A 56,487-nucleotide genomic window follows, 5' to 3' on the forward strand; every position below is an offset into this window, starting at 1 on the left:
CCGGGCAGCCGGCCGCCGCACCGTGGGCCGCCGCGCCGCCGCTCCCCACCGCCCCGCCCGTGGTGCCGGCGCCGGCGCTGCCGACCTGGCCGCCGTCGACCGACCCCACCGGCTACCGGGCCGGCCACGACCCCGCGCCGGGCCACCCGGTGAACCGCCCGCCGGACGGTCCCGACCTGGCCGGCAGCGCGTACGGCGGCGCGACCGACGGGCCGGGCTTCGCCACGGTCTCCTTCCCGCAGGGCAACCCGCTGGAGAACTCCGGCTCGCTGACCGGACACATCCTGGCTCAGGGCTGGGCCGAGGACGCCCCGGCGACCCGGTCCAGCAACACCAAGGTGGTGATCGTGCTGGCCGCCGCCCTGGCGCTGCTGGTCGCGATCAGCCTGCTGGTGGTCTTCCTGGCCAACGACGCGCTGAGCGGGATCACCGGCGCCGCGCTGACCGGGTGACGGGGTGAGTCCGCCCACTACGGCCTCGCGGTGCGGTGGCAGGTCCGCCGAACCGCCGTACACTTGTGGAGATCACTGACCCGGCGCGCCCGTTGCGCGCCCATGGGCGATCTTGCGGGCGAATCGGCGGCGTGACGAAGCCGCGGCGGGCCATCGCGAAGATGCGCCCCGCTCGAAAGGCATTTCTTGACCACCTTTGCTGCCTCCGGCACGTCCCCGTCCGCCGACCCGACCATCGACACCCCTGACTTCGCCGCGCTCGGCCTGCCCCGCCAGCTCGTCGAGGCGCTCGCCCGGCAGGGCATCACCACCCCGTTCGAGATCCAGCGGGCCACCCTGCCGGACGCCCTCGCCGGTCGCGACGTGCTCGGCCGGGGCCAGACCGGCTCGGGCAAGACCCTCGCCTTCGGCCTGCCGGTGATCGCCCGCCTCGCCGAGCGCAACCGGGCCCGGCCGCTGCACCCGCGCGCCCTGGTCCTGGTGCCCACCCGCGAGCTGGCCATGCAGGTCAACGACGCGCTCGTGCCGCTCGGCAAGGCGGTCGGCATCTTCCTGAAGACCGCCGTCGGCGGCGTGCCGTACGACCGGCAGATCGACGCGCTGCGCCGCGGCGTGGAGATCGTCGTGGCCACCCCGGGGCGGCTCGGCGACCTGATCGAGCGGGGCGTCTGCAACCTCGACGACGTCGAGATCACCGTGCTCGACGAGGCCGACCAGATGGCCGACATGGGCTTCCTGCCCGAGGTCACCGAGCTGCTGGCGAAGACGCCGACGGACGCGCAGCGGCTGCTCTTCTCGGCCACCCTGGACAACGACGTCGACTCGCTGGTCAAGCGGTTCATGACCGACCCGGTCACCCACTCGACCGCGCCGGCGACCGCCGCCGTGTCCACCATGGACCACCACCTGCTGCTGATCCCGCCGCACGAAAAGTTCGCCGTGGCGGCGTCCATCGCGGCCCGCGAGGGTCGCACCATGCTCTTCGCGCGTACCCAGCTCGGCGTCGACCGGCTGGTCGAGCAGCTCGCCGCCGTGGGCGTGCGGGCCGGCGGCCTGCACGGCGGCAAGACCCAGCGGATGCGCACCCGGACCCTGGCCGAGTTCCGCGAGGGCCGGATGAACGTGCTGGTCGCCACCGACGTGGCGGCCCGGGGCATCCACGTCGACGGCGTGACGCTGGTGCTGCACGTGGACCCGCCGAAGGACCCGAAGGACTACCTGCACCGGGCGGGTCGCACCGCGCGGGCCGGGGAGTCCGGCGCGGTGGCGACGCTGGTGCTGCCGAAGCAGCGCCGGACCACGCTGGCCATGCTGGAGAAGGCGGGCGTCGAGCCGGCCGAGACCCGGGTCCGCGCCGGCGACGCGGCGCTGGTGGAGCTGACCGGCGCCCGCGAGCCCAGCGGCGTGCCGGTCCGCGACGAGCCGGAGCCGCGCCGGGGCGGCCCGCGCCGCTTCGGCGACCGGGACGGGCGCGGTGAGCGCCGCTTCGGCGACCGGCCGGCCGGCCGGAGCTTCGACCGGGGCGACCGCCGCGACGACGACCGCCCGACCGGCGGCCGCGGCTACGACCGGCCCTTCGGGGAGCGGCGCTTCGACCGCGACGACCGGGGCTTCGGCGAGCGGCGCCACGCCGGCCGGGGCGGGTTCGACCGCGACGGCCGCAACGCCGACCGGGGCGGGTTCGACCGCGACAGCCGCTACGCCGACCGGGACGGGCGCGGCGACCGGCGTTTCGGCGAGCGGGGTGACCGGCGCTTCGGCGACCGCGACGAGCGCGGCTCCGGCCGGCCCTCGGGCGACCGCCACTTCGCCGACCGGTCCGGGCGCGACCAGCACCGGCCGACCGGCGGCCGGGGCTACGACCGCGACGCCCGCGGCGACCGGCGCCACGACGACCGGCCCACGGGCGGCCGTGGTTACGGCGACCGGGACGGCGCGCGGACCTACGGCGACCGGGACGGCGTGCGCGGCCACGGTGACCACGGCCGCCGCTACGAGGACCGCCCGCAGGGTGAGCGGCGCTTCGGCGACCGCGACGGCCGGGGTGAGCGGCGCTTCGGCGAGCGGGGCGAGTTCCGCCCGGCCGAGCGCCGGGGCGGCTTCCGGTCGGAGGGGCGCGGCCGCGAGGACCGGCCGCGCGACGACCGGCGCGGCTTCGGCGGTCGCCCGCCGGCCCGCACCCACTGAGCCAGCGACACCAGCACACCGACGCCGCCGTCGAGCCACCGCTCGGCGGCGGCGTTCGCGCATCCGCTGCCGGTGTCCGGCCGGTGGCGTAACGTCCGCTTCATGCCGACCATGCCGAAGTCGCTCTTCTGGACCCGGACCGACACCGCCGGCTCGGAGCACGTGCTGCTCGACGACCGGCAGGGGCTCACCGCGCAGGGGGTGGCGCTGGCCGTCGACCCGATCCCCTACACCTGCCGCTACCAGCTGACCGTCGGCGCGGACTGGTCGACCAGCCGGCTGGAGGTCACCGCGGAGGGCGCGGGCTGGTCGCGGAACGTCCGCCTGGAACGGGGCGGGGACGGGTGGCGGGTGCGCACCGGCGAGGAGGGCGACCTGGACGCGGCGTTGCGCGCGGCCGGGCATCCGCCGGCCGGGCTGCCGGGCACCGACGACCCGGACCGGCTGGCCGATGCGCTCGATGTCGACCTGGGCGGCTCACCACTGACCAACACCCTGCCGGTGCGCCGGCTCAACCTGGGCCGGGCCCCGGCCGACCAGCCGCGGACCATCACGGCCGCCTGGGTGCTGCTGCCCGGCCTGGCGGTGCTCCCCGCCGAGCAGGTCTACACCTCGCTCGGCCCCGGCCGGGTCCGCTACGCCAGCGACTCCTTCACCGCCGACCTGGACGTCGACCCGGAGGGCTTCGTGGTGCGCTACCCGGGGCTGGCCGAGCGGATCGACCCGCGCTGACTCCTCAGGCCGGCCAGGCGCCGGTGGCCAGGAAACGGTCGATGGTGGCCAGGTGCGGGGCGAGGTCGAGGCCCTGCCCGGTCACCCACTCGTCGTCGTAGTAGGTGTGCGCGTAGCGGTCGCCCGGGTCGCAGATCAGGGTGACCACCGAGCCGGTCCGGCCGGCGGCGAGCAGTTCCGCGATCAGCCCGAACGCGCCCCAGAGGTTGGTGCCGGTGGAGCCGCCCACCCGGCGGCCGAGCACCGCCGAGCCGGCCCGCATGGCGGCCAGCGAGGCGGCGTCCGGCACCTGCATCATCCGGTCGACCACGCTGGGCAGGAAGGACGCCTCGACGCAGGGCCGGCCGATCCCCTCGATCCGGGAGCCCTTGTCGGTGCGGACCGACCAGTCGCCGGCCTGCCAGGCCGGATAGAACGCGGAGTTCTCCGGGTCGACCACGCAGAGCTTGGTGGGCAGCCGGCGGTAGCGGGCGTACCGGCCGATGGTGGCGCTGGTGCCGCCGGTGCCGGCGCCCACCACGATCCACGCCGGCACCGGGTGCCGCTCCAGGGCGAGCTGCGCGTAGATCGACTCGGCGATGTTGTTGTTGCCCCGCCAGTCGGTGGCCCGCTCGGCGTAGGTGAACTGGTCCATGTAGTGCCCGCCGGTGTCCTCGGCGAGCCAGCGCGCCTCGATGACCACCTTGGCCGGGTCCTGCACCAGGTGGCAGCGGCCGCCCTGGAACTCGATCTGGGCGATCTTCTCGGGCGAGGTGGAGGCGGGCATGACCGCGATGAACGGCAGCCCGAGCATCCGCGCGAAATACGCCTCGGAGACCGCAGTCGAGCCGGACGACGCCTCGACGATGGTGGTGTCCGGGCCGATCCAGCCGTTGCAGAGCCCGTACAGGAAGAGCGAGCGGGCCAGGCGGTGCTTGAGCGAGCCGGTGGGGTGCACCGACTCGTCCTTGAGGTAGAGGTCGATGCCCCACTCCCGGGGCAGCGGGAAGGGCAGGAGGTGGGTGTCGGCGGAGCGGTTGGCGTCCGCCTCGACCGTGGCGATCGCCTCGGTCACCCAGCTCCGGCTGGCCTCGTCACACCGGTCGAGATGAGTCACGCCGGCAACGTTACAAGCGAGGTGGGCTCGCGCCGGGGCGGGCCCGGCGCGCCTGCCGGCGCTGACCGGCCCGGCCGGCGGCCCGCACCACCGGGGTGAGGGCCAGCGCGAGCCGGGGGAAGGCGTCCAGGAGCCGCACCTGGGCGCCGCGCCAGCGGGGCAGGCTGACCACCGGCCGGGGCCGCCGGGCCAGCCGTACGGCCCGCGCGGCGACCCGCTCCGGGGTCAGCAGCGACCCGGTGAAGGACGCCAGGGCTCCGGGGTCGTCGAGCTTGTCGTGCAGCATCGGCGTCCAGATCCCGTCCGGGCAGAGGCACGACACGTGTACGCCCCGGACGCCGGCCATCCGCAGGTCGGACAGGGTGCCGAGGCTGAAGGCCAGCAGGGCGTGCTTGCTGGCCGCGTAGACGGTCTCGCCGGGGGCGGCGATCAGCCCGGCCAGCGAGATGATGTTGAGCACGTGCCCGTGGGCCTGTGCCCGCATCACCGTCAGGGCGGCGTGCGTGCCGTTCATGGCGCCGAGCGCGTTCACCTCGACCAGCCGGCGGCGGGTCGCCGCGTCGTGCGTCCAGGCCGGCCCGGTGGCCAGGATGCCGGCGTTGTTGACCCAGAGCCCGAGCCCGCCCGGCGCCCCGGCCGCCTCGCCGGCCACCTCGGCGCAGGCCGCCTCGTCGCGCACGTCGAGGGCGCGGGACCAGCCGCCGAGCGGCGCCGCCGCGGCGGAAACGGCGTCGGCGTCCACATCGGTGAGCAGCACCCGCCAGCCGTCGGCGTGCAGCGCGGCGGCGATCGCCCGGCCCAGCCCGCCGGCCGCCCCGGTCACCACGGCCGCGCCCCGCTCTGGAGTCGTCATCGGCGCACCGTAACGCCCCGCGCCGGCGGGGACCAGAGCGTGGCGCTCAGGAGGCGGCGGCCTCGAGCGGCTGGGGGCGGTTCTCCCACTTCGTCGACAGGGCGATGCCGGTGCGGGTGGAGGCCACCCCGGGGGTCCGGTTCAGCCGGACGATCAGCTGTTCCAGCTCGGCGATGGTGCCCACCCGCGCCTTCAGCAGGAAGGACTCGACGCCCGCCATGAAGTAGCAGGACTCGATTTCGGGCATCTGCCGGAACCTCTCCAGCACGTCGTCGGTGTCCGCGGTCGAGTCCTCCACGATGCCGATCAGCGCGGTGACCCCGAGCCCGATCGCCTCCGGCTCCACCTCGGCCCGGTACGCCCGGATGACGCCGCCCGACTCCAGCTTGCCGACCCGCTCGTGCACTGCCGGGGCGGAGAGGCCGACCTGGCGGGCCAGTTCGGCGTACGACAGGCGGGCGTTGCCTCGCAGCAGCTCCACGAGGCTCAGGTCGATCGCGTCCACGGAGAGTGACCCTATCCTTTCGCGCGTAACGCCCGACGCTCGGCATCAGTTGAACATGACGTCGCGTCGCCATTCACAAACATGCCGTCACGGGGGTTCTGCGCCGGTAGCATTTACTAACTTCTCATTAACTTCTCACTGTGTGCGTTTTTCGCGTTTGGCGGACACGTCAGGTCGCTGGTGCTGTAATTGCCATACGTCCCTCATGACGGCTCTGGGCTCGCACCGGCCGGGGGCAGTGTGTTCAGCCGGGGGCTTCGTCGACGCGAGGAGGGGGCTGTGGACACTGGAGATCGCCTGCTGACACCGGGTGAGGTCGCCGCGCTGTTTCGGGTTGACCCGAAGACCGTGACCAGGTGGGCAGCGGCCGGCCGGATCGGCAGCATCCGGACTCCAGGCGGGCATCGCCGGTTTCGGGAATCCGAGGTGCGGGCCCTGCTTGAGGGGGAGGGCATGCTGGACGAGGCGGAGGACATGGGCAAGCCGCGCAACATGGGCCCGACCGCCTCGACCGGCCCGGGGCCGGCGAACGCCGGAATGTACTGAGGCGGCAGAGATCGGGGTGCGGACCGGGCGTCAGGTCCGGTCCGCGTCCCGGTGGGCTGCGGCCAGCTCACCCGACCAGCGCCGGAACAGCGTGTGCGGCACGCCGAGCGCGTCCAGCACCTTCCCGGCCACGAAGTCGACCAACTGCTCGGCGGAGGCCGCCGCCCCGGCCCCGTAGAAGCCAGGGCTGGCCGGCAGCACCACGGCGCCGGCGTCGTGCAGCGCGATGAGGTGCTCCAGGTGACTGCGGGTCACTGGAGTCTCCCGGGGCACCACCACCACCGGCCGCCGCTCCTTGAGGTTCACCTCGGCGGCGCGCTGCAACAGATCCTTGGAGAGCCCGATCGCGATGCCGGCGCAGGCCGCCGTGCTGGCCGGAACGACGGCCATGCCGCGGACCCGGTAGGAGCCGCTGCTCGGGCCGGCGGCCAGGTCACCGGCCGGCCAGTGCCGCAGGTCCGCGCCGGCGAGGTCGCGGCCCAGCCAGGCGGCCAGGTCCTCGGCCCAGTGCCCGTCCCGGAACGCCCGCCCGGTCTCGTCGAGGATGGTCAGCCGGGCGGCCCGGGAGACGATCAGGTCCACCGCTTGGCCGGCGTCGAGCAGGCCCCGGACGACCGCGGCCGCGTACGGCGTGCCGGAGGCACCGGAGACGCCGACCACCCATGGTTCGCGCATACCGTCCAGCCTGCCTGGTCGACCCGGGCGCCGGGCGGCCACCCCCCGGCACGGTGTCCCGCTTGTCCCCCGGGGCGCCATCCGTGTCGGGAACGTGCGATTCTTCCGTCGGTGATCCACGTCCATGGAAGGGACCGGTGATGACGGCGGCGGTGCTGCGGGCGTTGCGGTCCGAGTGCCCGATCCCGTCCCGGCTCTCCCCGCACGCCGACGCGGTGCAGGAGTGGCTGGTCGGCCAGCTTGACCGGCTCGGCCTGCCGCTCGACCCGGTCACGCGGGAGCGGCTGGCCCGGGCCGGTTTCGCCCGCTACGCCGGCCGCCTCTACCCGGATGCCACCGAGCCCGACCTGCGGGCGCTGGCCGCCCTGTTCACCTGGTTCTTCCTGGTGGACGACGCCTGCGAGGGGCCGGACCGGCTCGCCCCGGCACAGATCCGGGCGCTGCGCGACGGGGCGCTGGCCCTGCTCCGCGAGGGCCCCCGAGCCCGCCATCCCGGCTTCTCCGGTCCGCTGCGCCGGCTGCTGGTCCAGGCCTGGCAGGAGCCCCGGCGCCGGATGCCGGCGCGCTGGCGGCTGCGCTTCGCCGACGCCGTCGCCGACCATCTCGACGGCGCCTGGCGGGAGGCGGTCGCCACCGGCGCCGGGCGGCCACCGGGCATCGCCGAGTACGTGCAACTGCGCCGGGCCACCTCGGCGGCGTACGTGTCGTATCCCCTGATCGAGTTCGCGGCCGGGCGGCCGCTGCCCGACGCGGTCTACCACCATCCCGCGCTGCGCCGGCTCGCCGACCTCGCCAACGACCTGCTGTCCTGGTACAACGACCTGGCCTCGCTGGAACGCGACCGGGCCGGCGCCGGGGGCCACAACCTGGTGCTGGCGGTGGCCGCCGAGCGGGCCGTGTCGGTGCCGGCCGCGGTCGACCTGGTCGCCGCGCGCTGGCGCGCGGAGATGGCCCACTTCATGGCGCTGCACGCCGCGGTGCCGTCGTTCGGTCCGGCGCTGGACGAGTCGGTCACCGCCCACCTCGACGGGCTGGCCAACGCGGTCCGCGGCACGGTCGACTGGACGCTGGAGAGCGCCCGCTATCCGGTGGCCGGCTGACGCCCGCTCAGGCGCGCAGGCCCAGCCGGACCACCAGATCCAGCAGGGCGAAGACGAACAGCGCGATGCCCACGAAGCCGTTGGCCGTGAAGAACGCGCGGTTGACCTTGCTCAGGTCGGTCGGGCTGACCACCAGGTGCTGGTAGCCGAAGGCGACCGCGGTGAGCACCAGGCCGATCCACCAGAGCCAGCCGAAGCCGACCAGCGCGCCGAACCAGATGAACAGCGCGAAGGTCACCACGTGCGCGACGGTGGAGGCGTGCAGCGCGAAGCGCCGGCCGTAGCGGGCCGGGACGCTGTGCACACCGATCTCCCGGTCGACCTCGGAGTCCTGGCAGGCGTAGATCAGGTCGAAGCCGCCGATCCAGAGGCCGACGGCCGCGCCGAGCAGCCAGGCCGGCCCGGAGCCGGCGAGGGTGCCGGTGACCGCCAGCCAGGCGCCGACCGGGCCGACCGCCTGGGCGACCGCCAGGATGGCGTGCGGCCAGTTGGTGAACCGCTTGCCGTAGGGGTAGACGACCAGCGGCACCACGGCGAGCGGGGCGAGCGCCAGGCAGAGCGGGTTGAGCAGGGCGGCGGCGGCCAGGAACACCACCAGCGCGACGGCCGCGCCGGTCCAGGCCGTGCGGACGCTCACCGCCCCGGTCACCAGTTCCCGGTTGGCGGTACGCGGGTTCCGCGCGTCGATCGACCGGTCGAGGATCCGATTGGCGGCCATGGCGAACGTCCGCGCCCCGACCATCGCCACGGTGATCAGCAGCAGGTCGAGCCAGCGCACCCGCCCGCCCTCGACCTGCATGGCGGTCAGCGCCGACAGGTACGCGAACGGCAGCGCGAAGACCGAGTGCTCGATCGTGACCAGCTTGAGGAACGACTTGACCCGGCCCGGGCGTTCCACGGGGACCTCGGCGACGGTGGCCATCAGATGCCGTACTCCTTCCAGCGCTTGTCGACCAGCGAGACCACCTCGGGCGACATGGTCATCTCCTCGGGCCAGCCCCGGGTGTAGCCCTCCGTGGGCAGCTTGCGGGTCGCGTCGAGGCCCGCCTTGCCGCCCCAGAACTGCTGGTACGAGGCGTGGTCCAGGTGGTCGACCGGGCCCTCGGTGACCAGCAGGTCGCGGGCGTAGTCGACGTTGCCGAAAGCGCGGAACGCCACCTCGTTGTAGTCGTGGACGTCGCAGTCCTCGTCGACGATCACGATCAGCTTGGTCAGCGACATGAGGTGGGCGCCCCAGATCGCGTTCATCACCTTCTGCGCGTGCTTCGGGTAGCGCTTGCGGATGGAGACGATCGCGCAGTTGTGGAAGACGCCGGCGGCCGGCAGGTCGTAGTCGACGATGTCCGGGATCATCAGCTTGAGCAGCGGCAGGAAGATCCGCTCGGTGGCCTTGCCGAGGCCGTGGTCCTCCTGCGGCGGCTTCGAGGTGATGATCGAGTGGTAGACCGGGTCGCGCTGCATGGTCATCGTCTCGACGTGCAGCACCGGGAACGGCTCGACCGGGGTGTAGAAGCCGGTGTGGTCGCCGAACGGGCCCTCGGGCAGCCGCTCGCCGGGCTCGAGGTAGCCCTCCAGCACCACCTGGGCGTGCGCCGGCACCTGCAACGGCACGGTGAGGCAGTCGACCATCTCCACCCGCTCGCCGCGCAGGAAGCCGGCGAACAGGTATTCGTCGATGTCACCGGGGAGCGGCGCGGTCGCCGCGTAGGAGACGACGGGGTCGCAGCCGATCGCGATGGCGACCGGGAGCCGCTGGCCGAGCCGCTCGGCTACGGCGTGGTGGGCGGTGGAGTCCTTGTGGATCTGCCAGTGCATGCCGAGGGTGTTCCGGCTGTGCTGCTGGAGCCGGTAGAGGCCGAGGTTGCGCTTGCCGGTCTCCGGGTGCTTGGTGTGGGTCAGCCCGAAGTTGTGGAAGATCCCGCCGTCGCCGGGCCAGACCTGGAGGCCGGGCAGCCGGTTCAGGTCGACGTCGTCACCGCGGTAGACCACCTGCTGGCAGGGGGCCGTCTTGACCTTGCGCGGCGGCACCGACTTGAGCTGCATGACCTTGCCCAGGCCCTCGCGGATGCCGGACCAGCCGACCGGCAGCTCCGGCTTGATCAGCCCGCCGATCCGCTCGCCGATCTCGTCCAGCGTCTCGACGCCGAGCGCCATGGCCATCCGCTTCTCGGTGCCGAACAGGTTGATCGCCACCGGCATCTCGCCCCGGGTGGGCCGCTCGAAGAGCAGCGCCGGGCCGCCGTCACGGACGGTCCGGGTGACCACCTCGCTGATCTCCAGCGTGGGGTCGACCGGGACGCTCACCCGCCGCAGCTCGCCCGCGGACTCCAGCGCCGCGAGAAAGTCCTTGAGATCGGTGTACGGGAAGCCACGAGCCGCCATGCCCGCCAGTCTCCCGCACCGGTGTTCTCAGCGTCCAAGCCGGGTGGTGTGAGCTGAGCCGTAGTGTCGGGCGAGCGCACCCGGCGCGGTCGGCGGGCCGGCATGGCTCCCCACTCACCGGGTAGTCGAGCCGCCGGACGAGAGGGGGCGTCGATGGGCGACGGACGGATCCCGGCAGGGTTCACCGAGCAGCGGACCCGGGTCGGTGACGTCACGATCAACCACGTCCGCGGGGGCAGCGGGCCCACCCTGGTGCTGCTCCACGGCTACCCGCAGTGCTGGCGGATGTGGCGGCACCTGCTGCCGGTGCTCGCCGAGTCGTTCGAGGTGGTCGCGCCCGACCTGCGCGGCTTCGGCGACAGCGACGCCCCGACCGACGGCTACGACAAGAAGACCGTCGCCGCCGACCTGCACGGGCTGCTGACCGGGCTCGGCCTGGTCGAGGACATCCGCCTGGTCGGTCACGACCTCGGCACGATGGTCGCCTACGCCTACGCCGCCGCCCATCCCGACCGGGTGTCCCGGCTGGCGCTCACCGAGGCGCCGATCCCCGACGAGAGCATCTACGCGATTCCGGCCCTCACCGCCGCCGGCCCGGCCGTGTGGAACTTCGGCTTCTTCAACCTGACCAACGGCCTGCCGGAGCAACTCGTCACCGGCCGGGAACCGCTCTGGGTGGACCGGTTCACCGACTCGATCATGGTCAACAAGGGCAGCATCGGTCCGGAGGAGACGGCGGAGTACGCCCGGCACCTGCGGGACCCGGCCCACCTCTGGGCGAGCTTCGCCTACTTCCGGGCGTTCGGACAGGACGTGGCGGACAACGCCGCGTACCGGGCGACGAAGCTGCCGATGCCGGTCCTCGCCGTCGGCGCCCGGGCCAGCCTCGGTGAGCAGGTGGCCGAGCAGGTCCGCCGGTACGCCGACACGGTCACCGGCGAGGTGGTGGAGGAGTGTGGCCACTGGCTCTTCGAGGAGCGGCCGGCCGAGCTGGCGGACCTGCTGCTGCCGTTCCTGCGGAACTGAGGCCGCCGGTCAGGAGGCCGGGGACCAGGCGTACGCGGCCAGCGGCGGGTCGAGCGGGGCGTCGGTGAGGCGGTTGGCGAAGGTCGAGATCGTGTACGTGCCGACGCCGAGCACCACGTCCAGCGCGTGCCGCGGCTGCCAGCCGGCGGCGAGGAAGGCTTGCAGCCCGTCGTCCGGGACGGCGCCCCGGTGGTCGAGCACGGCCACGGTGAACCGGCGCAGCGCCTCCAGGCGCGTGTCGGGCAGGGCGGCACCGTCCCGCAGCGCCTCGATCAGCTCGGGCGCGGCGCCGTGCCGGGTAAGCGTCGCGGTGTGCATGGCCACGCAGAGGTGGCACTCGTTGCGGGTGGCCACGGTCAGCACCACGACCTCCCGGGCGACCGGGTCGAGGTCGGTGGATTCGAAGACGGCGTTGGCGGTGAGGAAGCCCTTGAGCAGCTCGGGCGACTCGGCCATGAGGGCCACCGCGCCGGGCAGGTGGCCGAGCTTGCGCTGGACGGTGGTCATGGTGGTGCGGGCGGCGGCGGGTGCGGTGTCGGGGGTGTGGGCGGTGAAGACCGGCTGGGACATGACGGGTACCCCTCACGTAAGATAGTCAACGTGGTTGACGAGATAGTAAAGGGGGTTGTCGAACATGGCAACGCCTGACCGCCCGGGCTTCGCGCTCCCGCTGCTCCTGCTCGCCGGCTTCCGCACGCTCATCGACGACCTGCACGCCGAACTGGCCCGGCAGGGGCACCCCGAGCTGCGGCCCGCCCACGGCTTCGTGCTCCAGGCCGTGGGCCCCGCCGGCACCACCGCCTCCGACCTGGGCCAACGCCTCGGCGTCAGCAAGCAGGCGGCCGGCAAGACCGTCGACCGGCTGGTCGCGCTCGGCTACCTGGAACGGGCCGACGACCCCGCCGACGCCCGGCGCAAGCTGGTCCGGATGACGGCGAAGGGCCACGACGGGCTGCGCCGCTCGGCGGTCGTCTTCGACGACCTGCGGGACCGCTGGGCGGCGGTCCTCGGCGCCGAGCGGGTCGCGGCGATCGAGGACGACCTGCGCCGGATGGTCCCGGCCGACGTCTTCCGCCTCGACGTCCCCGGCTGGTTCGGCGGCTGACCCCGGCCACCGCCCATCCTGGCGAGCGAGGAATCTCACCGGCTCTGGCGTGGCTACGGCGGCGCGCGCAGGGTGGACGCATGGACGCCTACGTAGTCGGCGACCCGGACGGGTTGTCCCCACTGCTGGCCGCGCTACGGGACGCCGTCGCCCGTGAGCTGCACGCCCAACTCGCGCTCCGCGCCGAGCGGATCGAACTCGCCGACATCCCGGAGATCGCCTACCAGGTCACCCTCCGGGTGGACGAGACACTACGCCAGCACGGAGGAGGCAAGTCCCAGCGCATGAGCAGGTTGTGAGCCCGGTGTGAGCGGAACGTGAGCGACCGGCGCGATTCTTGGGCCCTGGTTGGCAACTGACGAATCTCCAACTGGGAGGTCCGGGGCCATGATGCGGTGGATCGTCGGGTCAAGCGTCAGATATCAACGGCTCGTTCTCGCCGTCGCCGTCGCCCTGATGGCGGTCGGCTTCGTTCAGCTTCGCAACACCTCGGTCGAGGCACTGCCGGAGTTCGGGCCGGTGCGGGTGGACGTGCAGGTCGAGGCGCTCGGGCTCTCCGCCGAAGAGGTGGAGAATCTGATCACCAACCCGATGGAGAACGAGTTCTTCAACGGGATCCCGTGGCTGGCCAAGCTCGAGTCCCGCACACTGCCGGGACTGTCGTCCATGGAGATGACGTTCGAGCCGGGCACCGACCCGATCCGGGCCCGGCAGGTCGTGCAGGAGCGGCTGACCATGGTCGCCATGCTCCCGGCCGCCTCGTCGCGGCCGCCGCTTGTGGTGCAGCCCCTCTCGTCGACCGGTCGGCTCATGATGGTCGGGCTGTCGTCCCAGGACCGCTCACTGATCGACATGTCGCTGCTGTCGCGCTGGACGATCGTGCCCCGCCTGCTGAGCGTGCCCGGCGTGGCCAATGTTTCCATCTGGGGGTTCCGGGACCGGCAACTGCAGGTGCAGGTCGATCCCGCCAAGCTGATGCAGCACGGCGTCACGCTGGACCAGGTCCTGCGCACCTCGGCGAACGCGCTGTGGGTCTCGCCGCTGACCTTCGTGGAGGCGTCGACTCCCGGACTCGGCGGTTTCATCGACACCGCCAACCAGCGGATCGAGATCCAGCACAACCAGCCGATCAAGACCGCCGCGGATCTCGGCAAGGTCACCGTCCAGGGCGCCGAGGACCGCGGAGTGCTGCTCGGCGACGTCACCCAGATCGTCGAGGACCACCAACTCCTCATCGGCGACGCGGTGGTCGAGGACGCTCCGAGCCTCATGCTCGTGGTGGAGAGGTTCCCGGGCGCCAAGGTCGCGGACGTGACCCGGGACGTGGAGGCCGCACTCGACGAGCTGCGACCGGCCATGCCGAACGTCCAGATCGACACGACCGTGTACCGGCCGGCGACCTTCATCGAGAAGATGGTCGACCACCTCACCACCACGCTGATCCTCGGCGCCGTCCTCCTGCTGCTGGTGCTCGGCGCCTTCCTGTTCAGCTGGCGAACCGCGCTGGTCAGCCTGCTGACCATCGCGTCCGCCGTGGCGGTGACGGTGCTCGTGCTGTCCTGGTTCGGCGTATCCCTCAACATGATGTCCCTGGCCGGGCTGGTGATGGCCCTCGCCATCGTCGTGGACGACGCGGTGGTGGCCGTCGACAACGTCCGGCATCGGCTGCGGCAGCGCCGGGAGGACGGCTCCGCAGAGCCCGTCTCCGGCACCATCCGGGACGCCGTCCTCGACGTACGCGGCCCGCTCTTCGTCGCTGCCGTCATCGCCGCGGTCTCGGTCGTGCCCCTCTTCATCCTCGACGGGGTGCGCGGGGCGTTCCTCACCCCGGTCGCGCAGGGCTTCCTGGTCGGCACGGTGGTCTCCCTGGTGGTCGCGCTGACGATCGCCCCCGTGCTGGCCACGCTCCTGCTCTCCCGGTCGTCGCTGCGGCACAGCCCGTCCCCGCTGGCCCGAGTGTCGGCGCGGGCGTACGGCCGGCTGCTGCCCCGGCTGCTCCGGCGGCCCGTCTGGTCCTACGGCCTGGTCGGCCTACTCGTCGTGGCGGGCCTGGTCGCCCTGCCGTTCCTCGGTTCGCGACCGCTGTCGCCGACGCTCCAGGAGCGGGACCTGCTGATCACCTGGGAGGCGCCGGCCGGCACGTCCCGACCGGAGATGAACCGGATCACCAGCGCCCTCAGCGCCGAACTGCGGGCCGTCCAGGGAGTACGCAACGTCGGCGCCCACACCGGGCGGGCCCTGGCGTCCGACCAGGTCGTCAACATGAACTCGGGCGAGGTGTGGCTCAGCGTCGACCCGGGGGCCGACTACGGCCGAACCCTGGCCGCCGTGCAGGAGGTCGTGGACGGCTATCCCGGGGTGCGGAGCGACCTGATCACCTACTCGGACAAGCGGATCCGGGAGGTGGTGACCCGCGGTGCGACGGAGGACCTCATCGTGCGCATCTACGGCAACGACTACACGGTCCTCAACGAGAAGGCCCAGGAGGTCCTCGGCATCGTCTCCGCCATCGACGGCGTCACCGAACCGCGGGTACGGACCGCAGAGGTCGCGCCCACCGTGGAGATCGAGGTCTCCGTCGCCAAGGCCGCGAAGTACGGCCTGAAGCCGGGCGACGTACGCCGGGCCGCCGCCACCCTCGTCTCGTCCACGGTTGCCGGCAACCTCTTCGACGACCAGAAGGTGTTCGAGGTTGTCGTGTGGGGCATCCCCGCGGTGCGCCAGAACACGTCCACCGTCCAGAACCTGCTGATCGACGCGCCGGTGGGTGGCCCCGGCGGCGCCCCGACGCAGGTGCGCCTGGCCGACGTCGCCGACGTACGGGTCGTGGCGAAGCCGGAGGTCATCACACACGACCAGGTCTCCCGCAGCATGGACGTCGTCGCGAACGTGCGCGGGCGTGGTCTGGGTGCCGTCACGAGCGAGGCCAAGGATCGGCTCGCGCAGGTGACCTTCCCCCGTGAGCACCACCTGGAGGTGCTCGGAGAGGCCCAGGCAAAGGCAACGTCCGACTTCCGCGTCTGGACCTTCGTGATCGGCGCCGTGATCCTGATCTTCTTCCTGCTGCAGGCCGGTTTCGGTAGCTGGCGGGTGGCGTCGCTGTACTTCCTGCTCCTACCGACCGCACTCGCGGGCGGCCTGCTGCTGGCGGCCCTCGACCGGTCGGCCGTCTCGGTGGTCGCGCTGCTGGGGCTGCTCACCGTGCTGGCGATGGCCGTTCGGGGCGGCATTCTGCAGATCAGGCGGTACCAGCGGCTGGCCGATGAGGGTCACCCGCACGGTGCCGAGCTGGTCGAGCTCGGGTCGCGGCAGCAGGTCATCCCGGCCGTGACGGGCCTGCTGGCGGCGGGGCTGGCGGTGGTCCCCATGGCGCTCTACGGCAGCGTCGCCGGCCTCGAGATCGTGAGCCCGCTCGCCCTGATCATCCTCGGTGGCCTGGTCACGACCGCGCTGTTGAACCTGTTCGTGCTGCCCGTGCTGTACCTGCGGTTCGCCGTCCGGCCTCAATCGGTGGAGCCGTCCGGACCGCCACCCGCGCCCAGGCCGCGCCGCGCACGGCGCGCCGGGAAGCTGGTACACGCCCGGCAGCGGCCCGAGCGGATTCAGGAAGGTCCCATGCACAGACAGGGAGGCGGCCACATGCGACACAGTGGTCGGTGGATGGCAGCGATCCTGCTCACGTTGGCCTCGGCGGCGGCTTGCACCACGCCCGCCTCGACCACGTCGAGTGGCCACAAGGAGAGCCCCGCCACGGTCGAGGCGATCCCGGGCAGCGACGCCAAGAAGGTGACCTTGACCGAGCAGGCGGCCCGCCGGGTGGGCATCGCGACGGTCACCGTCGGCGCTGCCCGGACCGCACCGCCGGGCGGGCCGGCGACCGTGGTGCCCTACTCGGCGGTGCTCTACGACCCGAACGGCGTGACCTGGGTCTACACGGCTCCCCAGCCCTTGACCTACGTCCGCGAGAAGGTCGTGGTCGCATCCGTGGGCGGGGCGCGCGGGACGGATGCGTTCCTGTCGCAGGCACCGCCGGCGGGAACGTCGATCGTGACGACCGGCGTGATCGAACTCTGGGGCGCCGAGCTCGGGGTCGGCAAGTAGCCCATCAAGTCGCTACGAGGGTAGGGACGCCACACCATGATGCGTTGGATCATTGGAACGAGCCTGAAGCTCCGGTTCCTCGTGGTTGTCGGGGCCTCGATGTTGATGTTCTTCGGCGTCCTGCAGATTCGCGACATGCCCGTCGACGCGTTCCCCGAGTTTGCGCCGCCGCGGGTGGAGATTCAGACGATCTGCATCGGACTGTCCGCGCAGGATGTCGAAGAGCTGGTCTCCGTGCCGCTCGAGCAGGGCCTCACCGGGATCGAGGGCCTGGACGTGATGCGCTCCAAGTCGGTCTCCCAGCTCTCCTCGATCGTCCTGATCTTCAAGCCCGGGACCGACCTGATGGCGTCCCGCCTGCTGATCCAGGAGCGCCTCACCGCCATCACTCCCAGACTGCCGCGCTGGGCCAACTCCCCCTTCATGATCCAACCGCTGTCGTCGACCAGCCGGGTCATGAAGATCGGGATATCCCAGGCGGACAAGTCCGACGCTGCCCACGTCGACATGGCGCTGCAGGCGTACTGGACGGTCCGGCCCCGCCTGATGCGCGTACCCGGCGTGGCGAATGTGGCCATCTGGGGCGATCGGTGGCACGTCAAGCAGGCCCTCGTCGATCCCGAGCTCATGCGCAAGCACAACGTCACGTTGGCCCAGGTCATGGAGGCCGCCGGAGACGCGGTGGACGTGGGTCAGCTGAAGTTCAACGGCGGGTTCGAGATCGGCACCGGCGGTTGGGTCGACACGCCCAACCACCGCCTCCAGGTACAGCACCAGTTGCCCGCCCTGACCGGACAGCAACTGGCCGAGATCCCCATCGAGGTGCCGAAGGGCGCCAAGCCGGTCTACCTGAAGGACGTCGCCTACATCACGGACGACATCATGCCGCCGTCCCTGCTCACCGGCGACGCGGTCATCAACGACGGCCCCGGCCTCATGCTCATCGTCGAGAAGCTGCCGTGGGGCAACACCCTCGAGGTGACCCGCGGGGTCGAGGCCGCGCTGACGGAGATGGCGCCCGGGATGCAGGGTCTCGACGTCGACACCGAGATCTTCCGGCCGGCGACCTTCATCGAGACCTCGGTCGAGAACCTCGGTCGGGCGATGGTCATCGGATTCGTCCTGGTGGTCCTGATCCTGGTGCTCTTCCTCTTCGAGTGGCGGGTCGCGCTGATCAGCGCCGTCTCGATCCCGCTCTCCCTCGTCGCGGCGGGACTCGTCCTGCACTGGACCGGGGCAACGATAAATACCATGATCCTGGCCGGGCTCGTGATCGCCCTCGGCGTGCTCGTCGACGACGCCATCATCGACGTCGAGAACATCGTGCGCCGCGTCCGCCAGCACCGACGAGCAGGCAGCACGAGGTCCACCGCCGCCATCATCCTCGACGCGTCGGTGGAGGTGCGGGGGCCCATCGTCCAGGCCACGATGATCATCTTGGTCAGCACGGTCCCGATCTTCCTGCTCACCGGGCTCACCGGCTCGTTCTTCCGGCCCATGGCGTTCGCCTACGGGCTGGCCGTCCTGGCCTCGCTGCTGGTGGCCCTGACGGTGATTCCGGCGCTCGCCCTGATGCTGCTGGCCCGGTCACCGATCGAGCGGCGGGAGTCGCCGCTGGTGCGCTGGCTCCAGCGCGGCTACACCGCGTTGCTGGCACGCATCATCCCGCGTCCCGCCGTCGCCTACGCGACCGTCGTACTCGTCCTGGCGGGCGGCGTCATGGTGGTGCCGATGCTGGGACAGAACCTGTTCCCCGCCTTCAAGGAGCGGGACTTCCTGATGCACTGGGTGACCCAGCCCGGCACCTCGCGCGAGGAGAGTGTCCGCATCACCGAACAGGTCAGCAGGGAACTGCGGGCGATCCCCGGGGTCCGGAACTTCGGCGCCCACATCGGGCAGGGCACGTTGGCCGACGAGGTCGTCGGCATGAACTTCACCGAGAACTGGATCAGCATCGACCCGAAGGTCGACTACGACAAGACTCACGACGCGGTGCAGAAGGTGGTCGACGGCTATCCCGGCCTGCAGCGCGATGTGCAGACCTATCTGAAGGAGCGCACGAAGGAGGTCCTCACCGGCTCAAGCGACGCCATCATCGTCCGCATCGTCGGCGACGACCTCGACGTGCTGCGCAACAAGGCCACCGAGGTCAAGGACCTCATCGCCGGGATCGACGGCATCATCGACGAACACGTGACGCTGCAGACGGCGGTTCCTCAGGTTGACGTCCAGGTCGACCTGGCCAAGGCGGCACGGTACGGGATCAAGCCCGGCGACGTACGCCGAACGGCGGCCACGTTCATCGCCAGCGAGGAGGCGGGCGACATCTGGCGGAACGGCAAGAACACCGAGGTGCACGTGTGGAGCGTGCCGAGTGCCCGGTACAGCATCGAGGGCGTCCGCAACCTCCTGATGGACGCGGCGGACGGGAGCAAGGTCGCCGTGGGTGAGCTGGCCGAGGTCAAGATGGTGCCCACGCCCAACCAGATCCTGCGGGAGAACGGGTCGCGGTACATCAACGTGGGCGCCAACGTGGCCGCGGGGAAGGCGTTGGGCGACGTCGCGGCCGAGGTGGAACGCCGCCTGGCGACGGTGGACTTCCCGCCCGGCTACCACCCGCAACTGCTCGGTGAGTACCAGGAGGCGACGAGCGCCCAGGACCAGCTGCGGCTTTTCGCCGGCGTCGCCGTGATCGGGATCCTCTTCCTGCTGACCACCGCCTTCAACAGCTGGCGGCTGTCGTTCCTCGTCCTCCTCACGCTGCCCATGGCGCTGGTTGGCGGGATCCTCGCGGCATACGTCGGTGGCGGCATCCTCTCGCTCGGCTCGCTCGTGGGATTCTTCACCGTGCTGGGCATCGCCGCCCGCAACGGCATCCTCATGGTCAACCATTTCCAGTATCTCGAGCGGGCGGAAGGGGAGAGCTTCGGTCGAGGCCTCGTCCTGCGTGGCGCGAAAGAGCGTCTCTCGCCGATCCTCATGACCTCGCTGGCGACCGGGCTCGCCCTGGTTCCCCTGGCCATCGAGGGCAGCCTGCCCGGTCACGAGATAGAACACCCGATGGCGGTGGTGATTCTGGGCGGCCTGGTCACCTCGACGCTGCTGAACCTGTTCGTTCTGCCCTCCCTCTACCTGCGCTTCGGTAGGTCGCACGCCTGATGGCCGGGATCTCCTCCCGGCCAGGGACAGGTCGCCTTTCCGCCGGACGCGACCTCACGTCGGTGGCCACTCGGGCGGAAGGTCGAGCGCCGGATCGCCGCGAAGTATCGCGCGTTCCAGCCGCTGCAACTCCGGTCCTGGCTCGAGTCCGAATTCGTCGACGAGCCGGCTCCGCGCCAGCCGGTAGGCCGCCAGCGCCTCGGGGGCGCGGCCGGCACGGTACAGGGCGAGCATGAGGTGTGCGAGCAGTCGCTGCCGGTGCGGATGCTGCACGACGAGATCGGCGAGTTCGTCGATGAACTCCTCGTGCCGTCCGAGCCGCAGTTCCGCGCTCAGCCACTCCTCCAGGGCCGTCAACCGGGCTTCCTTCAGCCACCGGCACAGCTCTTCGACCCGCGGCGTCGTCACGTCGGCCAACGGGGGTCCGTGCCACAGGTCGAGCGCACGCCGCAACAGTGAAGCCTGGAGTTCCGGGTCGTGCGCCTCGGCACGGGCGGCGGTGAGCAGAGCGCGGAAGCGATGGGCGTCCACGGACATCGGGTCGGCCCGCAGGACGTACGCGGTCCCGCGGGTGGCGATCTTCATGCCTTCCTGATGCGCCCCGGCCATCGCCAATATGTTGCGCAGTTGCGAGACGCGGACATGGATCGCATGGCGCGCCGTGTGCGGCGGCGACTCGGGCCACGTCAGGTCGACCAGGAGGTCCACCGAAACGAGCCGGTTCACCTGCAACGCGAGCACCGCGAGCACAAGTCGCTGTTGGCGTGGTCCGAGATCGAGCGGCCGATCCCCCGTCCATGCCTCGACTTCGCCCAAGAGCCGGAACTCCACAGCTCCCCCTAGCTGCGCCAGGCTGTCTGCACCTCCTCCGCCACGCCGCGCAGGTCTCAGATCACCCCGTCTATTCTCTGCACCGAATCGATTAAGGACGATTATTCATGTTCTCCGTATTCCCACTTAAACCACCTTAACGATGGTTAACAGAGTCCAAGCTCAGCTGTCAATGCCGGGCCGAGCTGTGAACGCTGGAAGGCTGATTGGCTGGTCAATCAGTGCCATTCACCAGGGATCGGACATTTCCTTGTCATTCAGCGCGCGGGCAGGCCGATGACGAGCCGCGCCCCACGGGGCGCATCCTCGACGACTATCGACCCCTGGTGCGCCTCGATGATCTCCCTCGCGATGGCCAGACCAAGACCCGTGCCGCCGCTCTGCCGACTGCGGTCGTCGTCGAGTCGCGTGAATCGCGCGAAGATGCGCTCGCGGTCCTCGCTCGGTATCCCCGGCCCGTCGTCATGGACCACCAGGGTGACGCGGCGGTCGTCGCTGGTGAGCTCAACGCTGACCTGGGACGAGGCGTAGCGCTCGGCGTTGTCGAACACGTTACGTACCGCCCGCGTCAGGTCGTCGCGACGCCCGTCGACGGCGGCCGCCGAGACCGCACCGGTGTCGACGTGCAGCCTGCCGCCACCACGGATCCGGGCCGCTTCGGACAGCACTATGTCGTCGAGGTCGACCGGACGGGCTGCGGGGCGAGGGGCGCCGGCGTCCGCCCTGGCGAGGAACAGCAGGTCCCGGACCAGGCGTTCCATGCGACGGTTCGCCGCGAGCAGGTCGGCCGCGATGTCGTTCCAGTTGGTGCTGTCGGGGTGCGCGAGCGCGACCTCCAGGTCGGTGCGGGCCGCCGCGAGCGGGGTCTGCAGCTCGTGCGAGGCGTCCGCGACGAAGCGACGTTGCCGCTCGGCGGCCGCGTCCAACCGGTCGAGCATCATGTTCATGGTGTCCGCGAGGCGACTGATCTCGTCGTCCGTCGCGGGCACGGAGACACGCCTGGCGACTGACCGCTCGGAGATGTCGGCGACCTCGGCCCGAATGGCGTCCACCGGCCGCAGGGTGCGACCCACGACCGTCCACGTGGTGAGCGCCACGAGTGCCAGCAGCAGTGGAGCGCCGGTGGCCAGAGCGCCCTGGATGACCTCCACGGCGTCGTCGACGGGGGCGAGGCTCGCCGCCACGAAGACGGTCACCTGCCCTTCCGGCGTGGCGGTCCGCACCGCGACCAGTCGATAGCCGCCGCCCTCGCCGAAGGGAAGGCCGTCGACCGTGCGGGCCTCCGACCCCGCCCCGGACGGATGGAACCGGGCGAGAGACTGGTCGCGGCGCAGCCCGGCGGTGACGGACAGGACCCGGCCGGCGCCGTCCACGACCTGGGTGATGCTGCCGTCGTCATTGCCCTCGACGGCCAACTCGTCGGGGAGCATGCCCTGACGGGCCAGCGTCGCGACGTCGTCGGCACGCGTCTTCGCCAGGTCGTCGACCCGTTCGACGAGGGAATGGCGCAGGAACACCACCAGGCTGACGGCGGTGATCACGAGAGCGACACCGACGACGAGGGTGGCGGCCACGGTGGTGCGGGCGCGCACCGAGGTGAGGCGTACCCGGGACCGGTTGCGATCAGCCGCCATCGGGGTCCAGTCGGTAGCCGACGAGACGGATGGTCTGGATCGCGGACCGGCCGAACGGCTCGTCGATCTTTCTGCGCAGATGCCGGACGTAGACCTCGACGATGTTGGGGTCGCCGTCGAACGCGAAGTCCCAGACGTGGTCGAGGATGGTGCTCTTGGACAGCACCTCGCCCGCGCGCCGGATGAAGAACTCGAGGAGGGCGAACTGGCGAGGAGTGAGGGACAGCTCGGTGTCCCCCCGCCAGGCGCGGTGGGCGGCCGGGTCGAGCCGCAGGTCGCCCGCGTTCAGCGTGGCCGGGCGCTCCCGCGAGCCGCGACGCAGCAGCGCCCGCAGCCGGGCGACCAGGACCATGTAGGAGAACGGCTTGGACAGGTAGTCGTCGGCGCCCGTGTCGAGAGCTTCCGCCTCGTCGAGTTCGCCGTCCTTCGCCGTGAGCATGATTATCGGCGTCCAGTTCCCGGCCTCACGCAGTTCGGCGCAGACCTGGTAGCCGCTCTTGCCCGGAAGCATGATGTCGAGGACGACGACGTCGTAGTCGCCCTCGGTGGCCCGCCAGAGACCGTCGATGCCGTCGAGCGCGACGTCAACCGCGAACCCCTCGGCCTCCAACCCCCGCTTGATCGAGCGGGCGAGATGCTTGTCGTCCTCGACCACGAGGATGCGCATTTTCCGAGTGTGCCACCTGCCGGCTGACCGCCCGCTGAAGGCCGGCCGGCGCGGACACCGGCGTGGATTCACATTCAGCCGGCCTTCAGCCGGCCAGCCGTACATTCGCCGTGACGTCCTGAGGGGACGGACCGCGCGGTGGCACGGCGCCACCGCGCGCCGCAGGAACAGGGGGACGCCGATGGCCGGTGTGCAACTCGAGGCTGCGCGGCTCACCAAGCGGTTCGGGGACCGTACCGCCGTCGAGGAGCTGAGCTTCTCGGCACGACAGGGCGAGGTGGTGGGACTGCTCGGCCCGAACGGGGCGGGCAAGACGACCACGATCCGACTGCTCACCACGGTGCTCGCCCCGACGAGCGGGAGCTTCTCGGTGGCCGGCGTGCCCTGCACCCGGCCGAGCGAGATCCGGCGACGCGTGGGGGTGCTGCCCGAGAGCAGCGGTTACCCGGGGCACCAGACCGGGACGGCGTACCTGCGCTATCACGCGCGGCTGTACGGCCTGTCCCGCTCGGACGCCGAGCGGGTCGCCGGGCGGCTGCTGGCGGAGGTGGGCCTGGCCGAGCGGGCCTCGTCGCGTATCTCGACTTACAGCCGGGGCATGCGGCAGCGGCTGGGTATCGCCCGGGCACTGGTCAACGATCCCGCTGTCGTGTTTCTCGACGAACCGACGCTCGGGCTCGACCCCGCCGGGCAGCGCCAGGTGCTGGCGATCGTCCGCGACATCGCGGCGTGCAGGGGAGCCACCGTCATCCTCAGCACCCATGCCCTGCACGAGGTCGAGGAGGTCTGCACGAGCGTGCTGATCCTCCACCGGGGCACGGTCCGCACCTCGGGCACCGTCGGCGACGTCACGCGGGCCGTCGCCGCACAGCGGTACGCGCAGTTGCGGGTGCCACTCGAGCTGGTCGGCCGAGCCCGGGAAGCGCTCGCGGGCGTCGCCGGTCTGACCTTGGAGCCGGCCGACGAACGTCCCGACATCCTCAGGATTTCCCTGAACGAAGGACCGGCCACTCGGCAGGGTGGCCCAAACACGGGGATGAACGGCCCCCTCCGGGCGGTGCTGAGCGCCGACGTGCCGGTCCTGTCATTCGAGGTCGAGGGCGCGCGACTCAGCGACGCGTTCCTCGCCATGACGCGGGAGGGTGCGCAATGACGGGGACAGGTCTCATCGGGCGCGTCCGGGATGCCGGAGCCGGCGTAGGCCCCGTCGGCCGCCAGAGCCCCGGGTGGCAGGTCGTCGCCGAACAGGAGTGCCGCGACCTGTGGTGGAGCGGGCGGGGTCCCGGACTGGTCTTCGCATTCAGCGTCGTCCTGAGCGTCATGACCTACCTCGCCGGAACCGGTCAGGTGCTGAACTTCCTCGAGCAGCGGGAGGCCGTGAACCTCACGCTGCAGGTTGCGGTGGCGGTCGGTGTCCTCGTCACGCTCGTGGTCAGCGCCGACGCGATCAGCGGAGAGCGGGAGCGGGGAACGCTGGAGAGCCTGCTGCTCACCCCCGTCTCCCGCCGTGCCATCGTCGTCGGGAAGCTGGCGGCCGCGCTGTCGCTCTGGCTCGCGACCTTCGTCGTGAGCGTGCCCTATCTGTGGGTGCTCGGTCGCGGAGTGTCCCTCGTGGGGGCGGCGCTGCTGCTGGGCCTACTCGTCGGCACCCTGCTGGCGGTCGCGCTCGCCCTGCTGGGTCTGCTGATCAGCGCCGTGGGGAGTTCCAACAAGGTCAGCCTCGCGGTGAGCCTGTTCGTGCTGCTGGCGCTCTTCGCGCCGACCCAGCTGCCCGGTGGGACCCCGAAGGGCTGGTTCGGGGACCTTCTCGTGCGGCTCAACCCGGTCGACGCCTCGCTGCACTACCTGGCGGCGGTGCTCGTGACCGGGCACACCTGGACGCGGGATCTCTCCCTCCTGCTGTCCCCGCTTGTCACAGCTGTCCTGGCCGGAGGCGTTCTGGTTGCCGCCGGCCACCGGATCGTCCGCCTGCACGGAGGGGTGAGCGGAGAATGAAGACCGCTTTCGCGTTTGCCGGGCTGCTACTGGCGTTGACGGCTTCCCTCGGCCTGGCCGTTCCGGCGGCGGCTGCTCCGCCGCCACTGCCGGGCGCCGTCGAGGTCGTGTTGGACCAGGACCGGCTCAGCACCGTCGTGGGCGAGCGGTTGACGGTCGAGTCCCGCGTGGTCAACTCGGGCGACGCACCGACCGACCGGCTGGTGGCACACCTCAACGTCGCGAGCCTGGACGGCGTCTACGTCGACCTCGAGGACTGGTCGGCCGACGTGACCCGGGAGATGGCAGCGGTGCCGGCGGGCGGCAGCAGATCGCTGTCCTGGGAGTTCCAGGCCGTCAACACCGGCAGTTTCGACCTCTACGTCGTGCTCATGCCCAACGGCGCCTCGACAGCCGGCTCCGGCCCGCTGGTGGTGAGCCGGCCCGTGCACGTGACGGTGGCCGGAAAGCGGACTCTCACCGCAGCGGGCTCCCTGCCGGTCGCCATCGTCGTTCCGGTCCTGCTCGGCCTGGTGGCCGCGGCCGCCCGGTACCGCCTTCGGCGCACGGGCTGACGGCAGCGCCCCGGGCAACCTTCGTCGGCTCGTCTCCGTAGGATCGGCGCGCCGTCCGGCCGACCAGCCCGGACGGCCCACCGTCCTTCGAGGAGTTCGATGAGACCACTGCGCGTTTCTCGCGCGATCCAGGCCGGCGTCGCCACGATGGCCGCCCTGGGCGCGGTCACCGCCCTGCCCACCCCTGCCTCGGCCGACACCGGCTCAGGCTGGGTGAGCGGCTGGCTCGGCGACACCGCCGTCGGCGCGGCCGGCGCACCCGCCCGCACCGCCGCCCTCTCCGTCAGCAGCAGCACCGACGCCCTGCACCCGCGGACCACGTTCGACCTGGCCGGGCTGGCCGGCGTCGCCACCGCCACCTTCCCGGACTGGTGCGTCACCGACGCCAACTCGGTCACCTGCCCGATGCCCCCGGACGCCACCACGGACGAGTGGGGCACGGTCAACGGAACGATGCCGATCGTGCTCCGTGCCGCCCCGGGGGCCACCGACGGTGCCAGCGGCGCCATCAGCTACACCACCCTGGCCGACGGCCTCGACGGCTGGGCGCAGCAGGCGACCGTGACGGTGCACGCCGGACCGGACGCGATCGACCTGGTCGACCGGTACGTCGACAACGCCGGCACCGGCGACCGGCTGGCCATGCCGGTGGCGTTGGTGAGCTCCGGCGATCAGGCCGTGGACGGCCTGCGGATCACCCTGCGCTTCCCGGTGGGGCTGGAACCCGCCGCCTACCGCAACTGTCGGTACGGCACCGGCGACCAGCTGAGCACCATCGTTGTCTGCACCATCGACGACCAGCTCACCCCCGGCCGCCGCTACGAGGTGCCGGGCGGGTTCGCCACCACCGTCGGGGCGGCCGCGATCGGCGACAAGCGGATCATGCAGAGCGTGGCCCCCACCGCCACCGCGGGGCCGCTGCCCACCGGCGTGACGTTCGGCAAGCGGGACGCCGACCAGCCGCTGCGGCTGCGCCAGGTCGGCGACGCCGTGGACGTGATCGGCCCCGAGCACCAGTCCCCGTCCGGCCAGTACTTCCTGCGGGCGATCCATGGGGCGTACGACGTCGTCGCCCTGGGCACGGCGGCCACCGGTGTGCCCGGCGACACCGTCCAGGTCCAGGTCGGGCTGCGCAACGCCGGCCCCGGCGTGCCGGACGGCACCGTCTCTGGTGACAGCGCGGCGCGGCTCGTCTTCACGCCGCCGGCCGGCACGGCGGTGACCAGGTCCCCGTCGGGCTGCTGGCCGATCGGGGGCGACGAGGAGGCCACCGAGGAGACGGTGCCGAGCGGCTGGTACTGCACCAGGCCCGGTGGGGTCTTCCCGGCGGGCGAGACCTGGCTCCTCGACTTCGACCTGCGGGTCGACGGCCCGCTCGGGGCACCCGGCGAGGTCCGCCGCGCGGACGGCTACCCCCGGGTCGATGATGACCCGGCGAACGACGCCGCCCCGGTGACCATGAGCTGACCCGGAAAACACGCGACCGCCGGGAGCCATGCGGCTCCCGGCGGTCAGCGCGGACGGCTCAGTTGACGCCGGCGTAGGAGTGCAGGCCGGTGAAGAAGAAGTTGACCCCGAACAGGTTCATGAGCATGGTCAGGAAGCCCACGACGGCGATCCAGGTGGCCACGTTGCGCTTGACGCTCGGGGTCGCCCGGGCGTGCAGGTAGCCCGCGTAGACCACCCAGGAGATGAACGCCCAGGTCTCCTTCGGGTCCCAGCCCCAGGCGCGACCCCAGGCCGCCTCGGCCCAGATCGCCCCGGCGATCACCGCGAAGGTGAAGATCGGGAAGGCGAAGGCGTGCAGGGTGAAGGTCAGCCGCTCCAGCCCGGCCGCCGCCGGCAGCCGCCGGGCCAGGGTGTACGGGAAGCTCCGCTTCCCCCGCTCCCAGCCGGCCCGCATCAGGTACGCCACGGCGGGCACCACGCCCAGCAGGAAGATGCCGGAGGCGAAGATGATCGTCGACACGTGGATGATGAACCAGTAGGACTGGAGCGCCGGCATCAGCGGCACGACCTGCACGTAGAGCTTCAGCTCGGCGAACGCCAGCAGCAGCACCATGACCAGGGTGAGGAACAGCCCGAGCCGGCGCAGCGACGGCTGCTTCCAGAGCACCACGAGCCAGGCCGCCGCCCCGATCCAGGTGACCGTCAGGACGAACTCGTACATGTTGCCCCAGGGCATCCGCTCGGCGGCGATGCCCCGGGTGACCACCGCGCCCAGGTGCAGCGCGGCGGCGAGGGCGGTGATCCAGGCGGCGATCCGCCCGGCCAGCGCGGCCCGGGCGGCCGAACGTTCGGCCCGGGTCGCGGCCGCGGTGGCCGGGGTGGCCGGCTCCTCGACCGTCCCGCCGGGGCCGCCGACGCCGGCGCCGACCAGTTCCCGGGCCGGAGCGGCCACCGCCACCTTCCGAGCGTTGCCCAGGGCGTACTCGACGGCGTGGCTGATCATCGCGACCAGGTACGCCAGGATCGCGAACGTGACCAGCTGGTCGGAGAGTGCGGACATCACTCGTCTCCTTCTCGCGCCCGTTGGTCGTCCCGCCCGTCGTCGCCGACTGCGGCGACGAGCTGTGCGAACTCGTCGGCGAACCCTGGATGCTCGGTGCGCGGCAGCCCACCGGCCTCCACCAAACTACTACCGCTCGTCGGAGATCCACTGGCCGGGGGCGTCACCCGGAACCAGACCCGGCGCCGCCGGGCGAAGAGCGAGCCCATCAGGCCGAGAAGCAGGGTCGCGCAGGCGACCAGCATCATGGTCTGCCCGGGGGCGTGCCGCACCGAGATGGTGATGTACGGCTGGGTGCCCACGAACTCCAGCGTGCTGCCGTCGTCCAGGGTCCACTTCTCGCCGAGTCCCAGCTTCTTGTCGCCGATCTGCTTCAGCTTGCCGCTGCTGATCTGCCGCTGGTCGAGCTGATAGACCGACCCGGGGATGCCGGCGTCCAGCCCCAGGTTGCCCCGGTACGCGGCCAGCACCACCGCCGGGTTCCGCTCCGCGGGGAACTGGGACGCGACGAACGGCGCGCTGTCCGGGGCGGTGGGCAGGTAGAGCCCGTCGAAGGCGACCTGCTGGTCGGCGGCGCGCTGCCCGGTCTTCGGGTCGACGTTCGCGTCCGGGAACGCGGCGACCCCCTCTTCGGTGGCGTTCGCGTCGCCGGTCCGCAGGAACGGCGCCGTGCTGGTCTGGGTGCGGCCGTACTTGTCGGTGTACTTCAGGATCGGCGCGTACCCGTTGCCGAGCAGGTAGACGTTGGCCGAGCCGAGCCGCAGCGGCGAGTTGACCGAGAAGCCGGCGGTCCGCGTCGACCCGTCCGGCTGGTCCACCCTGACCGTGGCCCAGTAGCGGGACGCCTGGCCGGACGCCAGGTAATCCGCCTCGAACTTGTCCAGCGTGAGGCAGAACGGCGGCAGGTCGGCGCTGTCCACCCGCGGGCCGAGCGACGCCTCGGCGTACTGCTGCCGGGTGTTGCAGAAGGCGTTGTCGGCGCCGGACACCAGGATCCGGTTGCCGTGCCAGCCGTACCACGAGCCGAGCGCGACCCCGAGCAGGACGGCGACCAGCGAGACGTGGAAGAGCAGGTTGCCGGTCTCCTTGAGGTAGCCCTTCTCGGCCGAGACCTCGTTGCCGCGGACGGTGACCCGCCAGCGGCGCCGGCGCAGCACCGCTGCGATCGCCTCGGGGTCGGCGGCGGCCGGGGCCTCCAGCACCGCGTGCTGGGGCAGCCGCTCCAGGCGCTTCGGGGCCGCGGGCGGCCGCATCCGCAGCGCGCGGACGTGGTCGCGGGCCCGGGGCAGGATGCAGCCGACCAGCGAGGTGAAGAGCAGCAGGTAGATCGCGGAGAACCAGACCGAGCCGAAGACCTCGAACATGCCGATCTGGTCGAGCCGGGGCGCCAGGTCGGGGTGGTCGACGAAGTACTCGTTGACCTTCTCCGGGTTGACCCCGCGCTGCGGCAGCACCGAGCCGGGGATGGCGGCGATCGCCAGCAGGAAGAGCAGGATCAGCGCGGTGCGCATGCTGGTGAGCTGCCGCCACGAGTTGCGCAGCAGGGCGAGCGCCGGGTTGACCCGTCGCCGGGGCGCCCCGGCGGGCGGCGCGGCCGGCCGGTCGTCCACGGTCGTCATCAGATGCTCACCTCGCCCACGCCCACGTGCGTCTGCAACCAGATCACGAAGTCCTGCCAACCGCCGGTGACCAGCGCAACGCCGATCAGGATCAGCAGCGCGCCGCCGATCCGGGTGACCCAGCGGCTGTTGCGCCGGACGGCGCGGAACACCCCGAGCAGGCGGTGGAAGCCCAGCCCGAAGACGACGAACGGTACCCCCAGCCCGAGGCAGTACGCCACGGCGAGCAGCACCGCGCGGTCGGTGCGCCCGTCGACGGTGGCCATGCCGAGCACCGCGCCGAGCGTCGGCCCGGTGCACGGCAGCCAGCTCAGCGCGAAGACCGCACCGAGGACGGGAGCGCCGAGCAGCCCGGCGGCGGGGAGCCGCCGGATGCGGAACTCGCGCTGCATGCCGGGAATCACGCCGAGGTAGCCGAGCCCGAGCACCACCACCAGCGCGCCGATGACGATCTCCAGCGTGCGCTCGTACTGGAAGAGGAGCCTGCCCACGCCGGAGAAGAGGATCGCCGTGGCGGTGAAGACCGCGGTGAAGCCGGCGATGAAGAGCATGGTGCCGGCCAGCACCCGCCCCTTCACCGCGGCCGCGGGCCGGGCCGCCGGGGGCGCCGCGACCGCCACGCCGCCGCCGCTCGGCTCGTCCGGGACGGGTGCGGGGGTCGCCGTCCGGGCCCGACCCTCCAGGTCCGCCCCGGCCAGCCCGGTGACGTACGACAGGTAGCCGGGCATCAGCGGCAGGACGCACGGGGAGAGGAAGCTGACCAGCCCGGCGAGCGCCGCGGCCCCCACGGCCAGCAGGAGCGGGCCGGACTCGGCGAGCTGGCGGAACGTCTCGCCCATCAGCGTGATCCGGAGGCGGGCTGCTCGCCCGCGATCCGCTCGACGACGGGTTGCAGCTCGTCCCGGGTGACCGCCCGGCGGATCACCACGGCGACCCGGCCGTCCCGGTCCAGGACGACGGTCGCCGGCGTGGTGTTGGGCGGGATGTCGAAGTTGAGCGCCTGCCGGCTGGCCGGGTCGAAGAGGCTCGGGTAGGTGACCCGGCCCTCCTCGAAGGCGATCGCCTTGTCCTTGCTGTCCTGCACGTTGATGCCGAGGAAGCTCACCCCGGACGCCTTGGTGGCCTGGTAGGTGGCCTCCAGGTCGTCGACCTCGGCCCGGCACGGCGCGCACCAGGAACCCCAGAAGTTGACCACGACCACCTGGCCGCGGGCCTGGGAGATGTCGTAGCTGCCGCCGGTGAGCAGTTCACCGCTCACCTTCGGAGTCTTCGACCGCTGGTCGGGCGCGCAGGTGATGGTGACGCCGTCGCTCGCGCAGCGGCTCTCTTCGCTGCCGGAGGAGCAGCCGACCAGCGCCGTACCGGCGGTGACGGCGGCGAGCAGGGCGGCGGCGACCCTCCGGGTGAGCATCAGGCGCCCTTGGCCGTCCGGGCGGTCGGCGAGATCGCGATCAGGTGGGCCGCGGGCTCGGAGTAGCCGATGCCGACGATCTTGGCGCCGTCGAAGTGGAACGAGGTGAGGCTGGCCAGGCCGCACTGCCGCCTGCGCGGGTCGTGCCAGAGCCGCTTGCGCTCGACGTGCCGGCGCAGGGTCCAGATGGGGAGCTGGTGGGAGACGAGCACGGCCTCCCGCCCCTCGGCGGCGATCCGGGCGGCGTGCAGCGCGGCGAACATCCGCTCGGCGATCACCCGGTAGGCCTCGCCCCAGGACGGGGTGACCGGGTCGCGCAGCACCCACCAGTTGCGCGGGTCGCGGAACGAGCCGTCGCCCGGCGAGACCTTCTTGCCCTCGAACCAGTTCGCGCTCTCGATCAGCCGCTCGTCCACGCCGACCGGCAGGCCGAACTGCGCGGCGATCGGCTCGGCGGTCTGGTGGGCGCGCTCGAGCGGGCTGGCCACCACGTGCACGATCGTCCGCTCGGCGAGCGCCTGGGCGGCCGCCTTGGCCATCTGGACGCCCAGCTCGGAGAGGCGGAAGCCGGGCAGCCGGCCGTAGAGGATGCCGTCCGGGTTGTACACCTCGCCGTGCCGCAGCACGTGCACCACCGTCTCGCTCACGATTAGTCCCCCCCGTGTCCTGCCGCTGCCGCCGCGTTCGCCGCTCCCGGCAGGGCCGCGGCGATCTGCTCCAGGGCGGCGTCGTCGATCGCCACCGACACGAACCACGACTCGAACGCGCTCGGCGGCAGGTAGACGCCGGCGGCGAGCATGGCGTGGAAGAACGCCTTGAACGCGGGCACCTGCTGCGTGCGGGCGCTGTCGTAGTCGGCCACGTCGGCGTCGGTGAAGAAGATCGAGAACATGTTGCCCGCGTACGACAGGCGGTGCGGGACCCCGGCGGCGGCCAGCGCCTCGGTGGCGAGCTTGCCCACGGCGGCGGCCGTCTCGTCGAGCCGGCGGTAGAGCGCGTCGTCGGCGAGCCGCAGCGTGGCCAGGCCGGCGGCGCAGGCGAGGGGGTTACCGGAGAGCGTGCCGGCTTGGTAGACCGGGCCGGCCGGGGCCAGCCTCGCCATGATCTCCGCGCGCCCGCCGAACGCCGCGGCGGGCAGGCCGCCGCCCATGACCTTCCCGTACGTCCACAGGTCAGCGTCCGACGGGTCGAGGCCGTGCCAGCCGGCGCGGGAGACCCGGAACCCGGTCATCACCTCGTCGACGATCAGCAGCGCGCCGTGCGCGTGGGCGATCCGGGCGAGCTGCTGGTTGAACTCGTCGCGGGGGGCGATCACGCCCATGTTGCCGGCGGCCGCCTCGGTGATGACCGCCGCGATGTGCGGGCCCTCGGCGGCGAAGACCTCCTCGACGGCGCGCAGGTCGTTGTAGGGCAGCACGATGGTGTCGCCGGCGGCCGCACCGGTCACGCCGGGCGAGTCGGGCAGGCCGAAGGTGGCCACACCCGAGCCGGCGGCGGCCAGCAGCGCGTCGGAGTGGCCGTGGTAGCAGCCGGAGAACTTGACGATCTTGGCGCGGCCGGTGAAACCGCGGGCCAGCCGGATCGCCGACATGGTCGCCTCGGTGCCCGAGTTGACCAGGCGGACCTGCTCAACGGGGGTACGCGCGACGATTTCCGCGGCCAGGTCGACCTCGCCCGGGGTCGGGGTGCCGAAACTGGTGCCGAGGGCCGCGGCCTCGCGCAGCGCCTCGACCACCGCCGGGTGGGCGTGACCGAGGATCAGCGGGCCCCAGGAGCAGACCAGGTCGACATAGCGGCGACCGTCGGCGTCGAAGAGCCAGGGACCCTCCCCCCGGACCATGAAGCGCGGGGTGCCGCCGACGGCACGGAACGCGCGCACGGGGGAGTTGACCCCGCCGGGCACGATGGCCTTGGCGCGGTCGAACAGGGCCTCGGAGGCCGGTGCGTCGGCCGGGTAGCGGCCGGATCCGGCGGAAAAGGTATCGGTCACGATGCCGCCATTGTGTCAGCGCCAAGTGGCTGATCGGCAGGCACCCCGCATCGGGGGTTACCCGGCTCACGCCCTCGTCCGTTCGGCGTGGCGCAGCGACCGGCGGGTCGCTCGACGGGCCCGTTGGTCGAGATCGCGATAGGCTGACCGGGTGGATCGTGCCGAACTGTCCATCACGCTACACCGGACGGGTGACGAAGCGGTGCTTCGCCTCGCCGGTGAGATCGACATGCTCACGGCCGCCCAGCTGTCGACGGTCGTCAACGAGGTGCTGGCCGACCCCCCGCCGCGCATCGTGCTCGACCTGGGCGGCGTCACCTTCTGCGACTCGCAGGGGCTCGGCACCCTCGTGGTGCTCAGCCGCAAGGCCAGCCACGCCCAGAGCCTGCTGGTCCTGAGCAACGTCGGCGACTTCCTCCTCCGGGTCCTGGACATCACCGGCCTACGAAGCGCCCTGATGATCCGCAACGAAACGGCCCCCTGAGGCCCCCCTTTCGCGTTGATCATGAAATTGGCGGCGATGTGGATCTCCACAAGTGCCGCCAACTTCATGATCGACGGGCCGGGGGTCAGGTGATGGGGACGTCGCGGCGGCGGAAGGCCGTCAGGCCGGTTGCCGCCAGGGCCAGGGCGACGGCGGCGAGGGCCCAGAGGGGGGTGGCGCTCCAGGTGTCGCGGAGGACCTGGGGGGTGTGCGTGAACGGGGAGAGGTCCAGCAGCCACTGGTCGAGTTCGAGCACCGCGCCGAGCTGGCCGAGCAGCACGCAGACCGCCAGCACTGCCCAGGCCACCGGGGCGAGCCGGGGCAGCAGGCCGTAGAGCAGCACGGCGAGCCCGGCCAGCACCCAGGCGGCCGGCACCTGGGCCAGCCCGGCGCCGAGCATCCGCGGCAGTTCCCGGGGCACGTCCCCCACGCTGAGCCCGTACGTCAGGCCGGTGGCCAGGCCGGTCACGGCGAGCACCACGACCGGGCCGACCAGCGCGAACACCACGTGCGACAGCAGCCAGGTGGAACGGTGCGTGCCGGTGGCGAGCACCGGTTCGGCGTGCCCGGCGGACTCCTCGGCGCGCATCCGCAGCGCGGCCTGAATGCCGTAGCCGGCCGCGGCCAGCCCGGCCAGGCTGAGCGTGGCGCCCAAGTAGGCGTCGGCCAGGCCGGAGGCCCCGCCGATCCGGGCCATGATCTGCTCCAGCTGCGGGTTCCCCTCGACCGAGCGGCCGGCCGCCTCCGCGGCGCCGCCGAGGATCAGCCCGAGCAGGCCGAAGCCGACCGACCACCAGAGGATCTGCCCCCGGTGCAGCCGCCAGGCCAGCCCGAACGGGCCGGCGAGCCCCCGGCCCGCGGTGGCCGGCCCGAGCCGGGGCGGCAGCACCCCGGCGCCCAGGTCGCGACGCACCGAGACCGGGTACGCGACCGCGGCGAGCAGCGCCGACGCGACCAGCGGCAGCGCCAACACCCACCAGCGCTCCCCCTCGAAGGGCCGGATCCGGGGCGCCCACCCCAGCGGGGAGAGCCAGCTCGGCCAGTCGTTGCTGGCGGTGTCCCCGACCATCCGCAGCGCGAACGCGGCGCCGAGGACGGCGATCCCGATGCCGCGGGCGCCGCCCGCCGTCTCGGTGAGCTGGGCGGCCAACCCGCCGAGCGTGGCGAACACCACGCCGGTCAGCGCGGCGCCGAGGCCGTACGCGAACGAGCCGGCGGCCGGCAGCCCGGTGGACGCCAGGCCGGCGGCGGTGAGCAGGCCGAGCAGCAGATCGGCCGCGTACGTGACGAGCAGCGCCGCGGTCAGCCCGGCGTGCCGGCCGAGCACCCCGCCGCCGAGCAGCTCCCGCCGGCCGGCCTCCTCCTCGACGCGGGTGTGCCGGATCACCGTGAGCAGGCTGGCCAGCGCCACGATGACCAGCAGGAAGCCGCCGCGCTGGGCGGTCAGCGCGCCGACGCTCTCCCCGTAGACCGGGCCGAGCAGCGCGACGATGGAGGGGTTGCGGGCGGTGCCGGCGGCGTACGCGGCCCGCTCGGCGTCGGTGGGGAACAGCTCGAAGAAGCTGGTCGCGTACGTCATCGGCAGCACGGCGAGGACCAGCACCCAGAGCGGGAGCAGGACCCGGTCCCGGCGCAGGATGAGCCGGGCCAGGTGACGGGTTCCGGTGAGAGCACTCATCGGGTCAGCTCCTCGGGGACCGCCTCGTAGTGCCGCAGGAACAGCTCCTCCAGCGTCGGCGGCGTGCTGACCAGGCTGCGTACGCCCAGCTCGGTGAGGCGCCGCAGGGCGGCGTCCAGCGCGGCCGAGTCCACGTCGAAGCGCACCCGGTTGCCGTCCACCCGCAGGTCGTGCACGCCAGGCAGGTCGGCCAGCCCGTCGAGCGGGGCGGCCACCTCGGCGTCGATCGAGGTGCGGTGCAGGTGGCGCAGCTCGGTGAGGGTGCCGGACTCGACGGCCCGGCCGTTCCGGATGATCGTCACCCGGTCGCAGAGCGCCTCCACCTCGGCCAGGATGTGGCTGGAGAGCAGCACGGTGCGGCCGTCCTGCTTGGCCCGGCGTACCCAGTGCTGGAAGACCTCCTCCATGAGCGGGTCGAGCCCGGAGGTGGGCTCGTCGAGGATGAGCAGCTCGACGTCGGAGGCGAGCGCGGCCACCAGGCCGACCTTCTGCCGGTTGCCCTTGGAGTAGGCGCGGCCCTTCTTGCGCGGGTCCAGCTCGAAGGACTCCAGCAGCTCGGCCCGGCGCTTCGGGTCGAGCCCGCCGCGCAGCCGGCCGAGCAGGTCGATCACCTCGCCGCCGCTCAGGTTGGGCCAGAGGGTGACGTCACCGGGCACGTACGCGAGCCGGCGGTGCAGGGCGACGGCGTCCCGCCAGGGGTCGCCGCCGAGCAGTCGGACCGCCCCCGCGTCCGCCCGCAGCAGACCGAGCAGCACCCGGATGGTGGTCGACTTGCCCGAGCCGTTGGGGCCCAGGAAGCCGTGCACCTCGCCGGCGCGGACGGTCAGGTCGAGTCCGTCGAGGGCTCGGGTCCGGCCGAAGGTCTTCACCAGGCCGGACACCTCAATGGGAGTTTCCATACTTCGGAAGCTACGCTGGTTTCACAAAGTTGTGAAGACTGTGAGATCTGAGAGACAATCGGATGCGATGAGCACCGAGGAGATGACGCCGATGACCACGCCACCCCGCCCCGACGAGGAGGAGGTCCACCTCTTCGTCGAACGGATGGCGATGGCCTTCGCGGACGTCGGCTTCCCCCGGATGGCCGGCCGGGTGCTGTTCACCGTGATGAGCGCGGACGAGCCGCTGACCGCCGCCGAGATCGGCGAGCGGCTGGGGGTCAGCGCGGCGGCGGTCTCCGGCGCCGTGCGCTACCTGACCCAGTTCGCCATGCTGGTCCGCGAGCCGGTCAAGGGCTCCCGCCGGGACCGCTACCGGATGCCGGCCAACGCCTGGTACGAGGCCACCATCACCAAGACGGGCCTCTACAAGAACTTCATCGACATCGCCAACGGCGGGGTGGACGCGCTGCACGGGCGGAACACGCCGGCGGGAGAGCGGGTGGCCGAGATGCGGGACTTCTTCCTCTTCGTACAGGAGGAGATCGACGCCCTCGGCGAACGGTGGCAGGCCCGGCGCGCCGCGACGGGACGCGGCGACCGGGCCGGCGCCTGAGCGCTCAGGCGGTGTTGCCCCAGCGGGCCTGCTCCAGCAGGTCCACCGCGCGCTCCCGGGACTCCGCGTCGTCGTCGGCGCGCAGCAGCGCGGTCGCCTCGTCCACCGCGTCGGTGAGCACCCGCCACTGGGCGTCGCGCTCCCGCACCAGGTCCGACTGGGCGGCGAGCTGCCGGGTCTTCACCCACAGCTCGACGAAGACCGACACCTTGGCCCGCAGCACCCACGGGTCGAAGGGCTTGGTCAGGTAGTCGACCGCGCCGACCGCGTAGCCGCGCAGGGCGAGCTGGGCGTCCTTGTCCGCCGCGGTGAGGAAGATGATCGGCACGTGCCGGGTCCGCTCGCGCCGCTTGATGTGGGTGGCGGTCTCGAAGCCGTCCATGTCCGGCATCTGGGCGTCCAGCAGGATCACCGCGAAGTCGTCCACGAGGAGTTGCTTGAGCGCCGCCTCGCCGCTCTCCACGGCGACCGACTGCACCGGAAGCCCCTGGAGGATCGCCTCCAGGGCCATCAGGTTCTCCCGCCGGTCGTCCACCAGCAGCGCCTTGGCCATCTGGGTCACGGATTCTCCTCGCCTCGGCTCCGGCCGACCCAGGACGCCATCAGCTCGATGAGCTCGTCCAGGTCGACCGGCTTGGTGATGTAGTCGCTGCCCCCGGCCGCGATCGCCGACTCCCGGTCACCGGGCATCGCCTTCGCGGTCAGGAACACGATCGGCAGGTCCGCAAAGCGGTGGTTGCGCCGGATCTGCGCGGTCGTCTCGTAGCCGTCCTGGTCCGGCATCATCGCGTCCATCAACACGATGTCCACCTCCGGATGCTCGGCCAGTTGGCGGACGCCGTCCGCCCCGTTGTCCGAGTACAACACGGTCATCCCGTGAAGTTCCAACGCAGAGGTCAGGGCGAACACGTTCCGGACGTCGTCGTCGATGATCAGAACGGTCACGCCCTCCAGCCGGCGGGCCGCCGGGGTCTCCTGCGGCGGTGGCAGCTCCATGGGCATGAGCAGGGACGACGGCAGACCCGCGCGCTGCGGCGAGGGCGGCGCCGGCGCCACCACCGCGTCCGGCGCCAGCACATCGGGTACGAAGAGCGTGAACGTCGACCCCTGCCCGGGCGCGGAGGACACGGTGATCGTGCCGCCGAGCAGGCGGGCCAGGTCCCGGCTGATCGACAGGCCCAGGCCGGTGCCGCCGTAGCGCCGGCTGGTGGTGCCGTCGGCCTGCTGGAACGCCTCGAAGATCAGCGAGAGCTTGTCGTCCGAGATGCCGATGCCGGTGTCGATCACCGTGAACGCGATGGCCTGCCGGGCGTTGGTCAGCGCCGGCACGTCGAAGACCGCGTTCTCGGCGGCCGGCGCGATCCGCAGGGTCACCGCGCCGTTGTCGGTGAACTTCACCGCGTTGGAGATCAGGTTGCGCAGGATCTGCTGCAACCGCTGGGCGTCGGTGACCAGCGCCGGCGGCAGGTCCTTGCTGATCCGGACCTGGAAGTCGAGGCCCTTCTCCTCGGCCTGCGGCGCGAACGCCTGCTCGACGTAGCTGCGGATCTCGGAGAAGTGGATCTCGGTCGGCTCCACGTCCATCCGGCCCGCTTCGATCTTGGACAGGTCGAGGATGTCGTCGATCAGGGAGAGCAGGTCCGACCCGGCGCCGTGGATGGTCCGGGCGAACTCGATCTGCTTCGGGCTCAGGTTCTGCTCCGGGTTCTCGGCCAGCAGCCGGGACAGCAGGAGCAGCGAGTTCAACGGCGTACGCAGCTCGTGGCTCATGTTGGCCAGGAACTCCGACTTGTACGCCGACGCCCGGGTGAGCTGCTGCGCCTTCTCCTCCAGGCCGAGCCGGGCCAGCTCGATCTCCCGGTTCTGCGTCTCGATGTTCGTCTTCTGCTCGGAGAGCAGCTTCGCCTTGTCCTCCAGCTCGGCGTTGGTGCGCTGGAGTTCCGCCGACTGCTCCTGGAGCTCGTGCGCCAGCCGCTGCGACTGCGCCAGCAGCTCCTCCGTACGCCGGTTGGCCTGGATGGTGTTGACCGCGACGCCGATGGTGAGCACCAGCCGCTCCAGGAACGCCAGGTGCAGCTCGGAGAAGGTGGTCACCCCGGCGAACTCGATCACGCCGAGCAGCTCGCCCTCGAAGAGGACCGGCAGCACCACCAGGTCGGCCGGGGGCGTCTCGGCCAGGCCGGAGCGCAGCACCAGGCGCCCGTCCGGCTGGGCGTTGACCCGGATGGTCCGCCGGGACAGGGCGGCCTGCCCGACCAGCCCCTCGCCCGGGCCGAAGGTCACGTCGTGCCCGCGCGCCACGTAGCCGTAGGAGGCGGTGAGCCGCAGCCGCATGCTCCCCTCGGAGCTGTCCGCCAGGAAGAACGCGCCGAGCTGCGCGTCGACCAGCGGGGTCACCTCCATCATGATCATGCGGCAGACCTCGCCGAGGTCCCGCTGGCCCTGGAGCAGGCCGCCGATGCGGGCCAGGTTCGAGTCGAGCCAGCCCTGCTCGGCGTTCTTCTTGGTCGTCTCCCGGAGGGTGACGATCATCTGGTTGATGTTGTCCTTCAGCTCGGCGACCTCGCCCTGCGCCTTCACGCTGATCCGCTGGGTCAGGTCACCCCGGGTCACCGAGGTGGAGACCTGGGAGATCGCCCGGAGCTGGGTGGTCAGGGTCGAGGCGAGCTGGTTGACGTTCTCGGTCAGGTCGCGCCAGGTGCCGCTGACCCCCTTCACCTGCGCCTGGCCGCCCAGCTTGCCCTCGGTGCCCACCTCGCGGGCCACCCGGGTCACCTCGTCGGCGAACGACGAGAGCTGGTCGACCATGGTGTTCACGGTGTTCTTCAGCTCCAGGATCTCGCCCTGCGCGTCCACCGTGATCTTCTGGCCCAGGTCGCCCTTGGCGACGGCGGTGGTGACCGAGGCGATGTTGCGCACCTGGCCGGTCAGGTTCGACGCCATCGAGTTCACGTTGTCGGTCAGGTCGCGCCAGGTGCCGCTGACGCCCTTCACCTGCGCCTGGCCGCCCAACTTGCCCTCGGTGCCCACCTCGCGGGCCACCCGGGTCACCTCGTCGGCGAACGAGGAGAGCTGGTCGACCATCGTGTTGACCGTCGACTTCAGCTCCAGGATCTCGCCCTGGGCGTCCACCGTGATCTTCTGCGACAGGTCGCCCTTGGCCACCGCCGTGGACACCTGGGCGATGTTCCGCACCTGGGCGGTCAGGTTCGACGCCATCGAGTTCACGTTGTCGGTGAGGTCGCGCCAGGTGCCGGCGACACCGCGTACCTGGGCCTGGCCGCCGAGCTTGCCCTCGGTGCCCACCTCCCGGGCCACCCGGGTCACCTCGTCGGCGAACGAAGACAGCTGGTCGACCATCGTGTTGACCGTCGACTTCAGCTCCAGGATCTCGCCCCGGGCGTCCACCGTGATCTTCTGACCCAGGTCACCCTTGGCGACGGCGGTGGTCACCGACGCGATGTTGCGCACCTGACTGGTCAGGTTCGACGCCATCGAGTTCACGTTGTCGGTCAGGTCGCGCCAGGTGCCGGAGACCCCCTTCACCTGCGCCTGACCGCCCAACTTGCCCTCGGTGCCCACCTCGCGGGCCACCCGGGTCACCTCGTCCGCGAACGACGAGAGCTGGTCGACCATGGTGTTCACGGTGTTCTTCAGCTCCAGGATCTCGCCCTGCGCGTCCACCGTGATCTTCTGCGACAGGTCACCCTTGGCCACCGCCGTGGAGACCTGCGAGATGTTCCGGACCTGGCTGGTCAGGTTGCCGGCGAGCTGGTTCACGTTCTCCGTGAGGTCGCGCCAGGTGCCGGAGACCCCGCGCACCTGGGCCTGCCCGCCCAGCTTGCCCTCGATGCCCACCTCGCGGGCCACCCGGGTCACCTCGTCCGCGAACGACGACAGCTGGTCCACCATCGTGTTCACGGTGTCCTTCAGCTCCAGGATCTCGCCCTGCGCGGCCACCGTGATCTTCTGGGAGAGGTCGCCACGGGCCACCGCGGTCGAGACCTGGGCGATGTTGCGGACCTGGCTGGTCAGGTTCGACGCCATCGAGTTGACGCTGTCGGTCAGGTCCTTCCAGGTGCCGGCCACGTTCGGCACCTCGGCCTGGCCGCCGAGCTTCCCGTCGGTGCCCACCTCGCGGGCCACCCGGGTCACCTGCTCGGCGAAGAGCCGCAGCGTGTCGGTGAGCGAGTTCATGGTGTCGGCCAGCTCGGCCACCTCACCGCGGGCGCCGACGGTGATCTTCTGCGACAGGTCGCCCTTCGCCACCGCGGTCGCCACCTGGGAGATCGACCGCACCTGGCCGGTGAGGTTCGACGCCATGGTGTTCACCGAGTCGGTGAGGTCCTTCCAGGTGCCGGCGACGCCCCGGACGTCGGCCTGGCCGCCCAGCTTGCCCTCGGTGCCCACCTCGCGGGCCACCCGGGTCACCTCGTCGGCGAACGACGAGAGCTGGTCGACCATGGTGTTCACGGTCCGGCCGATGCGCAGGTACTCACCACGCAGCGGGCGGCCGTCGATCTCCAGCGCCATGTGCTGGGACAGGTCGCCGTCGGCCACCGCCACGATCACCCGGGCGATCTCCGTGGTCGGGCGGCCCAGGTCGTCGATCAGCGAGTTGACCGCCCGCCGGCCCTCCGCCCAGGAGCCGTCCAGACCCTCGTCGTCGAGGCGCTCGGTCAGCCGGCCGTCGCGACCGACCACCCGGCTGATCCGGCGCAGGTCCAGGTGCTGCCGCTCCTGGAGCGACACCACGTCGTTGAAGGTGTCCGCCACCTCGCCGGCCAGGCCGGCTCGTCTGGGCAGCCGGACCCGGAGGTCGCCGCGACGCACCCGCCGCAGCGCCTCGACCAGCTCGCCGAGGATCACCTCGTGATCGTCCCCGGCTACCAGTTGTTTCGCCGTGGTCATCAGTTCCTCGCTCAGCTCGGGGGCCATCAGGCTCGTGCCGACACGCGGCCATCCCACCATTCTGCCGCGTATCGCGTCGAGGCCACGGGTGGCGAGCCCGCGCCACGCCCGATCTGTACCTCGGCGACCGGATCGGCGGACTGGCTTGGCACCCGGGGTGGCGGCGGTGGAGGATACGAAGGTGTCAGCGGAGGCGGGGCCGGCCATGAACGGCGGCCCGGAGGAGCACGTCCGACGGGTGCGCCTCCCCGCCGACCGGCGTACGCCCGCCGCGGCCCGGGCGCTGGTGCGATCCGTGCTCGCCGAGGCGGAGCTGCCCGAACTGCTCAACGAGGCGCTGCTGCTCACCACCGAACTCACCACCAACGCGGTCGAGCACGCGCGCACCGAACTGGACATCGAGGTCGAAGCCGACCCGGCCGGCCTCAGCGTGACGGTGACCGACTTCGCCGCCGGCCCGGTCGACGAGCTGCTCGTCGGCGTCCGGAACACCACCTCCGACATCACCGAGGTGGCCGAGCGCGGGCGCGGGCTGCTGCTGGTCGACCATTTCGCCAGCCGGTGGGGCACCACCTACCTGCCCACCGGGAAGGGCGTCTGGTTCCGGCTCGACCGGCCCGACGTGGCGGCGGCCCCCCGGCCGGCCGGCGCGGCGCTCGCCACCCAGGCCGACGCGGACGGGGGCACCCCGAGCGCCGCCGCCATGAGCGAGCTGATGCAGACCACCCCCGACCCGTACGCGGACGACCCGCTGCCGGAGTTCGCCGCCGGGCTCCTGACCCGGGTCGCCGAGATGGTCGGCGCGGCCGGCGGCGTGGTGCGCCTGGACCGCGGCGACGGGCAGGGCGGCCAGGTGCTCGCCCGCTACGGCCGGCAGCCCCGGGAGGGCAACGAGCTGCTCCGTGTCCCGCTCGCCGTGCACCGCCCGTACGTCGGCGAGCTGGAGCTGGACGCGGCTCCCTCGGCGTACGCCCGGCCGCTCGCGGTGCTGGCCGCCGAGCGGCTCTCCCTGCACCTGGAAAACGACCGGCTGCGCCGGGCCGACGTCCGCCGGTCGGCCTGGCTGACCTTCCTCGCCGAGGCGAGTGAGCTGCTCGCCCAGTCGCTGGACGTCGAGCTGACCATGGCGCTCGTCCCGCAGCTCGTGGTGCCCCGGCTGGGTCAGTGGTGCGCCGTGCACACCACCGACGAGTGGGGGCGGCTGCGGCTCGCCGCGGCCAGCCACGCCGACGAGGCGGTGCTGCCGCAGCTGCACCGGGTGCTCCAGGAGACCGGGCCGGACTCGATCCAGGCCCGGCTGCGGGAGGCGTCGCGGAGCGCGGCGCAGGTTCCGCTGGGCGGGCCGATGGAGGGCTTCGCCGTACCCCTGATCGCCCGCGGTCAGCGGCTCGGCACCCTGGCCGTGGGCCGCCACCAGCGGCACCGGCACGACCCCGACGAGGTCTCGGTGCTGGAGGACGTGGCCCGGCGGGCCGCGCTGGCCATCGAGAACGCCCGGATCCACGCCGAGCGCCGGCGGGTCGCGCAGACCCTCCAGCAGTCGCTGCTGCCGCCGGTGCTCCCGGTGGTCGAGGGCATCGGCTTCGCCGCCGAGTACGTCCCGACCGGCGACGACGCCGAGGTCGGCGGCGACTTCTACGACGTGGTGCCGCTGCCGGACGGCCGGTGGCTCGTGGTGGTCGGCGACGTCTCCGGCAAGGGCGTGCAGGCGGCGGCGGTGACCGGCCTCGTCCGGGACGTGATCCGGGTGCTGGTCGGCGACGGCAAGCCGCTGCCGGAGGTGCTCGGCCGGCTCAACGAGACGCTGGTCGAGCGGGGCGGCGGCCGCTACTGCACGCTGGCGCTGGCGGCAGTCGGGCCGGGCGACGGCGACCAACTCGACGTCTCCCTGCACCTGGCCGGGCACGACCGGCCGGTGCTGCTGCACGGCGGCGGCGGGGCGGGCTTCGTCGGCACCGGCGGCACGGCCCTCGGCCTGCTCGACTCGATCGCCACCCCGACCGCCGAGATCGCGCTCAAGCCGGGTGACTCGCTGATCTTCTACACCGACGGGGTCACCGAGCGGCGGCGCGGCCGGGAACTGTTCGGCACCGACCGGCTGCGCGAGGCCGCGGCGCCGCTGGCCGGCTACTCCGCGGACGTGGTCGCCGCCCGCCTCCGCGCCACCGCCATCGCCTTCTCCGTCGAACCCCCACGCGACGACATAGCCGTCCTGGTCCTCCGCAACGACGCCCTCTAACCCACCCCCACCCCCTCGCCTCGCCTCGCCTCGCCCGGTTGATCATGAGGTTGGCGGCGCTGGATGTCCCTTTTGTCGCCGCCAACCTCATGATCAACGAAACGGCCCGGAGCAGGCGAGCATCCGGTCGCCCCGCCGGAGGGGGTCAGAGGCCGCCGGGGAGGCGGCCCGGGGACAGGCGGTGGTGGGGGTCGAGGTGGGCCTTGGCGGTGCGGAGGCCCGGCAGGGTGGGCAGTTCGCCCCAGAGGTCGACGGCACGGCGGACCGGCGCGGGGGCGGACACCACCACGCAGCGGCCCTGGCGCGCGAGGAGCACGCCTCGCACGGCGGCGAGGATCGAGGCCACCCGGTCGGGCGGCAGCGAGCCGGGCAGCGCCGCGTGCACGGCGCCGATTCCGGCGGAGCCGCGCACCGGCACGGGGGTGCCGGCCGCGTCGCGCAGCGCGTAGACGGCGGCGTGCAGGTCGTTGATGGGCACCTCGATCCGCAGCGCGGTGTCGCCGGGCGCGAACGGATAGCGGCCCCACCAGTCGGGGGCGGCATGGTTGACGACGGCCTCGGGGCCGAGCAGCGCGGCGAGACGGTCGGCCCGCTCCGCCACGTCGGCCGGCCCACCCTCGAGCAGCACGACCAGGCTGCCCGCGGCGGCGGGTCGCACCGGCCGCCCGGTCACCGCCGGATGGTCGGGCCGGTTGGCCACGGACGGGTGGGACGCGGGGATCCGCCGGCGCGGCAGCGGCACCGGCACCGGCAGGTCGAGCTCGACGGCCGCCGGGTCGAGCCGGGCGGCGAGCACCGCTCGGACCAGGTCGTGCACCTCCAGCGGGGTCCACACCGGACGGGACACCCAGACCCGGCCGGCCGGCACGGGCTGCACCCGCATGGTGGCCGAGACCAGGACCCCGAGGCCGCCCTGCGAGCCGCAGAGCAGCCGGGCCACGTCGAGCCCCGGCACCTCGGCCGCGCCGAAGAGCGCCGCCGCGCCGCCCCGCGCCGGCCCGGCCCGGCCGAGCAGCGCGGTGCCCGGCTCCCCCACGCTGACCAGCTCGCCGTTGGCGTCGAGGTAACGCACCCCGACGAGCTGGGCGCACGGGCTGCCGTGCCGGTGGCGCAGCGGGCCGGCCTCGTCGGCGGCCAGCACCCCGCCCAGGGTCGCGCCGGGAGACGGCGCGTCGACCGGCAGGCGCCGACCGGTGCGCTCCAGAGTGGCCTGCACCGCCCGCAGCGGGGTGCCGGCCCCGATCTCGGCCACCGCGGAGCCCTGCGGCTCGTGCCAGACCCCGGCCAGCCGGCCGGTGTCGAGCATGATGTCGACCTGTGCCGGGGCGGCGCCCCAGTCGATCTTCGTGCCGGCGCCGCGGGGGACCACGGTCAGGTCGTGCGCCGCGGCCAGCCGGAGCACCTCGGCCGCGGCGTGCGGGCCGCCCGGCACGGCCACCCAGCGGGCCGTCCGGCCGGCCACCTCGTCGGCCGGGCCGGCGAAGCGGGCGAACGGCGCGCCGCAGATCTCCGCCAGCTTCCGGGTGATCTCGAGGGCTCCGGGTCGATCGGTGGAACGCGCTGCAGCCGCCATGGCGGTTATCGTACACATGTTCGAAAGCCCTGGCGGCGAGTCGCCGGATTCCGGCGGCGCGCGGCCACGGCGGCGCCCCACCGGCCGGTAACGTGACGCCCGTGACCACCGAGACCCCCGTCCCCGTCGCCAGGCGCGTTCCGGCCGACCGGACCCACCACGGCGACACCGTCGTCGACGAGTACGCCTGGCTCGCCGCCAAGGACGACCCGGACACGATCGCCTACCTGACCGCGGAGAACGCCTACACCGAGGCGCGCACCGCGCACCTGGCCGGGCTGCGTGCGGAGCTGTTCGAGGAGACCCGCCGGCGCACCCAGGAGACCGACCTGTCGGTGCCGACCCGCAAGGACGGCTACTGGTACTACACCCGCACGGTCGAGGGCCAGCAGTACGGCGTGCAGTGCCGCCGGGCCGTCCGCGACGGCGAGACCGTGCCGCCGGTCAGCGCCGACGGCGCTCCGCTCGACGGCGAGGAGGTGCTGCTCGACGGCAACCGGCTCGCCGAGGGGCACGACTTCTTCGCGCTCGGCGCGTTCGACGTCAGCCCGGACGGGCGCTGGCTGGCCTACTCGACCGACTTCTCCGGCGACGAGCGCTTCACCCTGCGGATCAAGGACCTGTCGACCGGCGAGGTGCTCCCCGACGAGGTCCCGGACACCTTCTACGGCACCGCCTGGTCGAGCGACGCCTCGACTCTGTTCTACGTCACGGTCGACGAGGCGTGGCGGCCGAACCGGGTCTGGCGGCACACGGTGGGCACCGCGTCGGGCGAGGACGTGGTGGTCCACCAGGAGGACGACGAGCGGTTCTGGGTGGGCGTCGAGCTGACCCGCTCCGAGCGGTTCGTCGTCATCGACATCCACAGCAAGATCACCAGCGAGGTACGGGTCGTCCCGGCGGCCAACCCGACCGGCGAGCCGGCGATCATCGCCCCGCGCCGGCAGGGCGTCGAGTACGCGGTGGAGCACCACGGGCACCGCTTCCTCATCCTGCACAACGACGGCGCCGAGGACTTCGCGCTCGCGTACACCTCGGCGGACGCGCCGGGCGACTGGACGCCGCTGATCCCGCACACCCCCGGCACCCGGCTGGAGGCCGTCGACGCGTTCGAGAACCACCTGGTCGTCTCGCTGCGCACCAACGGGCTGACCGGCCTGCGGGTGCTGCCGGTCGGGGGCGGGGACAGCTTCGACATCGACTTCCCCGAGCCGCTCTACAGCGTCGGGCTCGACGCGAACCCCGAATACCGCACCAGCGAGGTGCGGCTGCGCTACACCTCGCTGGTCACCCCGGACTCGGTCTACGACTATGACCTGGTCACCCGGCAGATGGTGCTGCGCCGGCGGAAGCCGGTCCGGCCCGGCCCGGACGGGCGCGAGTACGACCCGGCCGACTACGAGCAGCACCGGGACTGGGCGCTCGCCGACGACGGCACGCGGGTGCCGATCTCGCTGGTCTGCCGCACGGGCACCCCGCGCGACGGCTCGGCCCCCGCCGTCATCTACGGCTACGGGTCGTACGAGGCGAGCATGGATCCCTGGTTCTCGATCGCCCGGCTCAGCCTGCTCGACCGGGGCGTGATCTTCGCGGTCGCGCACATCCGCGGCGGCGGCGAACTGGGCCGGCGCTGGTACGACGAGGGCAAGCTGCTGGCCAAGAAGAACACCTTCACCGACTTCGTGGCCTGCGCGCGGCACCTGGTCAAGGCCGGCTGGACCGCGAGCGACCGGCTGGTCGCCCGGGGCGCCTCGGCCGGCGGCCTGCTGATGGGCGCGGTGGCCAACCTCGCCCCGGACGCGTTCGCCGGGATCGTCGCGCAGGTGCCGTTCGTGGACGCGCTCACCTCGATCCTCGACCCGTCGCTGCCGCTCACGGTCACCGAGTGGGAGGAGTGGGGCAACCCGCTCGACGACCCCGAGGTCTACGCGTACATGAAGTCGTACACCCCGTACGAGAACGTGACCGAGGTGGACTACCCGGCGATCCTCGCGGTGACCAGCCTCAACGACACCCGGGTGCTCTACCACGAGCCGGCCAAGTGGATCGCCCGGCTGCGGGCGGTCGCTCCGCAGGGCGACTACCTGCTCAAGACCGAGATGGGCGCCGGCCACGGCGGCCCCAGCGGCCGTTACGACGCGTGGCGCGAGGAGGCGTTCGTCAACGCCTGGATCCTGGACCGGCTGGGCCGCGCCTGACCTCCTGGGCTGAGGGGCGCGCCGGCCTCTCAGCCCAGCAGCGGGGCCAGCACGTGCGGGTCGGCGTTGCCGCCGGTGACCACCGCGACGGTCCGCCCCGGCGGCAGCTCGTCCCGGTGGAACAGCCGGGCGGCCAGCGCGACCGCGCCGCTCGGCTCGGCCACCAGCCGGGCGTCGCGCAGCAGCCGCCCCGTCGCCGCGAGGATCTCGTCCTCGGTCACCGTGACGATGCCGTCGAGCCGGTCCCGCAGGTGGGCCAGGGTCAGCTCGGACAGGTTGGTCCGCAGCCCGTCCGCGCAGGTCCGGTAGGTGCGTTCGACTTCCCACACCACCACCTGCCCGGCCGCGAGGGAGTCCCGGGCGTCGGCGGCGAGCAGCGGCTCCACCCCGACCACGGCGGCGGACGGGCGCAGCGCCTTCACCGCGGTGGCCACCCCGGAGGAGAGCCCGCCGCCACCCACCGGCACCAGCACCACGTCGACGTCGGGCAGGTCGGCGACGATCTCCAGCCCCACGGTGCCCTGCCCGGCGATGATCCACGGGTGGTCGAAGGGCGGCACGAGCGCGGCCCCGGTGTCCACCACCACCTGTTCCGCGGCGGCGAGCCGGCGGGACGGCGGGACGAGCCGCACGTCCGCGCCGAGCGACCGCATCCGCGCCACCTTGACCTGGGGCGCGCCCTCCGGCACGACCACGGTGCAGGGCACGCCGAACGCCCGGGCCGCGTACGCCAGGGCCTGCCCGTGGTTGCCCGAGGAGTGGGTCACCACGCCCCGGGACCGGGCGGCCGGGTCCAGCCGGGCCACCGCGTGGGTCGCCCCGCGCAGCTTGAACGACCCCACCGGTTGCAGGCTCTCCGGCTTGAGCCACAGCTCGTCGTCCCAGAGCGTCGGCAGCAGCGGGGTACGCACCACGGTGCCCGCGACGTCCTCGGCGGCGGCCCGCACGTCGGCGATCGAGACCAGCTCCATCGCCCCATCCTGCCGCGCCGCGGGACGGGCCGCCGCCCCGCGCCCGGCGCCTAGACTGCCCGGGTGAGCGAGGACGAGCAGCCGGCGGACGCCGGGCCGGGGCCGGGCCGGCGCGCGCCCGTCTGGCTGATCCTCGGGGTGGTCGCCTCCGCCCTCGTGGTCTGCTGCTGCTCGGCGCTGATCGGCCTGGCCGTCTCCTGGTCCGCCGGGCTGTTCGACCCGCGCTGACCATCGCCCCCGATCAGCGGGCGGGTGCCCCGCCGACCAGCGCCGCCGCCTCCCCGGTACGCACCATCCGCTGCCAGCGCAGCCGGTTGCCGACCACCGCGGTCACCACCGACTGCACCACCACCAGGTACATCACCTGCCGGTAGACGAGTTGCTGGAGCGGCAGCGTCCAGAGCGGGCCGAAGCGCTCCCGGTCCAGGCGCAGCGCGTACGCGGCGGTGCCGCCCTGGAGCAGGAGCAGGCCCAGCCAGGCCAGCGCCAACTCGGACCAGGGCAGGAAGAGCAGCCCGTAGAGGGCGAAGATGTCGACGGCGGGCGCGGCCAGCGGCAGCACGATCTGGAACACGGCCAGGTAGGGGAGGCCCCGCCGGCCCAGCTTCCCGCCGGCGCCCGGCTCGCGCAGCGCGTGCCGGTGCTTCCACATCGCCTGCATGGTGCCGTAGCACCAGCGGTAGCGCTGCCGCCAGAGTTGGCGCAGCGACGAGGGCGCCTCGGTCCAGGCGATCGCGCGCTCCTCGTAGACCACGCGCCAGCCGGCCCGGAGCACCTTCATGGTCAGGTCGGTGTCCTCGGCCAGGGTGTCGGCGGGCACGCCGCCGACCGCGAACAGCACCTGGCGGCGGAACGCGCCGATCGCGCCGGGAATGGTCGGCATGCACTCCAGCACGTCGTACATCCGGCGGTCGAGGTTGAAGCCGATCACGTACTCCAGGTGCTGCCAGCGGCCGAGCAGCCGACGCCGGTTGGCCACCTTGGTGTTGCCGCTGATCGCCCCCACGGTCGGGTCGGCGAAGCTCTGGACCAGCCGGTAGACGGTGTCCGGCTGGAAGACGGTGTCCCCGTCGACCAGCACCAGCAGGTCGGCGCGGGCGGCCCGGATCCCGGTGTTCAGCGCGGCCGGCTTGCCGGCGTTGGCCTGCCGGATCACGCGTACCCCGCGCAGCCCCATCCGCTCGACGATCTCGGCCGTGCCGTCGCTGGAGCCGTCGTCCACCACGATCACCTCCAGCGCCGGGTACGCGCTGGCGACCAGGGACCGCACGGTGGCGGCGATGTTGGCGGCCTCGTTGTACGCCGGCACGATCACCGACACCGGCGCGGTGACCTCGGGCAGCCGGCGCCGTGGCCGGCGAACCCGGCGGACGTGCCGCTGGGCGCAGACCACCTGCACCGCGAGGCGGACCACGCCGAGCACCAGGGCCACCGCGAGCAGCAGGTTCATCGCCGAGGTCAGCCAGTCGGCGCCGGTCTGCGCCCAGCGCAGCGCGGTGCCGCTCAGCCGGGCGCCGGTGGTGGCCGGGAGCATCGAGTCGGGCGCGCCGACCCCGGCGGAGACCGTGGTGAACCGGTAGCCCTGCGCGGCGAGCCGGGGCAGCAGCTGGTCCAGGGCGGCCACCGTCTGGCCGCGGTCCCCGCCGCCGTCGTGCATCAGCACCACCGCGCCCGCGCCGCCCTGTGGGGTGGCCGCCCGGACGATGGCCGGCACGCCGGGACGCTGCCAGTCCTTGGCGTCCCGGTCGGCGAGCACCGCCACGTGCCCGCTGCCGGCGGCGTCCCGCAGCACCCGGTACTGCGCGTCGGTGGTGGCGGCGGTGGTCGACGAGAAGGGCGGCCGGAACAGTGTCACCTCGCGGCCGGTCACGCCGGCGATCGCGTTGCGGGTCCAGGCGAGCTCGGCCCCGGCCCGCCAGCCGGGCACGCTGGTCACGTCGGCGTGGGTGAAGGTGTGCGAGCCGATCTCGTGCCCCTCGGCGAGGATCCGCCGGACCAGTTCGGGGTGCTCGTCCACCCGCGCGCCCACCACGAAGAAGGTGGCGTGGGCGTGGTGCCGGCGCAGCACGTCGAGGATCTGCGGTGTCCAGCGCGGGTCGGGGCCGTCGTCGAAGGTGAGCGCCAGGGTGCGCGCCGGCAGCCGCCGGCTGACCGGCGTGGGGCCGTCCAGCCGCAGCACCGGCCCGCCGGTGGCGACCGCGCGCGGCCCGGGCGAGTCGGGTGCCTCGTCCGGGCCGGAGCCGCCGCCGACGGCGCTGACCAGGCCGTGGAAGCTCAGCGCGGCGAGCAGGGCGACGAGGCCCAGCAGGAGCAGCACCCAGTGCGCCCGGGGGTCGGGGCGGGCGACGTGTCTCGCCATGGTCAGGGCTTGCCCGGCGTCCGGCTCGGCTTGGCGGTGTTGCGCCGTTCGTCGCCCTGCCCCGGCACGCTTCCGGTCGGGCGGGGCGCCGTCGAGGTGGTGGCCCGGGCGGGGGCGGTCGTGTGCACGGCGGTCGGCGCGGGCGCCGACGGGCTGGTGCTGGTCACCGACGGGGGCCGGGGGCTCGGGCTGGTCCGCTCCTCCCCCCGGGGCGGGGCGTCGACCCCGGCCTCGATCGGCGGCACCTTCGTGTCGGTCCAGCCGGGCAGCGGCACCGAGGAGTCGAAGAACAGCCCGGCCAGGATCAGGCCGAAGCTGGTGAGCAGGCCGAGGCCCATCGCCGTGCCGGCGATCACGGTGAGCCGGCGGCGCCGGCCGGTCCGGTCGACGAACACCGGCGGCGCGGCGCCCGGCTGGTTCTGCATGGTGCTGGGTCTCCCGCTGTCGCGCTCACGCCGGCCGGTGCGCCGGCTGGGGAGACCGCGCCTCGGGCCTCCGAGCCAAACAGCGCCGGCGGCGCCGGCCGCATCACGTCAGGTCGTGCGCAGCTCCTCGACCGTCGTGCTGGCGCGCAGGAAGAGCAGGCCGGCGCCGACGGTCAGCAGCACCGCGGCCAGCCCGCCGGCCCCGAACCAGGCCAGCTGCTCCCACGGTACGTGCGGCGGGACGGTCACCTCGGGCACCCACTCGGTGCGGGTGTAGCGGGCCCGGGTGGCCGGATCCCCACAGAGCCGCTCGCCCGCGTCGCAGAACTCCTGCGCGTAGCCGCCGCCCCTCGGTGCGGGGAACACGCCCCGGACGAGCAGGTAGCCGACGGCCAGCGCGAGGCCGATCGCGGGCACCGCCGGGGCGAGCGACTGCCAGAGCAGCGAGCGGCCGATGGTGGCCCGTGGCACCCCGGTCGCCACCAGCGCCGCGTACGCCCGCCGCCGGGTGGCGATCCCCTCCACGACCGCCACCAGCAGCCCGCCGGCCGCGATCGCCACGGACACCGCGACCCCCAGGTCGACCAGGTCCATCGCCCCCAGGTAGAAGGAGCCCGGGGCGGCCATCCCGGTGCCGGTGCGGCGCTCCAGCTCCATGCTGGCCAGGAAGTCGGCGCGGATGCCGGCGGCGCCCGCGCCGAAGACCAGCGCCGCCAGCAGCGCGGCGAAGGTGCGGCTGCCCGCCCACGGGTCGGCGGTGAGCCGGCGCGCCGCCAGCAGCGCGGCCGGGCGACGGCCGTAGCGGTGCAGCAGGCGGCCGGCGGCGTGGGAGAGCCAGCCGGTGCCGGTGATCACCCCGATCATGGCGGCCAGGGCGCCGAGGATCAGCAGCGTCGGCAGCAGCCAGGGCGGCGGCTCGGCGTGCCGCCGCTCGTACCAGAGGCCCACCGGCCGGAACGCGGCGAACAGGGCCAGCCCGGCCAGGATCAGCAGGCCGGGCCAGGGCCAGGGCGCCCGGGTGCGGACCCGGCGGACCACGCCGAACGGGGTGGTGGTGACCCGGCGCAGCAGCACCGCGCTGACCAGGGCGGCCAGCAGCGGCAGGCCGAGCACCACGGCCAGCACGGCCGGCGGGGCCGGGTGGACGTCGGTGGGCAGCGGCAGCCGCCCGTCGGCGCCGGGCCGGTGCAGCAGCCGGTGGCCGGCCAGGAAGGCGGCGAGGCCGCCGACGGTGCCGAGCAGGGCGGCCAGGCCGGTCTCCGCGGCGGCGATCCGGGTGACCTGGCGCGGGGTCGCCCCGGCCAGCCGGAACGCGGCCAGCCGGCGGTCCCGGGCCGGCGCGCCGAGCCGGGCGCACTGCCCGGCCAACCCGAGCACCGGCACGACGAGAAGCAGCAGGGCGAAGGCCAGCCCGCCACGCAGGCCCGGTTCGCGCAGCAGCCCGTTCGAGTACTGGAGGGACCAGCGGACGGAGTTGTCGTCGGTGGCCACCGGGGTGGGGATCGCCAGCACGGTGAGCGCGGCCAGCCCGGCCAGCGTGGCCAGGGCGGCGCTCAGCGCGGTCAGCGCGACCCGGGCGGCGTCGGCCCGGGTGCCGGCCCGGGCGAGCCGGAACAGGGTGCCGAGGTTCACCGCGGGCCGCCCGGCACCGGCGCGTCGAGGCCGAGGCCCGACCGGTCGACCGCCCCGTCGCGCAGGGTCACCTCGCGGTCGGCGTACGCGGCGATGCGCGGCTCGTGGGTCACCAGCACGACGGTGGTGCGCTGCTCCCGGGCGAGCCGGACGAGCTGGGTGAGCACCTGCTCGCCGGTGAGCGTGTCCAGCGCGCCGGTGGGCTCGTCGGCGAAGAGCACCCGCGGCTCGGTGACCAGGGCCCGGGCCAGGGCGCAGCGCTGCTGCTGGCCGCCGGACATCTCGCCCGGCGGGGCGTCGGCGACCTCGGCCACGCCGAGGCGCTCCAGCCAGGTGAGCGCCGCCGTCCGCGCCTCTCGCCGCCCCGTCCCGCTGGTACGGTACTCGCCGTGCCAGAGACTCAGCAAGCCGCGTCACTCTACCTGCGGATATCCGTCGTCACCGAAGCGTCAGACAGCCTCGCCAGGCAGGAACGGGACCTTCGCAGCCTCGCCCAGGCCGAGGGGCTGGACGTCGTCGCCGTCCATCGTGACGAAGGCGTGAGCGGCGCAGCAAAGGACCGGCCCGCCTTCCGGGCATGGCTGGCGGACGCCGAGGCGGGACGCGCCGGGGTGCTGCTCTCCTGGTCTATGGACCGGGTCAGTCGCGGCGGCCTGCCGGCGGTGGCGAAGCTGATCGAAACCCTGGGCGCTACCGGCGCCCGGTTGCTGACGTACCGGGACCGGGTCGACAGTGCATCGCCGTCGTTCAAGCTGACAGCGTCGATCATGTCCGCGGTCGCCGAGGCCGAGCGGGACGCGATCGCCGCGCGCATCCTGAACCGGCAGGCAAGCGACCGCCAGCAAGGGCGATGGACGCGGCCGAGGCCATACGGGTACGTCGTCCAGGGCGGGCGGCTTGTGCAGCACGCCGAGGAGGCGGACGTGATCCGGGAGGCCGTCCGCCAGGTCCTCGCGGGGCGGTCGCTGCGGGCGATCGTCGCCGGACTGGACGACGCAGGCGTACCGTCGCCAGCCGTCGGAAAGGGCTACACACCGCGCGACGGCCAGACCTCGCCCCGCTGGCGGGTCCCGTCGCTGCGACGCATCCTGACCAGTCCAGCGCTCGCGGGTCTCTACCCTCGGCGGGACGGCGCGGTCGGACGCGGCCTGGACGGCGAGGCCGTGACGGTCTCGGATGAACCGATCATCACGCTCGCCGAACGCGCCCAGGTCCTCGCGGCGATTGAACAACGGGCCCCCGTGACGCCGAGCGGGTCGCGGCGGACGGTCGTCGGGGCCGCGCCGAAACACGCGCTGAGCGGCCTCCTACGGTGCGAGTGCGGCGGGCCCCTGGTCTTCGACAACGAACGGGTTCAGGCGAACGGCGAACGGCGGCACGCCTATTTCCGTTGCCAGCGCCAGGCGCACAACGGGCGGGCCTGTCAGGGGCGGCCGGTCGTCCGGGCCAGTGTCGCCGAAGCGTGGGTAGAACACGCCGTCCTGTCCCGCCTGGCGGCCCTCGACCCGGGATCGGATGCCTTCGAGGCGGTCGCCTCGCGCTGGTTGACCCGCCAGGACCCGACCGACGACGCCGAGCGACGGGCGGCCCGCGAGGCGGTCACGGTCGCGGAAGCCGACGTCGCGGACCTCGAAGCCGCCCGGTACGAACGCGGCGAGTTCCCGGGCCCCGATGGGGCGGAACGCTGGCAGCGTCTCTACCGGCGGTCCGTCGGACGGCTGAACGCGGCCCGGGATGTTCTGGCGGCCTTCCCGGACGTCCTGGACGTCGGCGGCCTACTCGACCCCGTGATCTTCGCCGAGGCGCTGGCGACGAACGACACGGCCGAACGGCGGGCGCTGTATCGGCTCGCACTCGACCGGGTGACCGTGCGCCGGGCCGAGGGCGGCGGGTATGCGTTCACCCCGACGTGGGCGGGCGAGGAGTAAGGCCGGCGGTCACTACCCGCGACGGGCGCGCGGCCCGGAAACGACGAAAGGCCCCGCCCCCGGCGACATTGCCAGGGACGGGGCCTCGGTTCGGTGCAGGCGTGTAAACAGGGTCAGGCGACCAGGTCGCGCAGTTCGGGGAAGTTGAGGGTGAAGTGTTCGGGGTCGACCGCCAGGCACGCGCAGTCCCGGGCGATCGCGGCGGCGACCGGAGAGGCGAATTGGCCGACGTGGCGCTTACCGGCGTCGTCGCGCAGGTACGCCTGCCATTTGCCCCGGTCTTTCTGCCAGGAGACGCCCAGGAAGCCCGAGGTCCCGTGCGCGGCCGGGCCTCGGCGGTTGCGCATGTTTTCGGCATGCGTCGTCGCGCGCAGGTTCGCCCGGGTGTTGTTCAGGCCGTCCCCGTCTCGGTGGTCGACGCGCTCAGCGCCGGGGATCAATCGGCGGTGAAGGTATTCGATCGTCCGGGTGCCGTCCTCGCGGCGGACGTTACGGGCCACGTACGGGCCGCCGACAGTCGCGTACCAATGGAACCGCGACACGTCCTCGTAATCGGCTTCGTCAACCCACGCCCACAGGCTCGGGCCGTTCTTCCGGCGGAGTTCGATCGCGCGGGCCCCGGGCGGGGCGGGAGGTATCTGCATACAGGGGAAGTGGGCCAGCGCGGGCCGGGCTGTTCAGGGCCCGGAAACGACGAAACCGCCTCGCCCTGGGCGCGGTCCAGGGCGAGGCGATCACATCGGCGAGGGCGGCCGTTCTACCCCTCGGCAGACGGCCGTACGCGGCCGAACTAAGCGGCGGCTACCCCGGGCCAGGGGGCGAAGTCCTCGGCGCTCTCCGGGCCTGTCTCGGGGTACCGCCAGGCCATTTCCTCGGCGACGGCGTAGCGCAACCATCGGACCAGCAACCGGTACTCCCCGGGCGTGGTCGCGCGGCGCCCGTACTCGGCGACCAGCTGGCGGGTGATCTCCGCGCGGACGGCGTCCTGGCCGAGGGGATACCAGGCGGCTAACCGGTCTTCGTCTAGCCGGGCCACCTTCACGGCCTGGCCGTCGTCGTGACGCTGACGGGACGTCGGTAGGACCCGGTAGGACCGGGCGGCCTCGGACATGCGGTAGACGGTCACTCGGCGACCTCCTCGGGTCCGGCCGAGTAGCGGACGCCACGTAGGCGGGCCTCTACGTCCTGGCGGACGACGGACCGCGCCGAGGAGGGCTGAAGGTTCCGGGACCGGTCGTAGGCGCGGCTGAAGTCGCGGAACGCGACCAGGGCCACGCCCCGGGCCCCGTCGCCGTGCGTGTAGGCGTAGCCCCATGCGGCGGCCCAAAGTGTCTCGGCGGTCCAGCCGGTCGCGGGCTGGCGTGCGTAGTCGGCGGGCGTGAAGTCGGCCAGCGGCGCGCCGTGATGGGCGACCGGGACCGACTCGACGCCGGACCGGGCCACGCTGCGGCGGCGCATCTTCGGAT

General features: G+C 72.8%; 47 protein-coding genes and 2 pseudogenes. 20 read left to right on the top strand and 29 right to left on the bottom strand.

The window, feature by feature from the left end; genetic code table 11:
- From ABZV78_RS13380 to ABZV78_RS13390, 3 genes and pseudogenes are all read left to right on the top strand, one after another.
- Nucleotides 1-452: pseudogene (locus tag ABZV78_RS13380) on the top strand (hypothetical protein); the annotation flags it as partial.
- 186 nt (nt 453-638) lie between these two features.
- Nucleotides 639-2,639 carry a DEAD/DEAH box helicase gene (locus ABZV78_RS13385; RefSeq protein WP_355638267.1) on the top strand — a complete coding sequence of 667 codons (2,001 nt, stop codon included), beginning with the start codon at nt 639-641 and terminating at the stop codon, nt 2,637-2,639.
- A gap of 111 nt (nt 2,640-2,750) precedes the next feature.
- A complete protein-coding gene (locus ABZV78_RS13390; protein WP_355638347.1) occupies nt 2,751-3,371 on the top strand; it encodes a putative glycolipid-binding domain-containing protein in 621 nt (206 codons plus the stop codon).
- Between the two features lie 4 nt (nt 3,372-3,375).
- Here ABZV78_RS13390 and ABZV78_RS13395 read toward each other — a convergent pair whose 3' ends face one another.
- From ABZV78_RS13395 to ABZV78_RS13405, 3 genes are read right to left on the bottom strand one after another with little or no spacing between them, the layout of a single operon-like run.
- On the bottom strand, nt 3,376-4,467 hold the full coding sequence (locus ABZV78_RS13395) for a PLP-dependent cysteine synthase family protein (RefSeq protein WP_355638269.1): 1,092 nt from the start codon (nt 4,465-4,467) through the stop codon (nt 3,376-3,378).
- Nucleotides 4,468-4,477: 10 nt separating this feature from the next.
- Nucleotides 4,478-5,320, bottom strand: coding sequence for an SDR family oxidoreductase (locus ABZV78_RS13400; protein WP_355638271.1), 843 nt, complete (start codon nt 5,318-5,320; stop codon nt 4,478-4,480).
- Between the two features lie 46 nt (nt 5,321-5,366).
- Nucleotides 5,367-5,825 (bottom strand): Lrp/AsnC family transcriptional regulator, encoded by a 459-nt coding sequence (locus ABZV78_RS13405; protein WP_355638273.1) that lies wholly within the window; start codon nt 5,823-5,825, stop codon nt 5,367-5,369.
- Between the two features lie 279 nt (nt 5,826-6,104).
- On the opposite strand from ABZV78_RS13405, the gene ABZV78_RS13410 reads away from it, so the two are divergent.
- The gene (locus ABZV78_RS13410) at nt 6,105-6,371 is read left to right on the top strand and encodes a BldC family transcriptional regulator (protein ID WP_130330775.1); all 267 of its coding nucleotides are present in this window, start codon (nt 6,105-6,107) and stop codon (nt 6,369-6,371) included.
- 30 nt (nt 6,372-6,401) lie between these two features.
- Here ABZV78_RS13410 and ABZV78_RS13415 read toward each other — a convergent pair whose 3' ends face one another.
- Nucleotides 6,402-7,046, bottom strand: coding sequence for a UbiX family flavin prenyltransferase (locus tag ABZV78_RS13415; protein WP_355638275.1), 645 nt, complete (start codon nt 7,044-7,046; stop codon nt 6,402-6,404).
- 140 nt (nt 7,047-7,186) lie between these two features.
- On the opposite strand from ABZV78_RS13415, the gene ABZV78_RS13420 reads away from it, so the two are divergent.
- A complete protein-coding gene (locus ABZV78_RS13420; protein WP_355638277.1) occupies nt 7,187-8,146 on the top strand; it encodes a terpene synthase in 960 nt (319 codons plus the stop codon).
- 7 nt (nt 8,147-8,153) lie between these two features.
- Here the strand turns inward: ABZV78_RS13420 and mqnP are convergent, their stop codons facing one another.
- Together mqnP and ABZV78_RS13430 are read right to left on the bottom strand one after the other, a co-directional pair.
- On the bottom strand, nt 8,154-9,068 hold the full coding sequence (gene mqnP / locus ABZV78_RS13425; RefSeq protein WP_355638279.1) for a menaquinone biosynthesis prenyltransferase MqnP: 915 nt from the start codon (nt 9,066-9,068) through the stop codon (nt 8,154-8,156).
- Entirely contained in the window at nt 9,068-10,528 is a 1,461-nt protein-coding gene (locus ABZV78_RS13430; protein WP_355638281.1) for a menaquinone biosynthesis decarboxylase, read from the bottom strand. Before ABZV78_RS13430 ends, mqnP begins: the two co-directional genes overlap by 1 nt.
- A 153-nt stretch (nt 10,529-10,681) precedes the next feature.
- Between ABZV78_RS13430 and ABZV78_RS13435 the strand changes: the two genes are divergently transcribed.
- Nucleotides 10,682-11,554, top strand: coding sequence for an alpha/beta hydrolase (locus ABZV78_RS13435; RefSeq protein ID WP_148427496.1), 873 nt, complete (start codon nt 10,682-10,684; stop codon nt 11,552-11,554).
- Nucleotides 11,555-11,563: 9 nt separating this feature from the next.
- On the opposite strand, the gene ABZV78_RS13440 is transcribed toward ABZV78_RS13435, so the two are convergent.
- The gene (locus ABZV78_RS13440) at nt 11,564-12,124 is read right to left on the bottom strand and encodes a carboxymuconolactone decarboxylase family protein (protein ID WP_355638283.1); all 561 of its coding nucleotides are present in this window, start codon (nt 12,122-12,124) and stop codon (nt 11,564-11,566) included.
- A gap of 64 nt (nt 12,125-12,188) precedes the next feature.
- Here ABZV78_RS13440 and ABZV78_RS13445 point away from each other — a divergent pair, with 64 nt between their 5' ends.
- The 4 genes from ABZV78_RS13445 to ABZV78_RS13460 all read left to right on the top strand — a co-directional run bounded on the left by ABZV78_RS13445 (nt 12,189) and on the right by ABZV78_RS13460 (nt 19,919).
- Nucleotides 12,189-12,659, top strand: coding sequence for a MarR family winged helix-turn-helix transcriptional regulator (locus tag ABZV78_RS13445; protein ID WP_355638285.1), 471 nt, complete (start codon nt 12,189-12,191; stop codon nt 12,657-12,659).
- 80 nt (nt 12,660-12,739) lie between these two features.
- Complete coding sequence (locus ABZV78_RS13450; RefSeq protein WP_355638287.1) at nt 12,740-12,958, top strand: hypothetical protein; 219 nt, start codon at nt 12,740-12,742, stop codon at nt 12,956-12,958.
- Between the two features lie 88 nt (nt 12,959-13,046).
- A complete protein-coding gene (locus ABZV78_RS13455) occupies nt 13,047-16,760 on the top strand; it encodes an efflux RND transporter permease subunit (RefSeq protein ID WP_355638289.1) in 3,714 nt (1,237 codons plus the stop codon).
- Nucleotides 16,761-16,799: 39 nt separating this feature from the next.
- Nucleotides 16,800-19,919: an efflux RND transporter permease subunit gene (locus ABZV78_RS13460; RefSeq protein ID WP_355638349.1), complete on the top strand. Its 3,120-nt coding sequence runs from the start codon at nt 16,800-16,802 to the stop codon at nt 19,917-19,919.
- 54 nt (nt 19,920-19,973) lie between these two features.
- Here ABZV78_RS13460 and ABZV78_RS13465 read toward each other — a convergent pair whose 3' ends face one another.
- The 3 genes from ABZV78_RS13465 to ABZV78_RS13475 all read right to left on the bottom strand — a co-directional run bounded on the left by ABZV78_RS13465 (nt 19,974) and on the right by ABZV78_RS13475 (nt 23,051).
- On the bottom strand, nt 19,974-20,750 hold the full coding sequence (locus ABZV78_RS13465; RefSeq protein WP_355638291.1) for an AfsR/SARP family transcriptional regulator: 777 nt from the start codon (nt 20,748-20,750) through the stop codon (nt 19,974-19,976).
- Between the two features lie 257 nt (nt 20,751-21,007).
- Nucleotides 21,008-22,324 (bottom strand): HAMP domain-containing sensor histidine kinase, encoded by a 1,317-nt coding sequence (locus ABZV78_RS13470; RefSeq protein ID WP_355638293.1) that lies wholly within the window; start codon nt 22,322-22,324, stop codon nt 21,008-21,010.
- A gap of 49 nt (nt 22,325-22,373) precedes the next feature.
- On the bottom strand, nt 22,374-23,051 hold the full coding sequence (locus ABZV78_RS13475) for a response regulator transcription factor (protein WP_355638295.1): 678 nt from the start codon (nt 23,049-23,051) through the stop codon (nt 22,374-22,376).
- A gap of 181 nt (nt 23,052-23,232) precedes the next feature.
- On the opposite strand from ABZV78_RS13475, the gene ABZV78_RS13480 reads away from it, so the two are divergent.
- From ABZV78_RS13480 to ABZV78_RS13495, 4 genes are all read left to right on the top strand, one after another.
- Nucleotides 23,233-24,204, top strand: a complete 972-nt coding sequence (locus ABZV78_RS13480) for an ABC transporter ATP-binding protein (protein WP_355638297.1) — start codon at nt 23,233-23,235, stop codon at nt 24,202-24,204.
- A complete protein-coding gene (locus ABZV78_RS13485) occupies nt 24,201-25,046 on the top strand; it encodes an ABC transporter permease subunit (RefSeq protein ID WP_355638299.1) in 846 nt (281 codons plus the stop codon). Before ABZV78_RS13480 ends, ABZV78_RS13485 begins: the two co-directional genes overlap by 4 nt.
- Nucleotides 25,043-25,600, top strand: coding sequence for a hypothetical protein (locus tag ABZV78_RS13490; protein ID WP_355638301.1), 558 nt, complete (start codon nt 25,043-25,045; stop codon nt 25,598-25,600). The genes ABZV78_RS13485 and ABZV78_RS13490 overlap by 4 nt, the downstream gene beginning before the upstream one ends.
- Before the next feature lie 99 nt (nt 25,601-25,699).
- The gene (locus tag ABZV78_RS13495; protein ID WP_355638303.1) at nt 25,700-27,067 is read left to right on the top strand and encodes a hypothetical protein; all 1,368 of its coding nucleotides are present in this window, start codon (nt 25,700-25,702) and stop codon (nt 27,065-27,067) included.
- 58 nt (nt 27,068-27,125) lie between these two features.
- Here ABZV78_RS13495 and ccsB read toward each other — a convergent pair whose 3' ends face one another.
- From ccsB to hemL, 6 genes are read right to left on the bottom strand one after another with little or no spacing between them, the layout of a single operon-like run.
- Nucleotides 27,126-28,109 carry a c-type cytochrome biogenesis protein CcsB gene (ccsB, locus tag ABZV78_RS13500; protein ID WP_355638305.1) on the bottom strand — a complete coding sequence of 328 codons (984 nt, stop codon included), beginning with the start codon at nt 28,107-28,109 and terminating at the stop codon, nt 27,126-27,128.
- Nucleotides 28,109-29,728, bottom strand: coding sequence for a cytochrome c biogenesis protein ResB (locus tag ABZV78_RS13505; protein WP_355638307.1), 1,620 nt, complete (start codon nt 29,726-29,728; stop codon nt 28,109-28,111). Before ABZV78_RS13505 ends, ccsB begins: the two co-directional genes overlap by 1 nt.
- Complete coding sequence (locus ABZV78_RS13510; protein WP_355638309.1) at nt 29,728-30,567, bottom strand: cytochrome c biogenesis protein CcdA; 840 nt, start codon at nt 30,565-30,567, stop codon at nt 29,728-29,730. The genes ABZV78_RS13505 and ABZV78_RS13510 overlap by 1 nt, the downstream gene beginning before the upstream one ends.
- Nucleotides 30,567-31,139, bottom strand: coding sequence for a TlpA disulfide reductase family protein (locus tag ABZV78_RS13515; protein WP_355638311.1), 573 nt, complete (start codon nt 31,137-31,139; stop codon nt 30,567-30,569). The genes ABZV78_RS13510 and ABZV78_RS13515 overlap by 1 nt, the downstream gene beginning before the upstream one ends.
- On the bottom strand, nt 31,139-31,786 hold the full coding sequence (locus ABZV78_RS13520) for a histidine phosphatase family protein (RefSeq protein WP_355638313.1): 648 nt from the start codon (nt 31,784-31,786) through the stop codon (nt 31,139-31,141). Before ABZV78_RS13520 ends, ABZV78_RS13515 begins: the two co-directional genes overlap by 1 nt.
- A gap of 2 nt (nt 31,787-31,788) precedes the next feature.
- Nucleotides 31,789-33,129, bottom strand: a complete 1,341-nt coding sequence (gene hemL, locus ABZV78_RS13525; RefSeq protein WP_355638315.1) for a glutamate-1-semialdehyde 2,1-aminomutase — start codon at nt 33,127-33,129, stop codon at nt 31,789-31,791.
- A gap of 151 nt (nt 33,130-33,280) precedes the next feature.
- Here hemL and ABZV78_RS13530 point away from each other — a divergent pair, with 151 nt between their 5' ends.
- Complete coding sequence (locus tag ABZV78_RS13530) at nt 33,281-33,613, top strand: STAS domain-containing protein (protein WP_091261368.1); 333 nt, start codon at nt 33,281-33,283, stop codon at nt 33,611-33,613.
- A gap of 85 nt (nt 33,614-33,698) precedes the next feature.
- On the opposite strand, the gene ABZV78_RS13535 is transcribed toward ABZV78_RS13530, so the two are convergent.
- A complete protein-coding gene (locus tag ABZV78_RS13535; RefSeq protein ID WP_355638317.1) occupies nt 33,699-35,291 on the bottom strand; it encodes an ABC transporter permease in 1,593 nt (530 codons plus the stop codon).
- Nucleotides 35,288-36,190: an ABC transporter ATP-binding protein gene (locus ABZV78_RS13540; protein ID WP_189193362.1), complete on the bottom strand. Its 903-nt coding sequence runs from the start codon at nt 36,188-36,190 to the stop codon at nt 35,288-35,290. Before ABZV78_RS13540 ends, ABZV78_RS13535 begins: the two co-directional genes overlap by 4 nt.
- Nucleotides 36,191-36,257: 67 nt before the next feature.
- On the opposite strand from ABZV78_RS13540, the gene ABZV78_RS13545 reads away from it, so the two are divergent.
- Nucleotides 36,258-36,785: a MarR family transcriptional regulator gene (locus tag ABZV78_RS13545; protein WP_355638319.1), complete on the top strand. Its 528-nt coding sequence runs from the start codon at nt 36,258-36,260 to the stop codon at nt 36,783-36,785.
- Nucleotides 36,786-36,789: 4 nt separating this feature from the next.
- Here ABZV78_RS13545 and ABZV78_RS13550 read toward each other — a convergent pair whose 3' ends face one another.
- Together ABZV78_RS13550 and ABZV78_RS13555 are read right to left on the bottom strand one after the other, a co-directional pair.
- Nucleotides 36,790-37,347, bottom strand: a complete 558-nt coding sequence (locus ABZV78_RS13550) for a response regulator (RefSeq protein WP_355638321.1) — start codon at nt 37,345-37,347, stop codon at nt 36,790-36,792.
- Nucleotides 37,344-41,696 (bottom strand): HAMP domain-containing protein, encoded by a 4,353-nt coding sequence (locus ABZV78_RS13555; protein ID WP_355638323.1) that lies wholly within the window; start codon nt 41,694-41,696, stop codon nt 37,344-37,346. Before ABZV78_RS13555 ends, ABZV78_RS13550 begins: the two co-directional genes overlap by 4 nt.
- A gap of 181 nt (nt 41,697-41,877) precedes the next feature.
- Between ABZV78_RS13555 and ABZV78_RS13560 the strand changes: the two genes are divergently transcribed.
- Nucleotides 41,878-43,935 (top strand): SpoIIE family protein phosphatase, encoded by a 2,058-nt coding sequence (locus tag ABZV78_RS13560; RefSeq protein WP_355638325.1) that lies wholly within the window; start codon nt 41,878-41,880, stop codon nt 43,933-43,935.
- A 145-nt stretch (nt 43,936-44,080) separates the two neighbouring features.
- Here ABZV78_RS13560 and ABZV78_RS13565 read toward each other — a convergent pair whose 3' ends face one another.
- Complete coding sequence (locus ABZV78_RS13565; RefSeq protein WP_355638327.1) at nt 44,081-45,508, bottom strand: FAD-binding oxidoreductase; 1,428 nt, start codon at nt 45,506-45,508, stop codon at nt 44,081-44,083.
- A gap of 101 nt (nt 45,509-45,609) precedes the next feature.
- Between ABZV78_RS13565 and ABZV78_RS13570 the strand changes: the two genes are divergently transcribed.
- Nucleotides 45,610-47,706 (top strand): S9 family peptidase, encoded by a 2,097-nt coding sequence (locus tag ABZV78_RS13570; protein WP_355638329.1) that lies wholly within the window; start codon nt 45,610-45,612, stop codon nt 47,704-47,706.
- Between the two features lie 29 nt (nt 47,707-47,735).
- On the opposite strand, the gene ABZV78_RS13575 is transcribed toward ABZV78_RS13570, so the two are convergent.
- Complete coding sequence (locus ABZV78_RS13575) at nt 47,736-48,677, bottom strand: threonine/serine dehydratase (protein ID WP_355638330.1); 942 nt, start codon at nt 48,675-48,677, stop codon at nt 47,736-47,738.
- A gap of 63 nt (nt 48,678-48,740) precedes the next feature.
- Between ABZV78_RS13575 and ABZV78_RS13580 the strand changes: the two genes are divergently transcribed.
- Nucleotides 48,741-48,905, top strand: a complete 165-nt coding sequence (locus tag ABZV78_RS13580; protein ID WP_355638332.1) for a hypothetical protein — start codon at nt 48,741-48,743, stop codon at nt 48,903-48,905.
- A 13-nt stretch (nt 48,906-48,918) separates the two neighbouring features.
- Here ABZV78_RS13580 and ABZV78_RS13585 read toward each other — a convergent pair whose 3' ends face one another.
- From ABZV78_RS13585 to ABZV78_RS13600, 4 genes and pseudogenes are all read right to left on the bottom strand, one after another.
- Nucleotides 48,919-51,036: a bifunctional polysaccharide deacetylase/glycosyltransferase family 2 protein gene (locus ABZV78_RS13585; protein ID WP_355638334.1), complete on the bottom strand. Its 2,118-nt coding sequence runs from the start codon at nt 51,034-51,036 to the stop codon at nt 48,919-48,921.
- A gap of 2 nt (nt 51,037-51,038) precedes the next feature.
- Complete coding sequence (locus ABZV78_RS13590; protein WP_355638336.1) at nt 51,039-51,461, bottom strand: hypothetical protein; 423 nt, start codon at nt 51,459-51,461, stop codon at nt 51,039-51,041.
- A gap of 108 nt (nt 51,462-51,569) precedes the next feature.
- On the bottom strand, nt 51,570-53,093 hold the full coding sequence (locus ABZV78_RS13595) for an ABC transporter permease (RefSeq protein WP_355638338.1): 1,524 nt from the start codon (nt 53,091-53,093) through the stop codon (nt 51,570-51,572).
- A pseudogene (locus tag ABZV78_RS13600) lies at nt 53,090-53,467 on the bottom strand (ATP-binding cassette domain-containing protein); the annotation flags it as partial. The pseudogene ABZV78_RS13600 and the gene ABZV78_RS13595, both read right to left, overlap by 4 nt.
- 15 nt (nt 53,468-53,482) lie before the next feature.
- Here ABZV78_RS13600 and ABZV78_RS13605 point away from each other — a divergent pair.
- A complete protein-coding gene (locus tag ABZV78_RS13605) occupies nt 53,483-55,021 on the top strand; it encodes a recombinase family protein (RefSeq protein WP_355638339.1) in 1,539 nt (512 codons plus the stop codon).
- Between the two features lie 113 nt (nt 55,022-55,134).
- Here ABZV78_RS13605 and ABZV78_RS13610 read toward each other — a convergent pair whose 3' ends face one another.
- From ABZV78_RS13610 to ABZV78_RS13620, 3 genes are all read right to left on the bottom strand, one after another.
- Entirely contained in the window at nt 55,135-55,665 is a 531-nt protein-coding gene (locus ABZV78_RS13610) for an HNH endonuclease (protein WP_355638341.1), read from the bottom strand.
- Nucleotides 55,666-55,811: 146 nt separating this feature from the next.
- Nucleotides 55,812-56,147, bottom strand: coding sequence for a hypothetical protein (locus ABZV78_RS13615; protein ID WP_355638343.1), 336 nt, complete (start codon nt 56,145-56,147; stop codon nt 55,812-55,814).
- Nucleotides 56,144-56,487, bottom strand: a 344-nt coding sequence (locus tag ABZV78_RS13620) for a hypothetical protein (RefSeq protein WP_355638345.1), incomplete at its 5' end; no start/stop codon positions are given. The genes ABZV78_RS13615 and ABZV78_RS13620, both read right to left, overlap by 4 nt.

Origin of the sequence: Micromonospora sp. NPDC004540, assembly GCF_040610095.1 — a bacterium.
In the GTDB taxonomy this organism is placed as follows: Bacteria; Actinomycetota; Actinomycetes; order Mycobacteriales; family Micromonosporaceae; genus Micromonospora.

What these genes read in the sequence shown, in the direction of transcription:
- ABZV78_RS13400 (WP_355638271.1), bottom strand. Translation starts at nt 5,320, where the DNA reads ATGACGACTCCAGAGCGGGGCGCGGCCGTGGTGACCGGGGCGGCCGGC.
- mqnP (WP_355638279.1), bottom strand. Translation starts at nt 9,068, where the DNA reads ATGGCCACCGTCGCCGAGGTCCCCGTGGAACGCCCGGGCCGGGTCAAG.
- ABZV78_RS13555 (WP_355638323.1), bottom strand. Translation starts at nt 41,696, where the DNA reads ATGACCACGGCGAAACAACTGGTAGCCGGGGACGATCACGAGGTGATC.
- ABZV78_RS13475 (WP_355638295.1), bottom strand. Translation starts at nt 23,051, where the DNA reads ATGCGCATCCTCGTGGTCGAGGACGACAAGCATCTCGCCCGCTCGATC.
- ABZV78_RS13510 (WP_355638309.1), bottom strand. Translation starts at nt 30,567, where the DNA reads ATGGGCGAGACGTTCCGCCAGCTCGCCGAGTCCGGCCCGCTCCTGCTG.
- ABZV78_RS13430 (WP_355638281.1), bottom strand. Translation starts at nt 10,528, where the DNA reads ATGGCGGCTCGTGGCTTCCCGTACACCGATCTCAAGGACTTTCTCGCG.
- ABZV78_RS13445 (WP_355638285.1), top strand. Translation starts at nt 12,189, where the DNA reads ATGGCAACGCCTGACCGCCCGGGCTTCGCGCTCCCGCTGCTCCTGCTC.
- ABZV78_RS13390 (WP_355638347.1), top strand. Translation starts at nt 2,751, where the DNA reads ATGCCGAAGTCGCTCTTCTGGACCCGGACCGACACCGCCGGCTCGGAG.
- ABZV78_RS13585 (WP_355638334.1), bottom strand. Translation starts at nt 51,036, where the DNA reads ATGGCGAGACACGTCGCCCGCCCCGACCCCCGGGCGCACTGGGTGCTG.
- ABZV78_RS13505 (WP_355638307.1), bottom strand. Translation starts at nt 29,728, where the DNA reads ATGACGACCGTGGACGACCGGCCGGCCGCGCCGCCCGCCGGGGCGCCC.
- ABZV78_RS13590 (WP_355638336.1), bottom strand. Translation starts at nt 51,461, where the DNA reads ATGCAGAACCAGCCGGGCGCCGCGCCGCCGGTGTTCGTCGACCGGACC.
- ABZV78_RS13415 (WP_355638275.1), bottom strand. Translation starts at nt 7,046, where the DNA reads ATGCGCGAACCATGGGTGGTCGGCGTCTCCGGTGCCTCCGGCACGCCG.
- ABZV78_RS13460 (WP_355638349.1), top strand. Translation starts at nt 16,800, where the DNA reads ATGCGTTGGATCATTGGAACGAGCCTGAAGCTCCGGTTCCTCGTGGTT.
- ABZV78_RS13480 (WP_355638297.1), top strand. Translation starts at nt 23,233, where the DNA reads ATGGCCGGTGTGCAACTCGAGGCTGCGCGGCTCACCAAGCGGTTCGGG.
- ABZV78_RS13490 (WP_355638301.1), top strand. Translation starts at nt 25,043, where the DNA reads ATGAAGACCGCTTTCGCGTTTGCCGGGCTGCTACTGGCGTTGACGGCT.
- ABZV78_RS13440 (WP_355638283.1), bottom strand. Translation starts at nt 12,124, where the DNA reads ATGTCCCAGCCGGTCTTCACCGCCCACACCCCCGACACCGCACCCGCC.
- ABZV78_RS13450 (WP_355638287.1), top strand. Translation starts at nt 12,740, where the DNA reads ATGGACGCCTACGTAGTCGGCGACCCGGACGGGTTGTCCCCACTGCTG.
- ccsB (WP_355638305.1), bottom strand. Translation starts at nt 28,109, where the DNA reads ATGTCCGCACTCTCCGACCAGCTGGTCACGTTCGCGATCCTGGCGTAC.
- ABZV78_RS13455 (WP_355638289.1), top strand. Translation starts at nt 13,047, where the DNA reads ATGATGCGGTGGATCGTCGGGTCAAGCGTCAGATATCAACGGCTCGTT.
- ABZV78_RS13565 (WP_355638327.1), bottom strand. Translation starts at nt 45,508, where the DNA reads ATGGCGGCTGCAGCGCGTTCCACCGATCGACCCGGAGCCCTCGAGATC.
- ABZV78_RS13545 (WP_355638319.1), top strand. Translation starts at nt 36,258, where the DNA reads ATGAGCACCGAGGAGATGACGCCGATGACCACGCCACCCCGCCCCGAC.
- ABZV78_RS13485 (WP_355638299.1), top strand. Translation starts at nt 24,201, where the DNA reads ATGACGGGGACAGGTCTCATCGGGCGCGTCCGGGATGCCGGAGCCGGC.
- ABZV78_RS13540 (WP_189193362.1), bottom strand. Translation starts at nt 36,190, where the DNA reads ATGGAAACTCCCATTGAGGTGTCCGGCCTGGTGAAGACCTTCGGCCGG.
- ABZV78_RS13435 (WP_148427496.1), top strand. Translation starts at nt 10,682, where the DNA reads ATGGGCGACGGACGGATCCCGGCAGGGTTCACCGAGCAGCGGACCCGG.
- ABZV78_RS13420 (WP_355638277.1), top strand. Translation starts at nt 7,187, where the DNA reads ATGACGGCGGCGGTGCTGCGGGCGTTGCGGTCCGAGTGCCCGATCCCG.
- ABZV78_RS13495 (WP_355638303.1), top strand. Translation starts at nt 25,700, where the DNA reads ATGAGACCACTGCGCGTTTCTCGCGCGATCCAGGCCGGCGTCGCCACG.
- ABZV78_RS13535 (WP_355638317.1), bottom strand. Translation starts at nt 35,291, where the DNA reads ATGAGTGCTCTCACCGGAACCCGTCACCTGGCCCGGCTCATCCTGCGC.
- ABZV78_RS13575 (WP_355638330.1), bottom strand. Translation starts at nt 48,677, where the DNA reads ATGGAGCTGGTCTCGATCGCCGACGTGCGGGCCGCCGCCGAGGACGTC.
- ABZV78_RS13610 (WP_355638341.1), bottom strand. Translation starts at nt 55,665, where the DNA reads ATGCAGATACCTCCCGCCCCGCCCGGGGCCCGCGCGATCGAACTCCGC.
- ABZV78_RS13515 (WP_355638311.1), bottom strand. Translation starts at nt 31,139, where the DNA reads ATGCTCACCCGGAGGGTCGCCGCCGCCCTGCTCGCCGCCGTCACCGCC.